This is a genomic window from Nostoc sp. (genome assembly GCF_036917195.1).
Taxonomy (GTDB): Bacteria; Cyanobacteriota; Cyanobacteriia; order Cyanobacteriales; family Nostocaceae; genus Nostoc.
On record NZ_JBALDG010000033.1, the window covers coordinates 1 to 57,671 of the forward strand.

37 protein-coding genes and 2 pseudogenes (1 of these 39 running past the window's edge) are annotated in these 57,671 nt (G+C 43.4%); 27 read left to right on the forward strand and 12 right to left on the reverse strand.

Going from position 1 to position 57,671, the window contains the following annotated elements; translation table 11 throughout:
- The 5 genes and pseudogenes from V7K40_RS11225 to V7K40_RS11245 all read left to right on the forward strand — a co-directional run.
- A pseudogene (locus tag V7K40_RS11225) lies at positions 1-147 on the forward strand (photosystem II D2 protein (photosystem q(a) protein)); the annotation flags it as partial.
- The gene (gene psbC / locus V7K40_RS11230) at positions 131-1,522 is read left to right on the forward strand and encodes a photosystem II reaction center protein CP43 (protein ID WP_334959464.1); all 1,392 of its coding nucleotides are present in this window, start codon (positions 131-133) and stop codon (positions 1,520-1,522) included. The pseudogene V7K40_RS11225 and the gene psbC, both read left to right, overlap by 17 nt.
- A 130-nt stretch (positions 1,523-1,652) precedes the next feature.
- Complete coding sequence (locus tag V7K40_RS11235; RefSeq protein WP_334959466.1) at positions 1,653-1,838, forward strand: PCP reductase family protein; 186 nt, start codon at positions 1,653-1,655, stop codon at positions 1,836-1,838.
- 21 nt (positions 1,839-1,859) lie between these two features.
- On the forward strand, positions 1,860-2,045 hold the full coding sequence (locus V7K40_RS11240; RefSeq protein WP_334959468.1) for a hypothetical protein: 186 nt from the start codon (positions 1,860-1,862) through the stop codon (positions 2,043-2,045).
- A gap of 105 nt (positions 2,046-2,150) precedes the next feature.
- Positions 2,151-4,037: a hypothetical protein gene (locus V7K40_RS11245; RefSeq protein ID WP_334959470.1), complete on the forward strand. Its 1,887-nt coding sequence runs from the start codon at positions 2,151-2,153 to the stop codon at positions 4,035-4,037.
- Positions 4,038-4,089: 52 nt separating this feature from the next.
- Here V7K40_RS11245 and V7K40_RS11250 read toward each other — a convergent pair whose 3' ends face one another.
- Positions 4,090-4,926, reverse strand: a complete 837-nt coding sequence (locus V7K40_RS11250) for an SWIM zinc finger family protein (protein ID WP_334959472.1) — start codon at positions 4,924-4,926, stop codon at positions 4,090-4,092.
- A gap of 96 nt (positions 4,927-5,022) precedes the next feature.
- The gene (locus V7K40_RS11255) at positions 5,023-8,295 is read right to left on the reverse strand and encodes a DEAD/DEAH box helicase (RefSeq protein ID WP_334959475.1); all 3,273 of its coding nucleotides are present in this window, start codon (positions 8,293-8,295) and stop codon (positions 5,023-5,025) included.
- Between the two features lie 141 nt (positions 8,296-8,436).
- Here V7K40_RS11255 and V7K40_RS11260 point away from each other — a divergent pair, with 141 nt between their 5' ends.
- From V7K40_RS11260 to cas6, 3 genes and pseudogenes are all read left to right on the forward strand, one after another.
- A complete protein-coding gene (locus V7K40_RS11260) occupies positions 8,437-8,982 on the forward strand; it encodes an N-acetyltransferase (protein ID WP_334959477.1) in 546 nt (181 codons plus the stop codon).
- 102 nt (positions 8,983-9,084) lie between these two features.
- Complete coding sequence (locus tag V7K40_RS11265; RefSeq protein ID WP_334959479.1) at positions 9,085-11,241, forward strand: polyribonucleotide nucleotidyltransferase; 2,157 nt, start codon at positions 9,085-9,087, stop codon at positions 11,239-11,241.
- A 470-nt stretch (positions 11,242-11,711) separates the two neighbouring features.
- A pseudogene (cas6, locus tag V7K40_RS11270) lies at positions 11,712-12,851 on the forward strand (CRISPR-associated endoribonuclease Cas6).
- On the opposite strand, the gene V7K40_RS11275 reads toward cas6, so the two are convergent.
- Together V7K40_RS11275 and V7K40_RS11280 are read right to left on the reverse strand one after the other, a co-directional pair.
- Entirely contained in the window at positions 12,832-12,981 is a 150-nt protein-coding gene (locus tag V7K40_RS11275) for a hypothetical protein (protein WP_334959481.1), read from the reverse strand. The pseudogene cas6 and the gene V7K40_RS11275 sit on opposite strands and share 20 nt — an antisense overlap.
- A 663-nt stretch (positions 12,982-13,644) precedes the next feature.
- The gene (locus tag V7K40_RS11280; RefSeq protein WP_334959483.1) at positions 13,645-14,586 is read right to left on the reverse strand and encodes an N-acetylmuramoyl-L-alanine amidase; all 942 of its coding nucleotides are present in this window, start codon (positions 14,584-14,586) and stop codon (positions 13,645-13,647) included.
- A gap of 557 nt (positions 14,587-15,143) precedes the next feature.
- Between V7K40_RS11280 and bchH the strand changes: the two genes are divergently transcribed.
- The 8 genes from bchH to V7K40_RS11320 all read left to right on the forward strand — a co-directional run bounded on the left by bchH (position 15,144) and on the right by V7K40_RS11320 (position 28,826).
- Complete coding sequence (bchH, locus tag V7K40_RS11285) at positions 15,144-18,845, forward strand: magnesium chelatase subunit H (RefSeq protein WP_334959485.1); 3,702 nt, start codon at positions 15,144-15,146, stop codon at positions 18,843-18,845.
- A gap of 47 nt (positions 18,846-18,892) precedes the next feature.
- Positions 18,893-19,114: a type II toxin-antitoxin system HicB family antitoxin gene (locus V7K40_RS11290; RefSeq protein WP_334959487.1), complete on the forward strand. Its 222-nt coding sequence runs from the start codon at positions 18,893-18,895 to the stop codon at positions 19,112-19,114.
- The gene (locus V7K40_RS11295; RefSeq protein WP_100901366.1) at positions 19,114-19,299 is read left to right on the forward strand and encodes a type II toxin-antitoxin system HicA family toxin; all 186 of its coding nucleotides are present in this window, start codon (positions 19,114-19,116) and stop codon (positions 19,297-19,299) included. The genes V7K40_RS11290 and V7K40_RS11295 overlap by 1 nt, the downstream gene beginning before the upstream one ends.
- A gap of 334 nt (positions 19,300-19,633) precedes the next feature.
- Complete coding sequence (locus V7K40_RS11300) at positions 19,634-19,819, forward strand: hypothetical protein (protein ID WP_334959489.1); 186 nt, start codon at positions 19,634-19,636, stop codon at positions 19,817-19,819.
- A 102-nt stretch (positions 19,820-19,921) separates the two neighbouring features.
- Entirely contained in the window at positions 19,922-20,293 is a 372-nt protein-coding gene (locus V7K40_RS11305; RefSeq protein ID WP_334959491.1) for a hypothetical protein, read from the forward strand.
- 295 nt (positions 20,294-20,588) lie between these two features.
- Positions 20,589-27,230 carry a HAMP domain-containing protein gene (locus tag V7K40_RS11310; protein WP_334959493.1) on the forward strand — a complete coding sequence of 2,214 codons (6,642 nt, stop codon included), beginning with the start codon at positions 20,589-20,591 and terminating at the stop codon, positions 27,228-27,230.
- An 18-nt stretch (positions 27,231-27,248) separates the two neighbouring features.
- The gene (locus V7K40_RS11315; protein WP_334959495.1) at positions 27,249-28,226 is read left to right on the forward strand and encodes an SDR family NAD(P)-dependent oxidoreductase; all 978 of its coding nucleotides are present in this window, start codon (positions 27,249-27,251) and stop codon (positions 28,224-28,226) included.
- 255 nt (positions 28,227-28,481) lie between these two features.
- Positions 28,482-28,826: a hypothetical protein gene (locus V7K40_RS11320; protein WP_334959497.1), complete on the forward strand. Its 345-nt coding sequence runs from the start codon at positions 28,482-28,484 to the stop codon at positions 28,824-28,826.
- Between the two features lie 399 nt (positions 28,827-29,225).
- Here V7K40_RS11320 and V7K40_RS11325 read toward each other — a convergent pair whose 3' ends face one another.
- Positions 29,226-30,656 carry a cytochrome P450 gene (locus V7K40_RS11325; RefSeq protein ID WP_334959499.1) on the reverse strand — a complete coding sequence of 477 codons (1,431 nt, stop codon included), beginning with the start codon at positions 30,654-30,656 and terminating at the stop codon, positions 29,226-29,228.
- Between the two features lie 407 nt (positions 30,657-31,063).
- On the opposite strand from V7K40_RS11325, the gene V7K40_RS11330 reads away from it, so the two are divergent.
- The gene (locus V7K40_RS11330; RefSeq protein WP_334959501.1) at positions 31,064-33,337 is read left to right on the forward strand and encodes a cation:proton antiporter; all 2,274 of its coding nucleotides are present in this window, start codon (positions 31,064-31,066) and stop codon (positions 33,335-33,337) included.
- Positions 33,338-33,531: 194 nt separating this feature from the next.
- Positions 33,532-34,287, forward strand: coding sequence for a class I SAM-dependent methyltransferase (locus tag V7K40_RS11335; RefSeq protein WP_334959503.1), 756 nt, complete (start codon positions 33,532-33,534; stop codon positions 34,285-34,287).
- Positions 34,288-34,399: 112 nt separating this feature from the next.
- Here the strand turns inward: V7K40_RS11335 and V7K40_RS11340 are convergent, their stop codons facing one another.
- Positions 34,400-34,615, reverse strand: coding sequence for an RNA chaperone Hfq (locus tag V7K40_RS11340; RefSeq protein WP_273768746.1), 216 nt, complete (start codon positions 34,613-34,615; stop codon positions 34,400-34,402).
- A 69-nt stretch (positions 34,616-34,684) separates the two neighbouring features.
- On the opposite strand from V7K40_RS11340, the gene dapF reads away from it, so the two are divergent.
- Positions 34,685-35,524 (forward strand): diaminopimelate epimerase, encoded by an 840-nt coding sequence (dapF, locus tag V7K40_RS11345; protein ID WP_334959508.1) that lies wholly within the window; start codon positions 34,685-34,687, stop codon positions 35,522-35,524.
- On the opposite strand, the gene V7K40_RS11350 is transcribed toward dapF, so the two are convergent.
- Positions 35,508-36,488 carry a DNA-3-methyladenine glycosylase 2 family protein gene (locus V7K40_RS11350; RefSeq protein WP_334959510.1) on the reverse strand — a complete coding sequence of 327 codons (981 nt, stop codon included), beginning with the start codon at positions 36,486-36,488 and terminating at the stop codon, positions 35,508-35,510. The two genes, dapF and V7K40_RS11350, sit on opposite strands and share 17 nt — an antisense overlap.
- Before the next feature lie 39 nt (positions 36,489-36,527).
- On the reverse strand, positions 36,528-37,601 hold the full coding sequence (ada, locus tag V7K40_RS11355) for a bifunctional DNA-binding transcriptional regulator/O6-methylguanine-DNA methyltransferase Ada (protein WP_334959512.1): 1,074 nt from the start codon (positions 37,599-37,601) through the stop codon (positions 36,528-36,530).
- 992 nt (positions 37,602-38,593) lie between these two features.
- Here ada and V7K40_RS11360 point away from each other — a divergent pair.
- The 6 genes from V7K40_RS11360 to ureG all read left to right on the forward strand — a co-directional run bounded on the left by V7K40_RS11360 (position 38,594) and on the right by ureG (position 47,739).
- A complete protein-coding gene (locus V7K40_RS11360) occupies positions 38,594-41,143 on the forward strand; it encodes a PAS domain S-box protein (RefSeq protein WP_334959514.1) in 2,550 nt (849 codons plus the stop codon).
- 63 nt (positions 41,144-41,206) lie between these two features.
- Positions 41,207-42,964 (forward strand): ATP-binding protein, encoded by a 1,758-nt coding sequence (locus V7K40_RS11365; protein ID WP_334959516.1) that lies wholly within the window; start codon positions 41,207-41,209, stop codon positions 42,962-42,964.
- A gap of 277 nt (positions 42,965-43,241) precedes the next feature.
- Entirely contained in the window at positions 43,242-45,413 is a 2,172-nt protein-coding gene (locus V7K40_RS11370) for a patatin-like phospholipase family protein (RefSeq protein ID WP_334959518.1), read from the forward strand.
- 370 nt (positions 45,414-45,783) lie between these two features.
- On the forward strand, positions 45,784-46,230 hold the full coding sequence (gene ureE, locus V7K40_RS11375) for an urease accessory protein UreE (RefSeq protein WP_334959520.1): 447 nt from the start codon (positions 45,784-45,786) through the stop codon (positions 46,228-46,230).
- Complete coding sequence (locus V7K40_RS11380) at positions 46,205-46,897, forward strand: urease accessory protein UreF (protein WP_334959522.1); 693 nt, start codon at positions 46,205-46,207, stop codon at positions 46,895-46,897. Before ureE ends, V7K40_RS11380 begins: the two co-directional genes overlap by 26 nt.
- Before the next feature lie 245 nt (positions 46,898-47,142).
- Positions 47,143-47,739 carry an urease accessory protein UreG gene (gene ureG, locus V7K40_RS11385; RefSeq protein ID WP_334959524.1) on the forward strand — a complete coding sequence of 199 codons (597 nt, stop codon included), beginning with the start codon at positions 47,143-47,145 and terminating at the stop codon, positions 47,737-47,739.
- 145 nt (positions 47,740-47,884) lie between these two features.
- Here ureG and V7K40_RS11390 read toward each other — a convergent pair whose 3' ends face one another.
- Positions 47,885-49,771 (reverse strand): ABC transporter ATP-binding protein, encoded by a 1,887-nt coding sequence (locus tag V7K40_RS11390; protein WP_334959526.1) that lies wholly within the window; start codon positions 49,769-49,771, stop codon positions 47,885-47,887.
- 907 nt (positions 49,772-50,678) lie between these two features.
- On the opposite strand from V7K40_RS11390, the gene V7K40_RS11395 reads away from it, so the two are divergent.
- Positions 50,679-52,208 (forward strand): SulP family inorganic anion transporter, encoded by a 1,530-nt coding sequence (locus V7K40_RS11395; RefSeq protein WP_334959528.1) that lies wholly within the window; start codon positions 50,679-50,681, stop codon positions 52,206-52,208.
- 267 nt (positions 52,209-52,475) lie between these two features.
- Here the strand turns inward: V7K40_RS11395 and V7K40_RS11400 are convergent, their stop codons facing one another.
- Together V7K40_RS11400 and V7K40_RS11405 are read right to left on the reverse strand one after the other, a co-directional pair.
- Positions 52,476-53,051, reverse strand: a complete 576-nt coding sequence (locus V7K40_RS11400) for a single-stranded DNA-binding protein (protein WP_334959530.1) — start codon at positions 53,049-53,051, stop codon at positions 52,476-52,478.
- Between the two features lie 295 nt (positions 53,052-53,346).
- Positions 53,347-54,603 carry an FAD-dependent oxidoreductase gene (locus V7K40_RS11405; protein ID WP_334959532.1) on the reverse strand — a complete coding sequence of 419 codons (1,257 nt, stop codon included), beginning with the start codon at positions 54,601-54,603 and terminating at the stop codon, positions 53,347-53,349.
- 210 nt (positions 54,604-54,813) lie between these two features.
- Between V7K40_RS11405 and V7K40_RS11410 the strand changes: the two genes are divergently transcribed.
- Positions 54,814-56,145 carry an ABC transporter ATP-binding protein gene (locus tag V7K40_RS11410; RefSeq protein ID WP_334959534.1) on the forward strand — a complete coding sequence of 444 codons (1,332 nt, stop codon included), beginning with the start codon at positions 54,814-54,816 and terminating at the stop codon, positions 56,143-56,145.
- A gap of 73 nt (positions 56,146-56,218) precedes the next feature.
- Here the strand turns inward: V7K40_RS11410 and V7K40_RS11415 are convergent, their stop codons facing one another.
- Positions 56,219-57,671 carry the 3' portion of a helicase-related protein gene (locus V7K40_RS11415; protein ID WP_334959536.1) on the reverse strand. It continues 2,261 nt past the right edge of the window, so 1,453 of the gene's 3,714 nt are visible here — the last part of the coding sequence; its start codon lies beyond the right edge, outside the window; its stop codon occupies positions 56,219-56,221.

Genomic DNA, 57,671 nt, shown 5'->3' on the forward strand with positions numbered 1-57,671 from the left:
GCGGCGGAAGACCCAGAGTTTGAAACCTTCTATACCAAAAATATTTTGCTGAATGAGGGTATCCGCGCTTGGATGGCTCCTCAAGATCAACCCCACGAACAATTTGTATTCCCTGAGGAGGTATTACCACGTGGTAACGCTCTCTAATAGACCAAATATCTTAGGCGGCGCTGGACGCGACCTAGAATCCACTGGGTTTGCCTGGTGGTCTGGTAACGCACGTTTAATCAACCTATCTGGCAAACTACTGGGTGCTCACGTTGCCCACGCTGGTTTGATTGTATTCTGGGCTGGAGCGATGACCTTGTTTGAAGTCGCTCACTTCGTTCCTGAAAAGCCCATGTATGAGCAGGGCTTGATCCTGTTACCTCACCTCGCCGCTCAGGGTTGGGGTGTTGGTCCTGGTGGTGAAGTCATTGACACCTTCCCCTACTTTGTTGTCGGTGTACTCCACCTAATTTCCTCAGCCGTCCTTGGCTTTGGCGGTATCTATCATGCCGTCCGTGGTCCAGAAACCTTAGAAGAATACTCTTCTTTCTTTGGCTACGACTGGAAAGACAAGAATAAGATGACCAACATCATCGGGTTCCACCTGATTATTTTGGGATTCGGTGCGCTGCTGTTGGTAGCAAAAGCAATGTTCTTTGGTGGGTTGTATGACACCTGGGCACCAGGCGGTGGTGATGTTCGGATTATTACCAATCCGACATTGAACCCAGCGGTTATCTTCGGTTATGTAATCAAGTCTCCCTTTGGTGGCGAAGGCTGGATTGTCAGCGTTGATAACTTGGAAGATGTGGTCGGCGGTCACATCTGGATTGCCTTTATCTGTATTGCTGGCGGTATTTTCCACATTCTTACCAAGCCTTTTGCTTGGTCACGTCGTGCATCCATCTGGTCTGGTGAGGCTTATCTCTCCTACAGCTTGGGCGCTCTTTCCTTGATGGGCTTTATTGCCTCAATCTTTGTTTGGTTTAACAACACCGTTTACCCCAGCGAATTCTTTGGTCCTACCGGTCCAGAAGCTTCTCAAGCTCAAGCTCTGACCTTCTTGATTCGTGACCAACGCTTGGGTGCTAACGTCGGTTCTGCCCAAGGCCCCACTGGTCTAGGTAAATACCTGATGCGCTCTCCCACTGGCGAAATCATCTTCGGTGGTGAAACCATGCGCTTCTGGGATTTCCGCGGCCCCTGGCTGGAGCCTCTACGTGGCCCCAACGGTCTTGACCTGGAAAAAATCAAGAACGATATTCAGCCTTGGCAAGCTCGTCGCGCTGCTGAATACATGACCCACGCTCCTCTGGGTTCTTTGAATTCCGTGGGTGGTGTGGCTACCGAGATTAACTCCTTCAACTACGTATCTCCTCGCGCTTGGTTGGCGACTTCTCACTTCGTACTAGGATTCTTCTTCCTAGTTGGTCACTTGTGGCACGCTGGTCGCGCACGGGCTGCTGCTGGTGGTTTTGAGAAAGGAATTAACCGTGATACTGAGCCGGTGATGTTTATGGACGACCTTGACTAGGTTGTAAGGTTTATCTAATCACTGACAGCTAAATAATTTAGAGGCTCTTGCATAAAAGCAAGGGCTTTTTTTATAGGAAAATTAGTAATCTATTGATTAAACTGAGCGGCCTACCAAGATAATTAATACTATGAGCGATTCCAATTTTATTGAGGCTTTACGATGGACATCTGAAGCTAAAGAAAAATTACAAAATATTCCCTTTTTTGTCCGCTCTCAAGCTAAAGCCAGAATTGAACAGTTGGCTCGTGAAGCAGACCAAGAAATTGTGACAGCCGATTTGTTAGAACAGGCTAGGCTTGAGTTTGGACAATAAAACATTCTGGAGGTCGTAACAATGACACTCGCCAAAAATCGAGTAGACCGAGTAATGCTTTATGACATTAGCTGGCAACAGTTTGAAAATCTTCTAAAAGACTTGGGACATTGGGCAGCAAAGTTAGCTTGCGATCGCACTACTTTGGAAATTATCAGACCTTTACCTGAACACAAAGATTACCATTACAAAGAGATAATAGGTTAATAGGTGAGTTGAATAAAAGTAGTCGTCGCCGTCAAAAGCCAGAGCCAAGCGACAATTCAAATGAGCAAGCTGACCATACTAATCTAAATTTAGAGGATTTTGATTATGCCTAGACTTACGGTTCCACCCAATTTTACAGGCACTGCTGGTGACGACACTTTAATTGGGGAAGATTTAAATAAATTTCCCGCAATTGGGATTGATATTTTAACTGGAGGTTTCATTTACACAGGCTTAGGAAAGGACACCATTAAAGGCAACGGCACTGGCGCTAAAGGGGCTGATGGTGTTATCGGTAAAAACGTCGATGGCAGCAAAGGCAGTGCTGGAATCGGCATTAGCAATAATGGCAATCTGAATGCTGGGTCGGGTGACGACGCTATCATCAGCAAGGGTATTGGGGGTCGTGGAGGCAACGGCGTGTATGATTTTGATTTTGATCCTAGTCGCCCCAATTCTGGCAGTGCTGCGGGTGGTGGCGGTACAGGGACAGGCATCAGTAACAGTGGCAATCTCAATACCGGGTTGGGCAACGATACTATCATCGCCAATGGCACTGGCGGCTACGGCGGCGACAGCGACGGTGGATACGCCGGTGCTGGCGACGGTGGATTTGGGACTGGCATCAGCAACAGTGGCAAACTGAATACTGGGTTGGGCAATGACATTATCACTGGCACTGGCCAGGGCGGTACTGGTGGTGACGGTCGCTTTGGCGTCGATGGTGGTACTGGAACAGGCATCAGTAACAGCGGCAAACTGAATACTGGGTTGGGCAATGACACGATCGCTGGCACTGGTCAGGGCGGCACTGGTGGTTTCGGTCGCGGCGGCGGCGACGGCGGATTTGGGATAGGTATCAGCAACACTGGGCAACTGGATACCGGAGACGGAAATGACATGATCGCTGGCATCGGTATCGGCGGCAACGGCGGATTTGGGCCTCTGTTTGGCTATGGCAATAAGGGTGCAGGGACTGGCATCAGCAATAATGGCAATCTGAATACAGGGGCCGGAAATGACACAATCACTGGCACTGGCACTGGTGAGGGCGGCACTGGTGGTGAGGGTCGCGTCGGCGGCGACAGCGAATTTGGGATAGGTATCAGCAACACTGGGCAACTGGATACCGGAGACGGAAATGACATGATCGCTGGCATCGGGAGGGGCGACATTCCCGGCACCAGGATTTTGTTTGGCTATGGCGGTGCAGGGACTGGCATCAGCAATAATGGCAATCTGAATACAGGGGCCGGAAATGACACAATCACTGGCATTGGCACCGGTTACAAAGCCGACAATTACATCGGCGACGGTACTGGAACTGGCATTACTAACAGTAAGAAACTGGATACCGGAGACGGAGAAGACATGATCGTAGGCACTGGCACTTCTACTGGCAACTTTGACGACAAGATTGATGATGCAACTGGCATCCAAAACCTGAAAGGTGCCACCATCACTACAGGGCAGGGCAACGACACAATTACTGGTTCTGGCAACGGTTCAGGAAGTAACAAGCTCATCGTCATAGGCATCTCCAATGACGGAGTAATTGATACTGGGAATGGTCGTGACATCCTGACTGGCCAAGCTAAGACAAAAATTGATGGTACTGCCTATGGCATTTATGGAAAAGGAACTATCAAGACTGGCGATGGCGATGATAAAATTACATCCACCAGTACCATCGATGGAGTTCAACAAAAAGTTACTATTGGTGGCGGTATCAACATTGATCTAGGCACTGGAAATGACTACTTCAAAGGGTTTGGTACTGGGACTGTGGATGGTGGAAAAGGTTTTGACACCTTAGACCTTAGTGCTTTCAATCGCTCTGAACTCACTTTTTCTGGTGTAATTTCGGGTAATGCCCTAAACCCAGCTAACATTAGCTTCAATAACAATAAAAATGTGATTACACTCTCCACAACAGGCTTTGAGAATTTTATCTTTGCAGATGGCTCTTTGTGCTACAGCACTTTGATCTGAAACTAAAATTACAACAATCTCACGAAAAATAATTACAAATTACGAATTAGTATCAACTTCCTCCTACATTCATTGCTGCTAAAAAAGCCTTCTGACTGACATCTCTGTAAACTGTATTCAAAGACTTCATTACCACATCACTCGAAGTTGAATTTACTGCATTTTCCTCTTCCTTCGCAAGGGGGATTGCTCCTAATACATCTAATACCATCTCACTAGTGGACGGCGCAATCACTACTAATGATGACTCTAGTGGCTCATTGTATTGCCAGAAAGAGTCAATTTTCACTGAGTATTTGTGATTAGGAATTGACTGTTGAATATCGGGCGTTTCTGTGGTATTAGGTTTAATCTTGGCACTACGCAATTGACGTAAATCGCTAATAATTTGCTCTTTGGTGCGTCCGCGTAATTGAAATAGTACAAAGGGGTCTTCACTGAAGCGATCGCCTAACTGATAGTACAGCGCACCAATATGTTTACAGGGATTTGCTTTATCAGGACAAGAGCATTTACTCTGGACATCACCAAGGGTAAAAGGAAATATCGAAAGACCATTAGCCGTAAACACTTCTTCTATATTTTGTGGCATTTCTCCTGCTAGTAGCTTGGCAGCGAAAATTGCCCTTTGGGACATGGTTTCAATTACATAACCCCACTGTTCATCGGTAAAAGGTTCAAGGGAAAGGGAAACTTTATAAGGTTCTACTTCACTACCTTGCACCCTAGCCAATACTTTTGCACCTTTAAATTCGATGCTGAGAACATTTCCTTGACGTGCATAATTTCTCGCACGTTCTAAACGCTTTTTAAAGCGATAAGAGTCTAACAAATCTAGCCATTGTTGTGACCACCATTCTCTACTTGCTTGTAATGTGTAATTAGTCATAATCAATTCAAAAACTTAGTAATTTTTCACACCAATTGCGAGTTCGTAATCAGGGATAAAGCGCTTAAATTAAGGACTAAAGTCCTTACTACAAACTTATTCTGCATCATCGTCAATTACTGCGCTGCGGTCAAGGATTAGTAAGTTGCGAAGTTGGTCTGTATCTAGTTCAGTCAACCATTCTTCACCAGCACCCACAACTTGTTCAGCCAATTGTTTTTTACTTTCAATCATGTCATGAATTTTTTCTTCTAAAGTCCCAGTGCAGACAAATTTATGTACTTGCACATTACGGGTTTGACCAATCCGAAATACTCTATCTGTGGCTTGATTTTCCACGGCTGGATTCCACCATCTATCAAAATGGAATACATGATTTGCTCGTGTTAAATTCAGTCCTACTCCACCTGCTTTCAGAGAGAGAATCATAATTGGTGGCCCTTGCGGGTCGTGTTGGAAACGGTCGATCATTTCCTCTCGTTGTTTTTTACTGGTACTACCATATAAAAAGAATATTTCTCGCCCAAGCTGTTTTTCTAAATAGGGTTTAAGTAATTTACCCCACTCAGCAAATTGTGTAAAAACTAAAGCTCTATCGCTTTCTGATAAAACCTCTTCTAACATTTCTTCTAACCGCAGAAGTTTGGCTGAATTATGTTGCTCTAATGTCGCCTGTTTCAAGTATTGGGCTGGGTGATTGCAAATTTGTTTTAATTTGATTAGTAATGCCAAAATCATTCCTCGACGTTGCAATCCTTCAGCAGAATCTATCTCTGCTAAAGATTGTTCTACAACTTGTTGATAAAGTGTAGCCTGTTCGCCAGTTAAACCGCAAAATACAGTCATTTCTTGCTTATCTGGTAAGTCTTGAATAATGTCGCGATCGCTTTTCAATCGCCGCAATATAAATGGTTGAACTAATGAACGTAATTGATTCAAAGAAGCCGTATCACCATACTTTTCAATTGGCATCGCAAACCGCCGCTGGAAAAATTGCCGATTGCCTAAATAACCTGGATTGAGAAAATCTAAAATAGACCAGAGTTCTTGCAGCCTATTTTCTACTGGTGTCCCCGTCAATGCAATCCGAAACGTTGCTGATAATTGCCGCACTGCTTTTGACTGCTTCGCCTCTGGATTTTTCACATTCTGGGCTTCATCTAAAACAATTATCTGCCAAGATACAGTTTGCAATGACTTGATATCTCGATGAAGAAGTGAGTAGCTGGTAACGATTAAATCATGATTTTTTACTGCTTCTAAAAATGCTTTCCCTTTCGGGCGTTTGTCACCATGATATTGCAAAATTTTCAGGCTGGGGGCAAATTTATTAACTTCCCTTTCCCAGTTGCCTAAAACCGAAGTTGGACAAACTAGCAGTGTTGGATTTTCTAGTGCATCTTGTTCTTTGAGATGTAACAAAAAAGCGATGAACTGAATAGTTTTACCAAGTCCCATGTCGTCCGCCAGACACGCGCCTAAGCCCCAACGTTCTAAGAATGACAGCCAAGCAGCGCCTCGTTCTTGATAAGGTCGCAACTGTCCTTGAAAGCCTGTTGGTGTAGGCAAAGGTGCGATCGCCTGGTTATTTGTTAGCGCCCCAATTAACTCTTGTAATGCCCCAGATGCCTCAAAGCTGACCACTGGTAATTTTTCAATTACCTGGGTATCTCCTGTACTGAAACGTAAGGCATCTTCCAAAGAAAGCGCCATTTGGTCTTTGCGAGTGGTAAAAAAAGTTTGGGCTGTTTTGATGTCTTGGGGCCGTAATTCCACCCACTCGCCGTTAATTTCCACTAGCGGACTATTTAAAGCCACAAGTCTATCAAACTCAGCTTTGGAAATAGTTTGTCCACCAATTGCCAATTGCCATTGGAAATTCAGCAGACTTTGCAACCCTAAACGTCCCTGCTTTTTCTTTGGGGTTTCAGCAGTAATTTTCAAACCCAAACGGTTCGCCCATCCTTCACGGTTAGCTAAACTGGGAGGTAAAATTACTCCCAAACCACTGTCTTCCAACCTCCAAGCTACAGCTTTGATAAACTCATAAGCTTGGATAGGGTTGAGACGAGAAGATTGGGGATATTCGGTTTCTAAACTGGGTGCGCTCGCTGGATATAATCGGGAAGCTACCCCCAAACCCCGTAAAAATGTTTCTTGTGGTTGCTCAATTGTCCGATTTTGATAAACCAATCGTTCAACTGGATTATTCCAAATAGTTGCTGCATCCACCAAAAACTCAGGATCATCAGCCGCTTGCAGGAAATAGGCTAATGTCCAATCTGTTTCGCCAGACTCCGGAGAACGCAGTTGAAAACAGGTACGAAATAGAGTTTTAAGAGTTAATTGGTATTGTAGCGGCATAGTCCAAGCTTTCAGTGCCGCTTCCAGTCGTTCCATTTCAATTGCATCTGCATTAACTGGATGAGATGCACTAGTTAAGGCTTGTAACCACTGTCGCACCGCAGATGGTAAAGATGCAATCGCTTTGGCTTCCATTGGAGGTTGGGAACCCACCATTTCTCGCACTTGGGCATCTATCGTACTGTTAAGAAATGCTAAAAGTAATTCTTGAGGTTCGGTAGGGAAGTCTACAGCTGAGTAATGAGCGTTGAGTGTTGAGTCTTTTTCTTTCAACTCAGCACTTTCTTGAAAGGTGCGGCATACCAACGGCATGTTCGCAGAAAATTTTTCTAGGCGGGTTCCATCTACAGCGCTGTCTAGGAGTACTTGCCATTTAGCAGCAAATGCACCATCTGATTGTCGGTCAATTGTTGGTAAAAACTTACACCGCGAGATTAAATCTAAACTCCATCGGGCAACCTGCGACCAAAAACGTAAATCTCCTCCTAAAAAGGCATCTTCCCCTTTAGCAGCATTTAGGGGAACAGCAGCGAGAAATTTTACCGCCTCGCTGGGGTTGAGACAAAAACCCTCAACTCGCCACGGTTGCAAATATTGCGGGGAGTCTGTATCCAGCCCCAAGCTGGCAGAATGTACAGGGAAAATCGCTGCTGTTCCTTCTTTACTCCCTTCTGGAATATAAGTTGGCAGGGCAATTATTTGGGAGTGCGTTGGCATTATCTCAGTGGCACTTGCTGCTTTGCGCGTTAGCCTAGCTCCTCCTTTGGAGGTTCGCCCAGTAGTAGCCATAGCAACTTGAGGTTGCTGGATGAAGTTAGTAATTGCCATGTTCTGCGAAGGCAACCACTCACTCAACTCAACTGATGTCATTGCCAATGGATGTAGTGGGATATCTCCAGATCCATTAGACTCGAAATTCACTCGTGGCGATCGCCAAGTTTCTCCCCAAATAAATAAACAATTCTTTTTACTTGTTAGTAACCAATTTCCGTGTAAAATCGCCATTTGCTAACTACTTATATTTTCCCAAAACTCATGAACTAAAATCGCAATTATTCTACTTTTTCCATCTTCTCAATCAGATTTTTTAGTCAGATTTTGCTTACAATAAATATTTCAGCATATTGCAAATAAACATTATTAATAATGAGATTTCCCCTAATTAAAGTTTTAAAAACCGGGATAATGGTTGAACTAGATTATATGCATCCTCAAGAACAGGAGGTTGTAAGAGCATTACTCAATGTTGTAATTGTTGAAGGTAAAACTTATCCCCAAAAGCAACCTCTATCTCAGGTAGAATTTTCAACTTACTGGTTAAGCAAGGATGCCTTTGTTGTCAGGACATCTATTCAGGATGCTACACACAAACCAAAAGAAATATTAGGGGCGTTTTATTTAAAGCCAAACTTTCCTGGTCGGTGTTGCCATATTTGCAACGCTGGTTTTATTGTACAACCTGGGTTACGCGGTCAGGGGATCGGGCGGTTCATGGGAGAGGCGATGCTCTTGATAGCAGCAAGCCTGGGCTATGAGGCAGTAATATTCAATTTAGTCTTTGAAACTAATATACCTTCAATTACACTTTGGCAGTCGTTAGGATTTGAGATTATTGGGCGCATTCCGTGTGTGGCGAAGCTAGGGGATGAACAAGTGGTAGACGCGCTGATCATGTATCGTGCTTTGGGTTGAACGACAAGTCTGATCTTTGTATGTACTAGAAGTCAGTCATAGGGCATAAATGTTAGGATTGCCACAGAAAGAGAATAGCGAAAGAGAAGGAAAAAAAACTGAATGGCAGAAGTTGACAAGTCAATATCCTTCGATGGAAGGGATATTCGACTGAAAGTAGGCTTACTAGCTCCCCAGGCTGGTGGGTCAGTTTTGATAGAATCAGGGGACACATCCGTTTTAGTTACGGCTACGCGATCGCAAGCCAGAGAAGGCGTTGATTTTCTTCCCCTTACAGTAGATTATGAAGAAAGGCTATATGCCGCTGGTAGGATTCCCGGAGGGATCATGCGGCGAGAAGGTCGTCCACCAGAAAAAACAATTCTCACCAGCCGTCTTATAGACCGTCCCATGCGTCCTCTGTTCCCCTCATGGCTACGGGATGACCTGCAAATTATTGCCTTAACGCTGTCGATGGACGAGTTAGTGCCACCCGATGTGTTAGCAGTTACAGGTGCTTCCATTGCTACCCTGATTGCCCAGATTCCTTTTAATGGGCCAATGGCAGCAGTGCGGGTTGGTTTAGTGGGAGATGATTTCATTATTAACCCCACATACGCAGAAATTGAAGCTGGAGATTTGGATCTAGTAGTAGCAGGTTCACCACATGGGGTGATCATGGTGGAGGCGGGAGCCAATCAGTTGCCAGAGCGAGATATTATCGAGGCAATTGACTTTGGTTATGAAGCAGTGCGGGACTTAATCAAAGCGCAGCAAGATTTAGTAGCAGAACTGGGTCTAGTAATAGTGCAAGAAGCACCACCACAAGCAGACCAGACGTTAGAAAATTATATCCGCGATCGCGCTAGCAGCCAGATTAAGAAAATCCTGTCGCAATTTACTTTCACCAAACCCGAACGCGATGCAGCTTTAGATGTCGTCAAGGATGAAATTGCTACGACGATTAAGGAACTGCCAGAAGAAGATCCAATTCGAGTTGCCGCAACTGCGAATAGCAAGGCACTTGGTAACACTTTTAAAGATATTACCAAATACTTCATGCGGCGGCAAATCATTGAAGATAACGTTCGCGTTGATGGTCGTAAACTCGATGAAGTCCGTCGTGTTTCTTGTTTAGTTGGTGTCTTACCAAAGCGAGTCCACGGCAGCGGTTTATTTAACCGGGAACTAACTCAGGTATTATCCACTTGTACTCTGGGTACACCTGGGGATGCCCAAAACCTCAACGATGACATGCAGCTAGACCAACATAAGCGTTATCTGCATCATTACAACTTCCCGCCGTTCTCAGTTGGGGAAACTAAGCCAATGCGTTCTCCAGGAAGGCGCGAAATTGGTCACGGGGCATTAGCAGAGCGATCGCTCCTACCTGTGCTACCCTCAAAAGAACAATTTCCCTACGTGATTCGCATCGTATCGGAAGTACTTTCCTCCAACGGTTCCACCTCAATGGGTTCAGTCTGCGGTTCTACCCTCGCCCTAATGGATGCTGGTGTGCCAATTCTCAAACCTGTCAGTGGCGCAGCAATGGGTCTGATTAAGGATGGGGACGAAGTGCGAATCCTGACCGACATTCAGGGCATTGAAGACTTTTTAGGCGACATGGACTTCAAAGTTGCTGGGACGGATACCGGGATTACCGCCTTGCAAATGGATATGAAAATCTCCGGTTTGTCGTTGGAGGTTATTTCCCAAGCCGTCCACCAAGCCAAAGCAGCCCGGTTGCACATTCTGGAGAAAATGCTTGCCTGCATCGATCAACCCCGGATAGAAACCTCACCTTATGCCCCACGTCTGTTAACAATCAAGATTGATTCAGACATGATTGGTCTGGTTATCGGGCCTGGAGGCAAGACTATTAAGGGGATTACAGAGGAAACTGGTGCTAAAATTGACATTGAAGATGATGGCACCGTGACAATTTCCGCTGTGGATGAGAACAAGGCCAAGAGAGCGAAAAATATCATCCAAGGCATGACCCGCAAGCTGCACGAAGGGGATGTCTACGCAGGACGCATCACTCGGATTATACCAATAGGTGCATTTGTAGAATTTCTGCCTGGAAAAGAAGGGATGATCCACATCTCACAACTAGCTGACTACCGCGTTGGCAAAGTTGAGGATGAAGTAGCGGTGGGCGATGAAGTGATTATCAAAGTGCGCGAAATTGATAACAAAGGTCGGATTAATCTCACGCGCTTGGGTATCCACCCAGATCAAGCAGCAGCAGCACGGGAAGCGGCGGCGGTGAATCGGTAACTCAATTTGGGATTTTAGATTAAATCTAAAATCCGCGATGCCTAGTGTGAAGGCATCGCCGTATGCTTCTCTAATTAGTTGCCGAACTGCTCTAGATAAACTTATCCCCCTCACAATTATTAATTTATTTATTAAATACTTGACAGGTTAAAGGTAGTATATATAACTTTACTGAAAATTTTCCAGCAGGCTTTCCATAACCACTTCCCCTAAAGGGGATGGAAACTCAGCTCTTACAATATTTCTAGATATGGTTTTACCTTTCCATAACTACTTTCCCTAACGGGGATGAAAACAAGTGATTCTTACTATAATTGCGAAATAGCCTTGCCAGATAACTTCCAAGTTGTAATCTTTCCCTAATAAAATCCCCGCAAGGGGACGAAAATAATTAGATTAACGTGCCTTCCTCCCCCCAAGGGGATGGAAAATGAGTATAATATTTTACATTATTTGCATAGCAATCAGCGATGCCAAGAGCAGCTACATCCACTAGGCGCAAAATCGAGCCACAGTCAGAGTCTCTTCCCAGATGGGCAGATAACACTGAACTGGTAGGATTGGTGTTTGACCTTGAACCAACCACTTCCACTTCCCTCTACTCTCAGTACATGATTGGACTCCATGCCTGATTTCTTGACCAAGTACGGCAATTCAACCCAGAACTTTCTGCATATCTGCACGATGGAGAGTCGGAAAAGCCCTTCAATATTTCGGCGTTGTCAGGTCAACTCCTCACCAGTGGTAGACAACTGCAATTGCAAGCCAAGCAAATTTACCGCTGGCACGTCAATGCTTTGTCTCCAAAAGTGGTGCAGTTTCTCAAACAATGGTTAACCCAACTGCCCCAAATCCTGGACTTAAGAGATGCTCCCCTTCAAATAAAACAGGTGAGTATCGCCCAATTACCCACTACCTACGCGCAACTATTGCAGTCATCACCAGAGAAACCCTCTAACGTCAACTTCAGCTTTGTCTCGCCTACCAGCTTTCACCGCAAGGGTCATCATTTCCCTCTACCAGTGCCAGTTAATCTCTTTCACAGCTACCTGCGTCGCTGGAATGACTTTTCCCGAATCCCAATCGAACAAAAACCTTTTCTCGATTGGATAGATGAAGGGGTAATTATCCATCAGCATCGCTTGGAGTCGGTGAAGGTAGCAGCTGGCAAGCGGGGTTCGGTGACTGGGTTCACAGGGGTAATATCCTGTGGTTTGAGTAAAGCAGCTTTGGCTAACTGTGAGTTTACTCGGTTGTTTTATGCTTTGGCACGACTGGCTCCCTACTGTGGTACGGGACACAAAACTACTTTTGGACTGGGACAAACTCACTTAGATTGGGTGGAACCAGAGGTAAACTTACCCACTCAAGTGCTAACAAATCTGCTGGGAGAACGCATTGATGAATTGACAGCGCTATTCACTGCACAACGAAAACGCACAGGAGGCGATCGCACTGATAAAATTGCTTCTACCTGGGCAACTATCTTAGCACGCCGGGAGATGGGAGAATCATTGCAGGTTATATCTGAAGACTTAGAGATGCCTTACGCTACTGTGAAAACTTACGTAAAATTAGCTCGACGGGCGCTCAGAGCATTGGCACTTTGATTTTAGCGGCGATCGCACTGAAATTCTGGAAATATCGGCTGAAGGTAGCAAGCACTCGCGCCAATAACTTATACCAATTCACGAAAACCCAGATACAGATAGATTTCTCGTAAGGGCATGGCAATGTCATGCCTCTACCAACGTATTTGTATTATTAAAGTCAGATACTCCAAATTCTGTTTGAATACTACTTAGTAGGTGACTATATCGAGCTTGGGAAAGCTGAAGAAAAACTTGTTGGAGGTATTGTCAAGGCAATGGAATAAGGAGAAAAACAGCTTTTTAGATCGTCCAGTGATTAGCATTGTACCAGGCTTAATATGACATTGGAAATAAATTTGAAACCCCAAAAAATTGTGTCCACCTATACAACAAAGTAGTAACAATTGTTATAGGCTTGAAAAGCCCTTTACTTTTATACTTTTGGCGAAACTTCACCGCCAAAAAAGCACCAGAGCGATAGGAAATTACCTATGACCAAGTGTGATTGATACTTATCAAACACAAATTTGGTTAAGTTGAACATATTCCTGTCAGCAGCATAGATGATTTCCTACGCCTGGTTATTTATTTTCATTATTTTAGGTCAACAGCTTCAGGCGATGCCCTCCTTTTTAAACTTTGTCATTGCTTGATGCTGAATGAACAGCGATGCCTGCGGCGGGCTGCGCCAACGCTCTGAAACTGGGGCGGTTCGGTTGGAAGTTTACTGCACCTTTTCAGAAATATTCTCAATGACATTCAATACCAACTTCAACAATTCATCTACCTTGAATAATACCTACCCCTGAATCTAACCAATTAATTTCTGCCAGCTAGCAGGCCCGACAATTCCATCGACATCTAAACCATTTTGCTTTTGAAAGTTCTTAATTGCAGCCTCTGTTTGCGGCCCGTAGACGCCATCATTCTCAACACCTAGACGATATTGCAAGTATCTGATAACTGCATTACCAGCATGGTTTGGTCTGAGAATTCGTTTTGCCAAAATTAAATTTATGGCATTCCATGTAGCTTCGTCAGCAATTCCAGTCGGCTGAACTCCAACAATAGTCTGAAATTTTTCTACAGCAGATTTGGTGTTAGCTCCGGTGAAGCCATCTTCTACTAATGCTTTACCATTTTTATCGGTTATCTTTAGTCGATTTAAGGCTTTTTGCAGTCTGAGAATAGTGGTATCTACATTCTGCTCTTCATCTGGTACGGGGTTAACAGGAACACTTGACACTTTACCAGTTAAGCCTTTGACGATCGCATTAGCCATTGCTTCTGGATTATAAAGATTCATATCTTTTTGCGAATCGACAAAGCAACCTTCTACTAAGATAGCAGGCATATCCGTATTTTTCAGCACAAACAAGTGGGAACCACTCTTAACGCCGCGATTAAAAAATCCTAACTTGACGATTTCATCTAATACAGGTTTAGCGATTTTTCTGCCAGTATCGCTAGTTGCAAATACTTCTGTGCCATTAGCTTGCCCGTTAAAGGAGTTAAAATGAATCGAGACGTAAATATCTACTTTACTCCCATTAGCTGTAGAACATCTTTTTGAAAGCGATTCCCGGACTGTACTAGCACTACTTGGTCTACATACTACAACTTCATTCCCCAAAGCTCTTAACTTGGCTATAACTCTATTACCAACATCGAGAGTTAAATTATCCTCAACTTTGATTCCTCTGGCTCCTGTGTCTGGTGGACAATTGTGCCCACTATCAATTCCGAATTTCATGATTTTATCCTCAACTTACTTATTTTTACGCTAGTTCAAAACTCTTCCAATTATAGAGACAAAGTTTTGTTAATAAATTTGTTGAAGTACTTGTTAGCAATGTCCGCCTTATTTTAAGCATTACTACGCTGGTAAGTAAAATAAGTTTTTCTACCAACATTGCAAGCAGATTTTATGTGGTAAAACCCGCTGATTGCAAGATTTTTTGGCAGAAAAAACACAACCATCATAATTTATCAAAATCGGAAATAATCCGGTGATTGTTGCAATAAATTGAAATGCAGCAGTTACCCCTATTGTTAAGATAATAACGCTTCGTAAAAGTAGAAAGCTATGACAAATCTACCTAGTGCAAGAAGGCAGAGGGGCACAGAAGCAGAGGGGTAGAAGGAAGAAAAGCGATAAGACAGGCTTTTCAGCCTGATCGAATGGTATGTTTATTTCCGCCATTCTGTACTAGTACGCTTGAATGACCGGAATCTGTGGGTAGATATTTAACAATCAACCTATGAGCCAGTTTAAAATTTAAGTAAAGAAATATTTCGTAGCTTACAGGCATGAAACGCATCGTCTTGGTTGCTGGGTTTGAATCGTTCAACGCTGACTTGTACAGGAAAGCAGCTTTTTTGGCTAACTCTCGCTGTGCTGAGTTGGATATTCGGGTATTTAGCGATCGCGATCTTACCAATAAACGCACCGAGGTAGAAGCAGCACTTCATGACGCTGATGTGTTTTTCGGTAGCCTACTATTTGATTATGACCAGGTTGTGTGGTTGCGCGATCGCATTGCCCAAATTCCCATCCGTCTGGTGTTTGAGTCAGCTTTGGAATTGATGAGTTTAACCAAGCTGGGTGACTTTGCCATTGGCGACAAACCCAAAGGAATGCCCAAACCAGTTAAATTCATCCTCGACAAATTTAGCAACGGACGAGAAGAAGACAAACTCGCTGGTTACATCAGCTTCTTAAAAATTGGCCCCAAACTACTGAAATACGTGCCAGGGCAAAAAGTCCAAGACTTACGCAACTGGTTAATTATCTATGGTTACTGGAATGCTGGCGGCCCAGAAAACGTCGCTTCATTATTCTGGACACTAGCAGAAAAATATTTGGGTTTAAAAGTCGGCGACATTCCCCCGCTAGTCGAAACCCCCAACATCGGCTTACTCCATCCCGATTATCAAGGGTTTTTTGAATCGCCCCGCGAATATTTAGAATGGTATAAAACCCATTGTAGAGACGCGATTAATCGCGTCTCCCCTAATCGCGTCTCCCCAGTTGTCGGAATTTTACTCTACCGAAAACACGTCATCACCAAACAACCCTACATTCCCCAACTGATTCGCAGTTTTGAATCAGCCGGGTTAATTCCTTTACCCATCTTCATCAACGGCGTGGAAGGACATGTGGCGGTACGGGATTTGATGACAAGCGACTATGAAATTCAGCAACGACAACTAGGTAATATCGAGACTCCCTCACTATCTAAGGAAGCAGTAAAAGTGGATGCGATCGTTTCGACAATTGGCTTTCCTCTGGTGGGTGGCCCGGCTGGTTCAATGGAAGCAGGGCGTCAGGTGGAAGTAGCAAAGCGCATCCTCACTGCCAAGAATGTACCTTATATTGTTGCTGCACCACTATTAATTCAAGATATTTCTTCGTGGACGCGCCAAGGTGTCGGCGGATTGCAAAGTGTAGTATTGTACGCATTACCAGAATTGGATGGCGCTATTGATACTGTTCCCCTCGGTGGTTTGGTAGGCGAAAATATTTATCTGGTTCCCGAACGGGTACAGCGATTAATTGGTAGGGTAAAAAGTTGGGTGGCTTTGCGGCAAAAACCTGCTTCGGAACGCAAGATTGCGATCATTTTATATGGGTTTCCTCCAGGTTATGGTGCTGTGGGCACAGCTGCATTATTAAATGTCCCGCGTAGTTTGCTGAAGTTTCTCCACGCACTTAAAGACCAAGGTTACACCGTTGGGGATTTGCCTGATGATGGGGAAGAATTGATTCGCTCTTTAAAAGAGGCGGATGAATCTTTAAATGATGTGGAGAATATCCCTGCATCTGTCAATGTTCGCACATTAGAAAAATGGTTGGGATATCTGCAAACCTCCCGTATCGAAAAACAATGGAAATCTCTGACGGGGACTGGAATTAAAACTTATGGTGACGAATTCCAGATTGGTGGTGTGCAATTAGGCAATGTGTGGATAGGTGTACAACCACCTTTGGGGATACAAGGTGACCCGATGCGCTTAATGTTTGAACGAGATTTAACGCCTCATCCGCAATATGCTGCTTATTATAAATGGCTGCAAAATGAGTTTCAAGCTGATGCTGTAGTTCACTTTGGAATGCATGGGACGGTGGAATGGTTGCCTGGTTCTCCGTTGGGTAATACGGGTTATTCTTGGTCGGATATTTTGTTAGGAGATTTGCCTAATTTATATATATATGCGGCGAATAATCCGTCTGAATCGATGTTGGCAAAACGTCGCGGTTATGGGGTGTTGATTTCTCATAATGTACCGCCTTATGGACGAGCAGGTTTGTATAAGGAATTGGTGGCGTTGCGAGATTTGATTTCGGAGTATCGCGAAGATCCACAAAAGAATTATGTTCTTAAGGAAGCGATTTGTAAAAAAATTGTGGACTCTGGGTTGGATGCTGATTGTCCGTTTGAGGATGCTAAACGGTTGGGGATTGCGTTTACTCCAGAGAATATGCGGATGTTTAGCGGTCATGCTTTTGATGATTATTTGGTGGAGTTGTATGAATATTTGCAAGTTTTAGAAAATCGGTTGTTTTCTTCTGGGTTGCATACTTTGGGGGAAAGTCCGAATGAGGAGGAGTTGGGGGCGTATTTGGAAGCATATTTTGGGGAGGACGAGGAAGAAAACGAACCGCAGAGGCGCAAAGAACACAGAGAAAAGAGAGAAGAGGAGGAAAGGTTAATAAGGGATTTGTTAATGCAATCTACAGATGAGTTAACGAATTTGTTAAGGGGGTTGAATGGGGAATATATTCCGCCTGCGCCTGGGGGGGATTTGTTGCGGGATGGGGCTGGTGTTTTGCCGACTGGGAGAAATATTCATGCTTTAGATCCTTATCGGATGCCTTCACCTGCTGCTTATGAACGAGGACGAGAAATTGCTCAAAAAATTATTGCCCAGCATTTGGATGAACATGGGAAATATCCTGAAACGATCGCGGTAATGTTATGGGGATTAGATGCGATTAAAACTAAAGGTGAATCTTTGGGGATTCTGTTGGAGTTGGTGGGGGCTGAACCTGTTAAGGAAGGAACTGGTAGAATTGTTCGTTATGAATTAAAGCCGTTGGTGGAGGTTGGACATCCCCGCATTGATATGTTGGGTAATTTGTCTGGGATTTTCCGGGATAGTTTTGTAAATATCATCGAATTGTTGGATGATTTATTTCAACGGGCGGCTGATGCTGATGAACCGGAAGATCAGAATTTTATTAGGAAACACGCTTTAGCTTTAAAAGCTCAAGGGGTGGAAAATGCATCGGCGAGATTGTTTTCTAATCCGGCGGGTGATTTTGGTTCTTTGGTGAACGATCGCGTCGTGGATGGTAACTGGGAATCTGGTGAGGAGTTGGGGAATACTTGGCAAAGTCGCAATGTGTTTAGTTACGGGAGAGAAGATAAAGGTCAAGCTAGACCGGAAGTGTTGAACACGTTGTTGAAAACTAGCGATCGCATTGTTCAAGAAATCGATTCGGTAGAATATGGTTTAACTGATATTCAAGAATATTACGCCAATACCGGCGGTTTGAAAAAGGCAGCAGAAAAACAACGCGGTAAGAAGGTTACAACTACTTTTGTGGAAAGTTTCTCAAAAGATACTACACCGCGTAAGTTAGATGATTTGCTCAGAATGGAGTACCGCACTAAGTTGGTAAATCCCAAATGGGCGCAAGCGATGGCGAATCAAGGTTCTGGTGGTGCTTTTGAAATTTCCCAACGGATGACGGCGTTGATTGGTTGGGGTGGTACTGCCGATTTTAGCGATGATTGGGTTTATGACCAAGCCGCAGATACTTATGCGTTAGATGCAGAGATGGCGGATAAATTACGCAAGGCAAATCCTGAAGCTTTTCGCAATATTTTAGGGAGAATGTTGGAGGCGCATGGGCGAGGTTTCTGGGAAGCTGATGATCAGAAGTTAGATAAGTTGCGCCAGTTGTATGAGTTGACAGATGAGGAATTGGAGGGAGTGACAGTTTAGATTGAGTACGTTAATTTGATATCTCGTAACATTCAATAGCAAATTATATGGAAAACTCTTTTACTGCTGTATATGAAAAGGTAGATGATTGGTATATTGGCTACGTCCAGGAGTTAGCCGGTGCTAATGTCCAAGAGAGAACTCTGGAAGAAGCTAGAAAAAGCCTACGGGAAGCGATAGAGTTAATTCTAATCTCAAATCGGGAACTCGCAGAGCAACAACTCTCCGGTAAAGATGTCGTCCGTGAACAGATTACTGTCAAATTATAGTGAAAAGACGTGAATTGATTCGCCATTTGGAAAAGAACGGCTGTTTGTTTCTTCGGGAGGGTGGAAGGCATACGATTTATTACAATCCATCAAACAACAGAACCTCGGCAGTTCCAAGACATACTGAGATTGTTGATATTCTAGCTATCAAGATTTGCAAAGATTTGGAGATTTCCCCACCCTAGTGTTGCAGGGTGCGTTACACGTTTCACACTAAAGAATTTCCAACAAATAAATTATCCAATCTTATAGGGTGGGTCGAAAAGCCTGTTTTTAGCTACAGGCGGGCTTTTCAACCCCCCATAATCAGTAGTAATGACATACTTATAAATTTTCCCACCCACCTACTTCATTCCTTGTTCCTATGCTCTGCATAGGAACGAGAGAAAATATCTCTCAAACTCTGATTTCTCCGTGCCCTCTGTGCCTCTGCGGTTCGTTATTCCGTAACTTGTGCGTAAGTCCTAATAAATTTTCCCACCTACCTACTTAATTGTATCGACTGACAATGCCATTCTTTTGACTAACAATGCCATTGTATCGGCTGACAATGGCATTGTTTTGGCTAACAATGCCATTGTTTTGATTAACAATGCGATCGCATCGACTTACAATCCCATTGCATCGACTGACAATGCCATTGTTTCAACTGACAATGCGATCGCATCGATTGACAATGCCATTGCATCGAATTGCAAAAATTAACCCACGTTTCCTTAACTTTGTTCTATCTAAAAATCTCATTTACTGTTAGTTTTTTTGTTGTAATGGGCACATTAAACTTATCCATTACAACAGTATGCATATATGCCTACTCAAGATAAAACCCGCCGTTTGCCCTCTCAATCAATTAGTCAAGATATTGACTCATTACACGGTTTGCAAACTGTCAGTACCTATGATACAACCCGTACTGATGCCTCTGTAGCAAAGTTACTGCAAGCTTATCAAGATATGTTGACGCAGCAACAAGCCGAAACCGAAAAACTAACTTTATACCGTGCTGCTACCGATGCTGCACGATTAGCAGAATGGGAATTTCACAATGCTATATTAGCCATGAAAGAAGTAATCCGCGGACAATATGGGTCAGATAGCGACGAAGCCCAAGCGGTTGGACTAAAGAAAAAATCAGAACGCAAACGTCCTTCCCGCAAAAAGTCAGTTGCGATGGCGTAACCGCCCGCTGGAACGCAAGTTAATCAACAATAATAAAAGAGACGCAGTAAACCCGCTTAAAGCGCTAGTTCACTGCGTCTTTTTTGGTAACAACAAGCTCTACTAGGGAAGATACTACACAAACCCCATAGCAAACTTGCCCCTGCCTCCTACCCCCTGCCTCCTTGCCTTTCTTCCCGTTATCATTAGAAGTTAATACGCATTACGGGTGCAAACCGGAATATAGAGTAACGAATTGCTTTAAGAAAACCTCTTTTAAACACGAAAACCTAGTAAATTCTTTAGAAATAAGGCTATGGCAACCGAACAGTTAACTAGAGACAGCGACAATCTAGATTTAAATCAGCTACTAAGAACGCTGAATGCTGTTAAACAGGGTGACTTCTCGGCTCGGATGCCCATAGACCATACTGGTGTGGCGGGGAAAATAGCTGATACGCTCAATGATATTATTGACCAGAATCAGCGGATGGCGGCAGAGTTACAGCGGATTGGCAATGTTGTCGGCAAAGAAGGCAAAATTGCTGAACGCGCCTCTCTGGGAGATGTTCGTGGTTCATGGTCAGATTGTGTTACTTCTGTCAATAGTCTGATTACAGATTTAGTCCAACCAACAGCAGAAACTACTCGTGTAATTCGATCAGTCGCCAATGGTGACTTATCGCAAACGATCGCTACAGAAATTGACGGCAGACCTTTGCAAGGTGAGTTTCTCCAAACTGCTAATATCGTCAACACGATGGTGGATCGACTCGGTTCTTTTGCATCGGAAGTAACGCGGGTTGCGCGTGAGGTGGGAACTGAAGGTAAGTTGGGTGTCCAAGCCGAAGTGCAAGGTGTTGCTGGCACTTGGAAAGATTTGACTGATAGCGTTAACTTGATGGCGGGAAATCTCACCGGACAGGTGCGAAATATTGCCGAAGTTGCCACTGCGATCGCTAACGGTGACTTATCCAAAAAAATCACTGTAAATGTTAAAGGCGAAATTCTGGAACTCAAAAACACCGTCAATACGATGGTGGATCAGCTTAATTCTTTTGCATCGGAAGTGACAAGAGTTGCGCGTGAGGTGGGAACTGAAGGGAAGTTGGGCGTGCAAGCCGAAGTTAAAGGAGTCGCAGGGACTTGGAAGGATCTCACAGACAACGTTAACTTAATGGCAGGAAATTTAACCGCCCAAGTCCGTAACATTGCAGAAGTGACAACGGCGGTAGCAAACGGTGATTTGTCTAAGAAAATCACTGTCGATGTCAAAGGCGAAATACTGGAGTTGAAAAACACCGTCAACATCATGGTGGATCAACTTAATTCCTTTGCATCAGAAGTAACAAGGGTTGCGCGTGAGGTCGGTGCAGAAGGCAAATTGGGCGGTCAAGCAGAAGTTCGCGGGGTAGCGGGTACTTGGAAAGACCTTACCGATAGTGTGAATTTCATGGCGGGAAGCTTGACGGCACAGGTGCGAAATATTGCAGAAGTTACCACGGCTGTGGCAAATGGCGACTTATCTAAGAAAATTACTGTCGATGTTAAAGGCGAAATACTGGAGTTGAAAAACACGATCAACACGATGGTGGTTCAGCTTAATTCCTTTGCATCGGAAGTAACAAGAGTTGCGCGTGAGGTGGGAACTGAAGGGAAATTGGGTGTGCAAGCCGAAGTGCAAGGAGTAGCGGGTACTTGGAAAGATTTAACTGACAACGTTAATTTAATGGCGGGTAATCTCACCGGACAGGTGCGAAATATTGCCGAAGTTGCCACTGCGATCGCAAATGGTGATCTATCTAAAAAAATTACCGTCGATGTCAGAGGTGAAATTCTGGAACTGAAGAATACCATCAATATAATGGTGGATCAACTCAGTTCCTTTGCATCAGAAGTAACAAGAGTTGCGCGTGAAGTGGGTAGTGAAGGTAAACTGGGTGTGCAAGCCGATGTCAAGGGTGTTGCTGGCACTTGGAAAGATTTAACTGACAGCGTAAACTTCATGGCGGGAAGTTTAACGGCACAGGTGCGGAACATTGCGGAAGTGACTACTGCTGTAGCAACAGGTGATTTATCTAAGAAAATCACCGTCGATGTCAAAGGTGAAATTCTAGAACTCAAAAACACCATTAACACAATGGTGGATCAACTCAATTCTTTTGCATCAGAAGTAACAAGGGTTGCGCGGGAGGTGGGGAGTGAAGGTAAACTGGGCGTGCAAGCAGAAGTGCGCGGCGTGGCTGGCACTTGGAAAGATTTAACTGACAGCGTAAACTTCATGGCGGGAAGTTTAACGGCGCAGGTGCGGAATATTGCCGAAGTAACTACCGCCGTTGCAACAGGCGACCTTTCTAAGAAAATCACTGTCGATGTTAAAGGTGAAATTCTGGAGTTGAAAAATACCATCAACACGATGGTAGATCAACTCAGTTCCTTTGCATCGGAAGTAACAAGAGTCGCCCGTGAAGTGGGAACTGAAGGTAAATTGGGTGTGCAAGCGGAAGTTAGAGGAGTGGCAGGTACTTGGAAAGACTTGACGGACAACGTAAATTTAATGGCGGGGAACCTCACCGACCAAGTGCGAAACATTGCCGAAGTTGCAACTGCGATCGCCAATGGTGACTTATCTAAGAAAATTACTGTTGCTGTCAAAGGCGAAATTCTCGAACTGAAGAATACCATCAATATAATGGTGGATCAACTCAACTCCTTTGCAAGTGAAGTGACGCGGGTGGCGCGTGAGGTGGGAAGCGAGGGTAAGCTGGGTGTACAAGCAGATGTGCGCGGCGTGGCTGGCACTTGGAAAGATTTAACTGATAGCGTGAACTTTATGGCGGGAAGCTTAACGGCACAGGTGCGAAACATTGCCGCCGTCACCACCGCAGTAGCTAATGGCGACTTATCTAAAAAAATCTCCGTTGATGTCAAAGGTGAAATTTTAGAGTTGAAGAACACCGTCAACACGATGGTGGATCAACTTAATTCCTTTGCAAGTGAAGTTACAAGAGTTGCCCGTGAGGTGGGAACTGAAGGTAAGCTGGGTGTGCAAGCGGAAGTTAAAGGTGTCGCCGGCACTTGGAAAGATTTGACCGACAGTGTAAACTTCATGGCGGGAAGTTTGACGGCGCAAGTGCGAAACATTGCTGAAGTTACCACAGCTGTAGCGAAGGGCGACCTTTCCAAGAAAATCACTGTCGATGTTAAAGGCGAAATTCTGGAACTTAAAAACACCATCAACACAATGGTGGATCAGCTAAATTCTTTTGCATCAGAAGTTACAAGGGTTGCTCGTGAGGTGGGAACCGAAGGTAAATTGGGCGTACAAGCTTACGTTAGAGGAGTTGCAGGTACTTGGAAAGATTTGACAGACAACGTTAACTCGATGGCGGGGAATCTCACTGGACAAGTTCGCAACATCGCGGAAGTTACAAAAGCGGTAGCTAATGGCGACTTATCCAAGAAAATTACTGTCGATGCCAGAGGCGAAATTTTAGACTTGAAGAATACCACCAATACAATGGTGGATCAACTAAGTTCCTTTGCAAGTGAAGTAACGCGGGTGGCGCGGGAAGTGGGAACTGAAGGGAAGTTGGGCGGACAAGCACAAGTCAAAGGTGTTGCAGGGACTTGGAAAGATTTAACAGACAACGTTAACTCAATGGCGGGGAACTTAACAGCCCAAGTGCGCGGTATTGCCAGAGTTGTAACGGCGGTTGCTAACGGTGACTTGAAACGCAAACTGATGTTGGATGCCAAGGGAGAAATTGAAACTTTGGCAGAGACAATCAACGAAATGATTGATACCCTAGCGACGTTTGCCAATCAAGTAACCACAGTAGCAAGAGAAGTGGGAATTGAAGGGAAGTTAGGGGGACAAGCGAGAGTACCCGGAGCGGCTGGAACTTGGAAAGATTTGACAGATAACGTCAACGAACTCGCTGCGACACTTACCACCCAGTTGCGATCGCTCGCAGAAGTTGCTACAGCTGTCACTAAGGGCGATTTAACCCGTTCAATTGCCGTCGAAGCACTAGGCGAAGTTGCCATCCTCAAAGACAACATCAACCAGATGATTGCCAACCTGCGGGAAACAACGCAGAAAAACACCGAACAAGACTGGTTGAAAACTAACTTAGCCAAGTTTACCCGGATGCTCCAAGGGCAGCGAGACTTGGAAACTGTATCTAAACTAATTCTCTCAGAACTTGCACCTTTGGTAGGAGCGCAACACGGCGTATTCTTCCTCATGGAGTATGGGGAAAATACACCGTATTTAAAACTAATTAGTAGCTACGCTTACCGCGAACGCAGACATTTGGCTAACCGCTTTTACTTGGGTGAAGGTTTGGTGGGACAATGCGCTTTAGAAAAAGAGCGAATATTGCTGACGGAAGTACCAAGTGATTATGTCAGAATTTCCTCTGGTTTAGGAGAAGCCACGCCACTTAATGCCGTGGTGTTACCTGTACTCTTTGAAGGACAGGTGACAGCAGTCATAGAATTAGCTTCCTTCCGCCGCTTTAGCGAAATTCATTTGACATTCTTTGACCAACTTACCGAAAGTATAGCGATCGTCCTGAACACGATCGCAGCATCGATGCGAACTGAAGAATTACTCAAGCAGTCGCAATCTTTAGCTGAAGAACTCCAAACCCAGCAAAGCGAACTCCGCCAAACCAACCAGCGCTTAGAACAACAAGCCCAATCACTCAAAGCCTCAGAGGATTTACTCAAAGGACAGCAAGAGGAATTGCAACAAACCAATGCTGAGTTAGAAGAAAAGGCAGAGTTGTTAGCTACGCAGAAGAAAGAAGTCGAGCGCAAAAATCAGGAAATTGAACAAGCAAGACTCTCTTTAGAAGACAAGGCTGAACAACTCGCCCTCTCCTCAAAATACAAATCAGAATTTCTTGCCAACATGTCCCATGAACTGCGGACACCGCTGAACAGCTTGTTGATTTTGGCGAAGTTGTTGGCAGATAACATTGATCACAACCTCACCAACAAGCAAGTTGAATACAGCCAGACAATTTACTCAGCAGGTACTGATTTGTTGACGTTAATCAATGACATTCTGGATCTCGCTAAAATTGAATCTGGAACTATGTCAATTGACATAACCCAAATGCCGTTAGCTGAGTTGGGTGAACAGATTGAGCGCACCTTCCGACAAATAGCTCAAAGCAAAAGACTTGGCTTTGCAATTGAATTTACTCCCGAATTGCCAATCAGCATCGATACAGATGTCAAACGCTTACAACAGGTGTTGAAAAATCTCCTCTCCAACGCTTTTAAATTTACAGAGCAAGGGGAGGTACGCTTAAAGATTGCGGTGGCGAAGCAGGGATGGAGCAACGAGCAGAAAACTTTAAATAGCGCCCAGCTTGTGATTGCCTTCTCAGTCAGCGATACAGGCATTGGCATTGCCCCCGACAAGCAGAAAGTGATTTTTGAGGCATTTCAGCAAGCCGATGGCTCTACTAGTCGGAAATACGGCGGCACTGGATTGGGCTTATCAATTAGCCGCGAAATCGCCTATCTTTTTGGTGGCGAAATTAAATTAGTCAGTCAACCCGGTCAAGGTAGCACGTTTACGTTCTACTTACCACAATTGAGTCAACACTCAAGAGTCCATAGTCAAGAGTCTACATTAATATTTCCCACTCGCTACTTAGCCCAGGCTAAACCAGAGCTATCCGCTAACAGCACTCAGCCCCAGCTAAATCAGAGCTATGCGCTAACAGCAGGTTTAAATGACGATCGCACTACTATTGGCATAGGCGATCGCGTGTTGTTAATTATCGAAGATGACATTAACTTTGCGCGTATCCTCATAGAAATGGCGCAACAGCATGGATTCAAAGTAATAACTGCCCAAAACGGCACTACAGGTTTGACACTAGCGCAGCAATTCCTGCCTTCAGCCATTTTGCTAGATATTAGGTTACCAGAAATGGATGGTTGGACGGTATTGGATCGCCTGAAACATGACCAAAATACACGTCACATTCCTGTACATATTATGAGTGTTGAGGAAGGGAGACAACGCGGTTTGCAACTAGGAGCGATCGCATATCTGCAAAAGCCTTTAACCAGCCAGACAATATCTGAGGCGTTGACCAAAATTAAAGGTTTTGTTGAGCGCCAGGTGAAAAATTTGTTAGTAGTTGAAGACGATAATACTCAACGGCTTAGTATTGTCGAGTTGATTGGCAACAGCGATGTTTCTACTACTGCTGTTGGTACAGGTGCAGAGGCGTTAGAAGCTATTCGTGCCCAGCATTTTGATTGCCTAGTTCTCGATTTAGGACTACCTGACATGACTGGGTTTGAACTGATCGAGCAGATAAAGCTTCTACCTAACGGCAAAACATTACCAATTATTGTTTACACAGGTAGAGAAATTAGCAAAGCTCAAGAAACAGAACTCAGGCGGATTGCTGAAACAATCATCATTAAAGATGTGCGATCGCCCGAACGTCTCTTCGATGAAACAGCATTGTTTTTACACCGAGTCCAAGCAAATTTACCTGCACCCAAACGAGAAATACTCGAACAACTGCATTCACAAGACTACTTACTCACTGGCAAAAAAGCCCTAATTATAGACGACGATATGCGTAATATCTTCGCGCTTACCAGTATGTTGGAGCGTTATCAAATACAGGTTTTATATGCTGAAAACGGTAGGGAGGGTATCGCCCTGTTAGAAACTACACCAGATATTGATGTCGTTTTGATGGACGTAATGATGCCAGAAATGGATGGTTACGAAACAACACGCGTAATCCGCCAAAACGATCAATTTAAATCTTTGCCGATTATTGCACTCACCGCTAAAGCCATGCAAGGCGATCGCGATAAGTGTATTCAAGCCGGCGCATCCGATTACATCACCAAACCTGTAGATACTGAACAACTGCTTTCACTATTGCGAGTTTGGCTATACCGTTAACCGCAGAGAAAAGCGATCATGAAACACCTTGAAGGTAGAGTGGCATTGGTAACAGGTGCTACGCGGGGAATTGGTAAAGGAATTGCTATTGGCTTGGCTGAGGCTGGCGCAACTGTATACGTCACAGGCCGCAGCCTCAACAACTCTTCCAGTGATGCGGTTTTTGGGAGTCTTAGTGAAACCCAATCAGCCATAGAAGAAGTTGGTGGTGTATGCATTCCCGTGCAAGTAGACCACAGCGACGATGAACAGGTGCGTTTACTGTTTGAGCGCATCCAAGATGAGCAGGATGGACAACTCGACCTACTGGTTAACAATGCTTACTCAGGAGTTCAAGCAGTAAAAAACGTCTATGGGCAACCCTTTTGGGATTGTGAACCAAGTATTTGGGATGCTAGCAACAACGTTGGTCTTCGTAGCCACTATGTTGCGAGTGTTTTTGCTAGCCGAATGATGACTAAGCGGAACTCTGGACTAATTTGCACCATTTCATCGTGGGCTGGGATGTCTTATCTCTTTAATACAGCATACGGTGTTGGTAAAGCAGCTTGCGATCGCCTAGCCGCTAATATGGCTGTTGAACTCAAACCCTATAATGTCGCTTCTGTTTCAATTTGGCCAGGTATTGTTGGTACTGAACTTTTTTCCCGTTTTGCTTCTGAAATGAATCAAACCAATGCTACTGACCAAAAAAGCTCATTCATCAGTGAGCGCTACAACTGGGAAACTCCCTTATTAACTGGACGGGTGATTGCTGCACTTGCTTGTCAGCCAAATGTCATGCGCCATACAGGACGTGTACAGATTGTTGCCGAATTAGCCAAGCAATATGGAATTGTAGATGAAAATGGCGATCGGCCCGCATCGCTACGCTCTCTGCGTTTTGTATTGCCAGCTGCATTGCCTGTACTGAGAAAGTACTCATGGCTCATACCCGATATTAAAATGCCGTGGTCACTACTACTATTGAATGCCCTTAACTCGCCTAAGATTTAATCGGCATTAGGCACTTGTACTGAGCTTGTCCTGAGCGGAGCCGAAGGGAGCCGTTAGCGCAGCCTCTCGTAGAGAAGGGCGACTTGTACTGAGCGGCGTCGAAGTAAGCCGAAGTAGTAGACATCCACCTTTGATACTCATTAAGGGACTTCCAAGTAAAAAATATCCCAAATACTAACACACAAATCTTCTCTATTTCTCTTCTCTCTGTATTCTCTGCGCCTTTGCGGTTCGTTTATTTGGATAATTTATTTCTTGGAAATCCCTAATGAGTCTTTTAGCTGCGTTGATCCACCTTTGATACTCGTGAATGAGTCTTTTAGCTGCGTTGATCCACCTTTGATACTCATTAACGAGTCTTTTAGCTGCGTTGATCCACCTTTGATACTCGTGAACGAGTCTTTTAGCTGCGTTGATCCACCTTTGATACTCATTAACGAGTCTTTTAGCTCCATTGATCCACCTTTGATACTCGTGAACGAGTCTTTTAGCTCCGTTGATCCACCTTTGATACTCATTAATGAATGTGAGTTCAACGGCTATAAAAGCGCAAAAAGCTTATCAGATAAAAAAGTAGACCAGAAAATAGATAATAAGTAACCGTACAGAATTAATTATAGTCATTGCGAGCGTTGGCGAAGTTTCTCGTTGGCGCAGCCTCTCGTAGAGAAGAGAAGCGTTCGCAAAGCGTCTCGAAGATTGGGGGGAAATAGGAATTTAGTTCCCTCCCCTTTCTAACGGGAGGGTTAGGGTGGGGTAAATAAATAATCAAGCGGACATGATATAACTAAGATTTATTGAAAATCGAAGAAAAAGCGACAAAAAAACGCCGAAACTCAAAATATCTCCCAAAAAATCAGGGTTTCGGCTATGTCTACTATTGTGTCTCGCTTCAACATCACACAAATTTACTGGGACGTAGATAATTTCTGCAACCAATGGGAAAGCTTGTGGTGGCAAGTACCACAGCTACCATCCACACTCATGTGAACGTCGCAGTCAATCAAAGATGTATTTGTTTAGAGATGAAATATCTATTTGGTAATCATCCCTAATCTTCTTCAAGGGAAATTGGACAAACTTTGGCTCACCGATCAGATTCCAGTCAAAGGTATGTAGCACATGAGATGCAAACACTTTTGTGACTGCGATCGCCATCTGTGCCCCCAAGCAAGCGTGGACACCACCACCGAAAGGAATAAATTCGTACATCTTGCCCTCTGTACGTTCCGGTAAGAAGCGCTCTGGAGCAAATACCTCCGGTTCAGGAAAATGTTCTGACAAAATGTGGGCAATTCGTGGCTCTGCAATAATGGTGCAGCCCTTTTTATACAACACACCATCCAGCACTACAGACTTGGTGAGCTGACGGTTAGCTGTAGAACTGGGAGGTAGTGTGCGTAGTGTCTCTTTGATTGTCGCCTCTAGGAAAATCATCTGCTTCAAATGCTCCGGTGAGAAGATGCTGACATTGCTCTTTTCACCCACTACCTGTTTTTGCTCCTCACGCAGCCGTTGCAACACCTGCGGATGTCGGGCGATTTGATACATAAGCGAACATACTAACCCAGAGATATTGTAGTGTGAAGCCCACAGTTGTAATAGACATTGATTCGCAATTAGGGAATCACTAAATACCCCATCTGGATTTTCCTGCTGGCTGGATAGCATCATTGAGAGAAAGTCTGCTGTGGGGTTAATGGCTCCCTCTGCTTGCCGCCGACGCAGCACGACGGCACGCATAAAGTCGAGCAATGCCGCGCGTGCCGAAAGTCCCCGTCCGTATTTTGTGAAACGTGACTTCCACTTAAACAGACCATAGAAGCCGTCAAAGTATGTTTTGTACAAAGCTTTTAGCTCTGCCTTGGATGATACAGGTAGCCCTGCAAAAGTAGCGGGATCAGAATCATCCAAGCTGATTCCCAGCAGCAAGGGGACGAGTACATCAAAGCATATCTTCTCTACAGCCGGGTAGAGCGCTATTCTGCTGGAGGTAGGCCAGTCCTGGATACCATGCACAATCACCTTATTGATATCAGGAGTGTATGCATCAAGGACACGACCAGTCAATCCAGGAGCGAGTGCATTTTTGCGCTGGCGATGCAAATCAGGTCGCTGGAATAGGCTGTACTCACTGAACATATCCATCGTGGTTGATGGCAGTGCAATCTCCGTATATCTTAAGTCCCCATTAAATGCCATTTGAATAGCTTTAGCAGAACCGACAAAGATAGTAGTGCCTCCAAAGACAGCTGTATTGAAGATGGGGCCGTACTCTTCCAGATTTTGGCGGCAGAACTGATCGGGATTCGCCATGTACTTGAATGTGTCATCCCACTTTGGCTTTCGTGGTGGAGTGGTAATATGTGGAGGTGGTGCTTGTCCATCTTCCAGTACTAGTGTTTCTTCGGTGTTAACAGTGTTGTACATAGCCTTAGCAAGCTTAATGTTGTGAAGATATCCTCATTTTAACTTTGGCGATTAACTAGAGTGGCACTAGCTTGATCTACAGGCATGAATTATAACTTCGTTAATGTTCACATGAGGGGCGATCGCGTCATAGTCAATTTAGCCCTCGAACTCACGTTGATAAGTCTTTGACACTCGTTCATCCACCTTTAATATAGAGGCAGGCAGGGGAAAAAGTACAAACCAAGCCGAATTGTGGGCAAAAGGGCAGGGGAGCAGTTCTTGCTGGGGGCAGAGGGAGGAACAGTCGTGTTGAGTCTAGAAATTGGGATAATTTATTTTTTAGAGTTCCCTAAACAAGCAGTTTGAGATCATAAAACTTTGTATCCTGAATTAATAGGTCTTAATTAATAGTTCTTTTAAAACTGGTGCAAGAAGATTTTAGGCTAATTGTTGATTTAGTTTTAGTTCTAGGAGTTGCAGCCTGTGGCGGATTGTTGGCGGCACTTTTGCGACAACCCGTGCTGCTAGGTTATCTCATTGGCGGGATGATCGTTGGCCCAGCCGGACTGGGACTGATTAAAGAACTTATTCAAGTAGAGACTCTGGCACAGTTCGGTGTCGCCTTTTTGTTATTCGCCTTGGGTGTGGAATTTTCCTTTGCGGAACTCAAGAAGGTAAAAGCGATCGCTCTTGGCGGAGGTGGACTCCAGATTGCTTTGACGATTTTGATTACAGTTGGGGTATGCGGGTTAAGCGGAGCCTGGGGAACCTTACCTGCTAAGGGCATGTTTTTGGGGTGTATTCTGTCCTTGTCTTCCACGGCGGTTGTCCTTAAGTGTTTGATGGAAGATAACGAAACAGAAACGCCCCACGGGCAAGTTATGCTAGGGATTCTGGTAGTACAGGACTTGGCACTAGGACTGATGTTAGCAGTCTTACCAGCCCTTAACCAACCACCAGAAACTATTGGCATCACCGTGCTAACAGCACTACTGTGGATTGGTTTATTTGCCGCCGGAGCAGTAGCTGCGGGGATTTGGCTGATACCGCCTTTGTTGCAACTGTTAGCCCGTACCGAAAGCAAAGAACTATTTTTATTAGGGGTTGTAGCCCTGTGTTTGGGCATTGCTCTGTTGACAGAGCATTTGGGGCTATCGATTGAAATGGGGGCATTTGTTGCAGGTTTGATGATTTCTGAGGTGGAGTACGCCGATCAAACCCTGACTTATGTCGAACCCTTGCGAGATATCTTTGCCAGTTTATTTTTTGCCGCCATTGGGATGTTAATTGACCCAGTGTTTTTGTGGAACAACCTAGAATTGATTTTGGGGTTAGTGGCAATAGTTTTCGTCGGTAAATTTTTGATTATCACTCCCCTAGTAAAGCTGTTTGGCTACCCTTTGAAAACAGCCATAATCGCTGGTTTGGGACTGGCGCAAATTGGAGAATTTTCCTTTGTCCTCGCTAGTGAAGGGCAGGCATTGGGGCTGGTGTCCCGACAAATATACTTATTAATTTTGGGAACCACCGCAGTCACTCTCATGCTTACTCCCTTTGTCCTGCGGCTAGTGCCATTTTTATTTAACTTTGCTGAATCAATGCCCTGGTTGAAACCGTATTTAGAAGAACAAGAAGCGCGGGATGTGTCGGAAGATTTGCCCTTCAAAAACCATGTGGTAGTCTGTGGCTATGGGCAAGTTGGCAAAAATTTAGTAAAGTTGTTGCTGCAACATGACCTGCCTGTGGTAGTAATCGACCAATCAGAAAGTAGAATTCAGCAGTTGCGTGAGATGGGTGTGTCTTATGTCTATGGAAATTGCGTGAGTTTACATGTTCTGGAAACTGCTGGTGTGAATCATGCCAAAGGAATGGCGATCGCACTGCCAGACCTCATGAGTAGCCGTCTTTGCTTGAAACGCGCTTTGGAATTGGGCCCAGAATTAGATTTGGTTGTCCGTGCTACCCAGGATAAAAATATTGAGGTGCTGTATCAATTGGGAGCTAGGGAAGTTGTGCAACCAGAGTTTGAAGCCAGCTTAGAAATGGCAACTCATTTATTAACTGGCTTAGGCTTGTTGTCGCCAGCTGTCGTCCAACGCCAAATGCAGCAAATCCGCAACGATCATTATTTAGAATTGCGCCCAGAGCGTTCTGCTACTGAAGTTGCTCGTGATTTACGCCAAGCAACTCGCGATTTAAATCAGCGCTGGTATCCTTTACCATCTGCTTCGCCTTTAATTGGCATGAGCATAGAAGAAGTAGATATGCGCTACTTAACAGGAGCGAGTTTGATGGCAATTCGCCGTGCTAACGGCGATGAAATCGATTATCCCAATAATCAAACCAAATTGGAAGAAGGCGATCGCTTGCTGGTAGTGGGAGCAGATGAAGAACTAACAGCTTTGGCAGAGTTAGCTAAAGGACAAGCTGTTGTTCCTGGAGAAAATAGTGCTTGCCAGTGGATTACAGTTAATGCAGATGCGCCAACGCTAGGTAAAACCCTTAGAGATTTAGATATCGGCAAGCAATATGGAGTACAGGTACAGGCAATCCGGCGCGATGGCAAGTTTATTCGCTATCCTGATGGCGGCATGGATTTACGAGTCAGAGACCAAGTATTGTTATGTGGTGGCTTGACAGGTCTGAGTCAACTAGAACAGTTATTTGCGATCGCAAGTTCAGCACCCCTTTCTATGTAACTATTCACTCCCCCTCCATCCGTGAGAGGTTAAGGTAATTGCATATTTGTCTGCGAGGGTGCAGGAAAAGGATACTCTCTCCAGCTTGGAGACTGGCAATCGCTTGGCTTTGAACACTCCTAAATCTTGATTTTCCTGAGCAGCAAAATACTTAACAGAGGTCTTGGGCTTTGCCTTTTTCTTGCACGACGTTGTTGTCCGCACAGAATTCAATCGTACAAAATAAAGATAGTGTAATTACTTGCTCTCTCATGCAAAATCAAGAACAAGCTGTCGTCTTCGACGAAGAACGCGCCTCTACCTACGACGAACGAGCGGCTAAACTCGCTCCATTGCGCGACGCACTTCATTTACTGACTAGCTTGATACTTTCTGAGCTTCCTGCGGATGCGCGGATTCTTTGTGTCGGTGTCGGAACTGGCTTGGAACTGATTTATCTCGCTCGTGAATTTCCGCAGTGGCAATTTACGGCGGTTGAGCCTGCGCCTGCGATGCTTGACACTTGTCGTCAGAAAGCCGAAGCTTGTGGAGTTGCGTCGCGTTGCACATGGCACGAAGGTTATCTCGATTCGTTGCCCGTCTCGGAGCCGTTCCATGCGGTGACTTGCCTACTGGTTTCTCACTTCTTCATGCAGCAAGCAAAGAGGCGTAAATTTTTCAGTCAAATCGCTTCACGCCTTCGCCCTCAGGGATATTTGGTTAGTGCGGATTTGGCTTCCGATATGTCCAGTTCATCCTATCAAAGCCTTCGTGAGGTTTGGACTCGGATGTTGAAGTACGCCGAATATCCGGATCAGGACATCGAAAACTTTCTTGCCTCTCATGGTCGGGATGCTGCGGTGCTACCACCGAATGAAGTCGCATCAATCATCGCATCGAGCGGCTTTGATACTCCTGTACTCTTCTTGCAAACTCTTTTTATTCATGCTTGGTATGCAAGGCGACCATGACAGGATTTTTTGTAGTGATAATAAAAAGGATTTTTACCACTACAAAGTTTTCCCAATCTGGTAAATTTTAGCCAACACTGTGGGAAGAGGTGTTCCAAACACCGATTTATGACTAACTCTTGGGTTTAATATAAGCGATCGCTTGTTTCCAAACAGTGGTTTGCTGACTGTTTTCATCAGCAATACAGATACAGTGTGGATCTTGCCATAAAACCCTCCCTGTTACCACATCGCCAGTTAGCAACTTAAACTCTACTGGTATTGTTTGTTTAATCAGATTTTGGACTTGTCTAATACTAGGCAAAGTGGTGTCAAGTTCGGTAAGCATTTTTAGTAAAGATGAACCTACGAGGCAAAATAAAGAGTAACTAATCTTTGATAATTCATCCTTGAGGAAATGGCAATCGAATTTACTAAGTATCATGGTCTGGGCAACGACTTTATTCTGATTGACAATCGCTCATCATCTGTGCCTGTAGTCACCCCAGAGCAAGCCATCAAGTTGTGCGATCGCCACTTTGGTATCGGTGCTGATGGTGTAATTTTTGCCCTCCCTGGAGAAAACGGCACTGACTACACCATGCGGATTTTTAATTCCGATGGTTCAGAACCAGAAATGTGTGGCAATGGCATACGCTGTTTAGCTGGCTTTTTAGCAGATTTAGAAGGCGAATCCCGGAATAAAGACTCATATCGCATTCATACTTTGGGTGGTGTAATGACTCCCCAACTTTTATCTGATGGTCTAGTGAAGGTGGATATGGGTTTACCCAGGTTACTCGCAAGCGAAATTCCCACCACCCTTACACCCGCCGAAGAAAAAGTAATTTCTCAGCCGTTGGAAGTGGCGGGGAGAACTTGGGATGTCACTTGTGTAAATATGGGAAATCCCCACTGCATTACTTTTGTGGAAGATGTAGCAGCAATTGAGCTAGAAACCATTGGCCCTAAATTTGAGCATCACCCAGCTTTTCCCCAACGCATAAATACGGAATTTATGCAAGTGGTACGCCGTGACTATTTGAAAATGCGGGTGTGGGAACGGGGTGCTGGGATTACATTAGCTTGTGGTACTGGTGCTTGTGCTTCCTTAGTAGCTGGAGTGTTAACAGGGAAATGCGATCGCATTGCCACTATAGAATTACCAGGTGGCCCCTTGCAAATTGAATGGTCAGAAATCGACCAACGGGTTTACATGACAGGCCCGGCTGAGAGAGTATTCATGGGTAAACTGTAACCGACTTAGTAGTGGCATTACTCAAGTAGTAGTGCCATAGAAGTCTTGCAGCAACTGCTCGCCACGGTCGCCAGTGCTGTGTCATTGCTTCTAGTTGAACTGGTGTTGGCCGCGTCGCCAATCCTTTGAGTTTTTGTAAAGCGATCGCGATCGCTAAATCGCCTTTGGGAAAGACATCAGGTCTTTGCAGCGCCATTAGCAAGTAAATATCAACTGTCCAGTCTCCTATCCCTTTGAGACACTTTAGCTCAGTTCTGATCGCAGTTTCATCCATTTTTTCCAACTTGCTGAGGTCAAGCTGACCACTTGCGATCGCATTTGCCAACCCACGACAGTATAGAATCTTTTGCCGACTAAATCCAATTCCTCTCAATTGAACATCATCCAATCTCAGAAAATTTTCTGGCGTCAACGTTACAACAACCCCACATAGTCGGGTAAATACAGCCTTTGCAGCTGCTACGGAAACTTGCTGTTCCAGAATTATGCACAACAACGTTGCAAAACCCGGTTCTCTTGACCATATAGGTGGAGGCCCCAGTGTCTCTAAAATCCGAGCCAAATCGCTATCGAGATTGGCAAGCACCATTAAACCACGGGTGAGATTTTCTTCAGTCAACGATTCTAGTTCAGGTGTTTGAGCGGCTGTTTCTTCCAATGTCATGTTTGATAAATTGCGATCAAAAAAGGGACTGGGCACTCGTTCATCTCTCTCAAATACTCGTTCATCCACCTCGGAACTCCGTTCATCCACCTCAGAACTCCGTTCATCCACCTCAGAACTCCGTTCATCCACCTCAGAACTCCGTTCATCCACCTCAGAACTCCGTTCATCCACCTCAGAACTCCGTTCATCCATCTCAGAACTCCGTTCATCCACCTCAGAACTCCGTTGATCCATCTCGGAACTCCGTTGATCCATCTCAGAACTCCGTTGATCCACCTCAGAACTCCGTTGATCCACCTCAGAACCTCAAACTTCTCAATCCCCAGTCCCTAATATTCAGTCTTGCGTGCAGCGTGACTCTTGTATGAGCAGTTTTTGTTTGCGCTCAATCCCCCAGTGATAACCACCAACACTGCCATCACTCCGCAGGACACGGTGACATGGTACAACCAGCGCTATCGGATTAGCTCCACAAGCATTACCCACCGCGCGGACTGTCTGGGGTTTGGCAATATCACGCGCAATATCAGTATAGGTACGGGTTTGTCCATAGGGAATTTTCTGTAATGCTTGCCAAACCTGTTTCTGAAATGCTGTCCCACGGACATCAAGTGGTAAATCAAGATGTGCTTTACCTCCTCCAATAAAGTCGAGGATTGCCTGTATCCATTCCTTGTGTGTTTGGTCATCACGCATAATTTGCGCTTGGTGAAATTCCTTGATTAAAGTGTGTTCAAGTTTGTCTGCTTCATCACCTAGTTTAACGGCACAGATACCCTTCTCTGTTGTTGCCACAAGCAAATATCCTAGTGGACATGGAGCGATCGCATAGACAATGCTGATTGTCTTTCCAGCTTGTTGGTAAGTCTTTGGTGTCATTCCCAGTTGCTTAGGTGCTTTCTCATACAGTTGACTACTTGAACCATACCCCGTGTCGTAAACTGCATGAGCAATTTCCTCGCCTGACTGAAGAAGCTGCTTCAATCGTTGGTTACGCAGCGCATCTGCATATTGAAAGGGGGATACGCCAATTATTTGCTTGAATATCTTTTGCAGATAACTGGGACTCATTCCCACCTGAGAGCATAGTTCTGAGAGGGTTGGAATGTGATCAACTTGTGCTTCAATAAATCGACATGCTGCTAAAACTTTGGACTTCGCCGGATTTGGAATTTTTTCAAATTGTGGCTGACATCGCTTACAAGGTCGAAAACCTGCAATTTCAGCCTCTTGTGCCGACTGGAAAAAACAAACTTGATTGCGATTCGGTCTGCGACTAGGGCAAATTGGTCGGCAATAAACGCCTGTAGAGCGAACACCGTAGAAAAGCTTGCCGTCAATTGTCGAGTCTCGATTGAGAACTGCTTCCCAAAGAGTTTCTTTCAAAACTGGTGTCTGTTGTAATTGCATTTATGTCTCCTTGGATGTATTGCAAAGTATCCACTCGAAAATACCCATTTTTCGTTTTTGCTATTGGTAACTCTGTTTATTTTTTTAGATAAAACTAGATTAAATTTATTGATAAACTATTTTCTATCTGATTATTGCGATCAAAGTTGGCTATATCAGTTTTTTACAGCTTTTTTCATCTATTTTAGGACTTACGCAAAATCATGAAAAAACGAACCGCAAAGAACGCAAAGGACACAAAGGAATAAGGCTTTCAGAGGGTTATTGCGTAAGTCCTATATTTAAACGACAATCCCTTGTAAAGTTACACAGATGTGCATCTGTGTCAACTTAAGCTAAAACTTCTTTAAAACTTCGTTAAAACCTCGTTTCTAGCCTCTGGCTATAAATGCTCTTTCATTGCGGTGCTGCTAGTTTTGAGGGAGAGGCTCTCATTAGGCCTTATTGCTGGTATATTCCATTTTCTCCTCTCAAGGATGAGATAGTTTTGGGGCGGTTTTTGGAAGCGCTAGCCTGGGCTATTCATGAAATTCAATCATCATGATATAGTCGGATCATTATTGTCTTCAAAATAGCGTTAGTGTAAAGTTATAAGAGCTAATTTAAAACTAACAGCGTCTTTAAAAGTGTCGTTGGTCACTATTTATAACTAACTTTTTCATCACTTTTTCCTCCCGTGGTCAAATGGTTCACCCGATTGGGTGAATGCGATCGCCTCATCAAGAACTACTCTGAAAGAAGGCGCTGTTTTTATTTTGTTATATCATGTCCGGTAAATTACTTGTGATTTCTGCGTGACCTCTCAAGACCAGCCCCTCCCATACTAGAGCAGGGGAATCTCTAGCTTTAGCTAAAAGCGAGGTGAGGTTCTTTTATTATGGGCAATTCAGCGGACACGATATTAGCGATTATGCCTACAGAATCAAAACTGTTAAGTTGATTATTCTGGCTTTTAATTGTACATCAATAGCTTGGTATCAAAGGGTCAAAGAGTGGATGAAACCATTGTAACATCGATGTATACACCAAATTGCCAGCAAGAGGCTATTAACTTGCTCTCCAAACTTGCTGTCAATTTACCAGGAATAATTTTCCAAGTTCTGCAACAGCAGGATGGTTCTGTGTTTGTCCCTTATGTTAGTTCTGGTTGTCAATCTTTGTGTGAAATAGAACCAGAAGCCGTACAGGCAGACTTTCGGGTGCTATATAAACTGATTCATCCACAGGATATAAAAGCCTTTACAGAATCTATTGCTGTTTGTAGTACAAATCTTACACCTTGGCATTGGGAAGGTCGAATTATTACGCCTAGTGGCATTAAGTGGATTCAAGGGATTTCGCAACCCGAATTACAAAGTAACGGCGATTTTCTTTGGAATGGCTTGGTTATGGATATTACAGACCGAAAACTAGCCGAAGAAAAATTGCTTGAGAGTGAGGCGCGGTATAAAGCAATTTTGGATGCTATCCCCGATTTGATGTTTCGCATTAGCCGCGATGGCGAGTATCTAGATTTGAAAAGTGAGGGAGTAAATCTCACTCTTACTAGAGAAGAAATAGTTGGGAAACATGTGCAAGAGTTATTGCCTAGTGATGTTGCAACGATTAGCCTGGAAGCGATCGCTAAAACTTTAGATTCTGGAACTTTGCAAACTTGTGAATATCAGCTACCAACGCCTTTGGGAGTCAGAGATTATGAAGCGCGGTTGGTAGTGAGTGGTCAAGATGAGGTACTAGCAATTGTCCGAGATATCACAGAACGCAAACAAGCAGAAATCAGCTTACAAAATCTTGCCCAAAAATTTGCTAAAGCTTTTAGTTGCAGTCCCGATTCAATTACGATTAGCACAATCCAAGAAGGACGCTTCATCGAAGTTAACGACAGTTTTGTGGAACTCTCAGGTTATGAGCGAGATGAAGCGATTGGTAAAACTTCTTTTGAGTTAGATATTTGGGTAGACGATCGCGATCGCCTGAAGTTGGTGCAGGAGTTGCAAGACACAGGAGTCGCTCGTAACTTGGAAGTTGAATTTCGGCAAAAGTCTGGCGAGATAATTACAGCACTGCTTTCAGCCGAAGTCATTGATTTGGATGGTATCCCGTGCATCCTAGCAGTGCATCACGACATTACAGAACGCAAACAGGTAGAAGCGCAATTACGCCTATCAGCACAACGCGATCGCTTGTTGGCAGAAACCCTAGTGCGAATTCGGTCTTCGCTTAACTTAGAGCAAATTCTCCAAACCACCGTGACGGAAGTCAGGCAATTTCTGCAAGCAGATCGAGTTTTCATTAATTTAAATAATGCTAATTTAGGAGTCAGAACTCTTGCCGAATCAGTAGATCCTAAGTATCCATCAGTCTCAGGTTGGTCTACTAATGATGAAGCTTATCTACAAGAAGTAAGAAACTTACTAAAAGATAATCTTGTGCGTGTCTTTGAAGACATAACGCAAATGGCAGTATCTCCCAAAGTAAGAGCGCACTGTCGAAAATTCCAAACGAAGGCTAGCTTGGCTGTACCAATCATGCTAGGTAACGAATTATTTGGGGCGTTAATTGCCAATCAATGCTCAGGTTCGCGTCATTGGCAGCCAATAGAAATTGATTTGTTACAGCAGATGTCAGAACAGGTAGCGATCGCCATTCAGCAAAGCCAGATATGTCAAAAACTAGCAGAACTTAACACTAATTTAGAACACCAAGTAGAAGAACGGACAGCACAGTTGCAGCAGAAAATGCAAGAAGTTGAAAAATTGCATCGCCTCAAAGATGTTGTTTTGCATACGGTTGCCCACGATTTACGAACTTCGGTAATGGGTAACTTGATGGTGTTAAAGAATTTGTTAAATCAGGGAGTGGGGGGAGTGCAGGGAGCAGAGGGGCAGAGGAGCAGGGGAGAAATTACAGCAATTTCCCCTCTGCCTCTTTCCCATATCCAATCCCCAATTCCAGTATCTCGCTCAATAATCGAGCGGATGATTCAAGGCAATGATCGCCAACTGACGATGATTAACTCATTGCTAGAAATTAATTCTTGTGAAAAACAGGGTATTGACATCAAACTCGAACCTGTGCAATTTAGCTCCCTACTGGGAGAAATGTTCGCCCAGTTTGAACCCATGCTGACACAAAATCAAGCGACTCTGAAGAATTTGGTTCCCGCTGATTTACCGTTAGTAATGGCAGATACGACTCGGTTGCAGAAAGTTTTGGCAAGTTTTATAACACATAGTTTGCAAAATAATCCACCAGGATTAAATTTTCTGCTGAGTGCCACAGTTGAGGCAGGAATGATTCGCACTCAGATTCAAGATAACGGTGTGGGAATGAGTAAACTAGAGTGCGATCGCCTCTTCGATTTGCATGTCCGTGATCCCCAAAACTGTTGTTCTACAAGCATTGGCTTAAAAATGTATCTTTGTCGGAAAGTTATTAAGGCACATGGCGGCGAAATCGGTGTTATTAGTAACCGCAAGCGCGGGTTAACTTTCTGGTTTACATTACCTCTGTTCACTTCATCCGCAACAAATCGCCCATAAATCACCAAAAAATGAGAGGGTGTTATTTATGGCAATGTTGAGTAAGGGAAACACCCTCAAGGTATGGGCAAAGTTGCTCGGATGCTAATGGCTACTCCATTTACAACAGTGCAAAGCTGGTGGAGAAAAACCTTTTCTGCACCAACAACAGATGAAACCACTACTTTTTACAGAACTTGGCGTAACCGTTTTTTGTGGCAGAGATTACGTTTATGGTTATGGCTGGCGCTGATCTGTCTGTTATCTTTTACTTTGCGAGACATTTACGGCTTGTTTTTCCCTTTTCAAGAGTTGGAGAAACTGCCAGAAGTACTTAGAACTCAACGCCTTGTAATCAATATTGCAATGCTCCTGAGTATACTGATCTGCTTTGCTTTACATAAAACTAAATTAGGTCGTGAGCGTCCAGATTTATTATTTTTGGGGTCTTCTTGGTCAATTAGTTTAGCATCCCAGTTGTTTGCAACTCTTAGAGGTTTCGCACTACCCGATACCTTCGGCTGGTCACTGCTGTTCTTGAGCCAAGCTGTGTTGATGCCTGTCTGCTGGATTATTCACTTGCTGACTCAAGTGAGTGTGTTGGTTTACTATTTTGGTGTGAATACGGCACTTGGGCTAAAAACACTAACCCCTGAACACCCAGAAATATATAATGTAACGTTCATTTTATACATTTTTTGGTTTTGTATTATATGTGACATTGGTGTTTATCTGTACGATCGCCTGCAACGTTCTGAGTTTTACGCCCGTCAAGAACTGGAATCTGCCTACCAAAAACTCAAGGTTGCAGAAGCTAAATATCGCAGCATTTTTGAAAACGCTGTTGAAGGGATTTTTCAAAGCAGTCCCGATGGACGTTACATTACGGCAAATCCGGCTTTAGCACGGATTTATGGCTACTCTTTCGCGGAAGAGGTGACAGCAAATTTTACTGATATTGAACATCAACTGTATATTGATCCGAACCGCCGGGCAGAATTTGTGCGCCTGATGGAAAAGGATGGCAGTGTTTCTGAGTTTGAGTCCCAAATTTATCGCCGAGACGGGAGTATTGTCTGGATTTCAGAAAAAGCCTACGCAGTGCTTGACGAACAAGGAAAACTGCTTTATTACGAAGGTTTGATTGAAGACATTACCCAACGCAAACAAACTGAAGAAGAACTACGAGTATTTTTCCATGCAGTTTCCCACGACTTACGCAACCCAGTGCTGGGTACTTTAATGGTGCTGAAAAATTTGCTTGCACGTCCAGAGGATAATATTTCGATTTCCCGCTCCATTTTAGAGCGGATGATTCAAAGTAGCGATCGCCAACTGAACTTAATTAATTCGTTGATGGAAGCTCATGTCAGCGAAGTGCAAGGTGTTGTTTTACAACGTCAAGCCGTACAATTACTGACAGTTGTCGAAGCTGCGATCGCTGATTTAGAGCCATTGCTAGAGCAAAATCAAGCCTTGACAAATCTAGTGTCCGCAGATTTGCCCTTAGTGAATGCTGATCCCACGCAACTATGGCGAGTTTTTTCTAACTTAATTGTTAATGCTCTCAAACATAATCCCCCTGGATTGGTCTTGACAATCAACGCTATCCGTAAGGATGACAAAATTTATTGTACTGTTAGTGATAACGGCGTGGGAATTAGTCAACAGGATCGGCTTTTTGACCTTTACTTTCGGGGTGCAAGTATCCGCAATTCTGTAAGTTTGGGATTGGGCTTGTATTTATGTAAGCAAATCATCAATGCTCACGGCGGCGAAATTGGGGTGAATAGTGCATTGGATGCAGGGGCAACATTTTGGTTTACCTTACCTATTAGTTGACAGCGATGGCTACGCCGACGCCTGTGGCGAGCGCTGGTATTTTTGGCAGTATATAGCCTACAATGTCCAACAGCATTTTTAATTCAATCAGTACCTGCAATATTGGCTTTAGTACTTTTAGGATTGGGAAAGTTTGAATAGAATTTAATAATAATTATTTAGTCATTCCAAAAAAAAGAAACAGATAGAACAACCAAATCTGAGTAAAAGTGGTGATATTATTTCATCATCAAGTTTGGAATCTAGTTACAAAATAATAAAAAGTTGAGGTTTAAATATGAAAAAATTTATCTGGTTTTTGCCAGTGTTGGCAGTTCTAACAACATGGCTACCAAGTTCAGATGCTGTCTGGAAATATCTTTTCTTCTTGCGCCTGCCTATTTTGATGGGTTTATTCCTTCTGTTTCTTCCTAAACTTGCCAAGGATTGGCTGCCAGCCATGTTGAAAAATCTATTTGTCCTTCGCAGCAAATGGCAACTGGCAGTCGTAATTGTGAGCGCAATTGGAGCCGGAACATCAGTAATTTCAGTTGCAGCCATCATTCTGCATAACGCACCAGCTCGCTTTGCTGTACCACCAACAATAGAAATTTCTGAATTTTGGCAATATGGAATAGCTATTGCCTTAAGTTTATACATTTGCATTATCGCCTTTGATCTCTCCCAAGAGAAGCTGAACAACAAGGAAAGACGGTGGGGAGCATTTGTAGGTGCGTTATTGGGAATTGGGCTACTATTTGTTATTAGTTTTATCAGAGACTGGTTAAGCTCAAACGCTTTCTTAAAAAAGATACTTGCTGATATCGTTTATTTCGTAGGCAAACATAATACATTTGGTTATATTAATCCTCAAACAGGTGAATTGAGTGGGGGACATCTGACAGCAATTGCTTATCTTCTAATTGGAGTAGTTATCTACATTACGGTTGGTTTACGTTTTAATCCCAAATCAGAAACAAATCGACCTGAAGCGCCGGCACTCCTATATGTGCTACTTATCATATCGATGGTGACACTTTTCTATGGAGGTGCAACATTCTATTTTGATTACTTTCGGATTCCTGTACTAATTTTATTTATTGCTTTCTCAGCTATTAGCTATATTGCCTTTAATGTTAATCACTTTTTTCAAGTCAATAAATTCAAGGATAGTGAAGATAAAAAGAGAGACAATAGGGATTCAACTAATTTCCAAGAATTGCTAAAAAAGCGTCTCCAACATCAAGAGGGAGAACGAACTTTAGTGATTATTTGTGCTAGTGGTGGTGGAATTCAAGCAGCAGGATGGACAGTGCAAGTGTTAAGTGGTCTCCAGGAATTATTAGGAGAGTCATTTACCAAAGCAATTGGCTTGATTAGTGCTGTCTCAGGCGGTTCAGTAGGAACAATGTACTATCTAGATCGCTTTAATAAAGATGGCTTTTTAGAAGAGAGCGAACAGGAAAAATCTAACAAAACCAATAGTTTTTATGCTGCTACTAAAGATAGTTTAGATGCCGTTGGTTGGGGTTTTGCTTATTTGGACTTATGGCGATTCATCGGATTTCCATTCATTGTTCGCCCAGAGTTTGATCGTGGTACAGCAGTTGAGATAGACTGGCAGGGTGAAATGAAGGAACCGAAAAAGATAAAAACCTTTGGAACCTGGCGAAAACAGATTTTTGATGGCGAAATTCCTATTCCTGTATTCAATGCCATTTTAGTCGAAAATGGTTGGCGATTTTTGATTACTCCAGTAACCTTTAGCAACACTCCTGAGAAACAGAAACAGTATATAGACTTCAATACTCTTTATGAAGCCTGTGATATCAATGTTGTAACGGCTGCAAGACTATCAGCGACTTTTCCCAATGTCTCTCCCATCTGTCGCGGCAGTGTAAACATCCAAAATAAGAATTATCACGTTGCGGATGGAGGTTATTTCGATAACTCTGGCTTTGTAACGGCAGCTGAATGGCTGGATGAACAGCTTAATGAATGGTCAAAAACTGAAAATAGTTTAAATGTAAAACGAGTCCTTATATTGCAAATCAATCCTTTTCCTAAATCTGCTTCAACAGAAAACGTGCAGGGGAATGGAGGCTGGTTTATGGCGACTATAGGGCCATTACTGGCAATGTTCAAGGTACGCGATCCGATTTTAGCATCTCGAAATGCAAAGGAAGCAGATTTGCTGACCAAAAAATGGGAGAACAAGGTAGATATCCAATACTTTCCCATTTTCTTCCCCTCGGAATCTGAAATATCTTCAAAATTTGCAGTATCTGAATTTTACAAAGATGGTCGGTATCGTCCGCCTTTATCCTGGAAGTTAACTGATAAAGAGAAGCAAGCTATTCAAGATGGTTGGGAGGCGATAAAAATAGGAAAGAACATTCAAAAAATTAAACAACTGTGGCACAAAACTTGGAATATGCCAAATTCCACAGACCTTACACCAGAAGATTAACTACTTGCTTTTGGTGTGCGTAGCAAACTTTAAGAGCAGGGGTACGAGTGTCAGTCAAAGGGTTAAAGGTGACCTTTTTTGAATTAAAAATTAAGAATTTTGAAGAATAATTTTTAATTAATTTTGGGTACAGGCCTCTACCCTGCGGAAATTAAAATGTAAAATTAAAAATGCAATAATTTTGATTTGCTTCTTCAATTTTTCATTAATAATTTTTAATTATTAATTGATTGTGGTGGTTTCAAGCCCCAAATAATTGTAATTTTTCATTAATAATTTTTAATTGTTAATTTCGAGAAGCGACTTTACAGGAAATAGGAAGGTGCTAATTAGAATCATAATAAAAAACAGAAGTTCAGACGAAACTTTTATGCTGACATTTACCCAACTTAAACCACCTAATCCTGATGCCGCAGTCACTTTTACTCTGGCGCTGACAGCAGAAGAACGTACCCGCAGTCGTCATCGCTTTGAAACGGCAGATGATAAGGTTGTGTTTTTACATTTACCCAGAGGAACTGTCTTACACGATGGCGATATTCTGCAAGAAGAAACCCATAGCAGTTTAATCAGAATTACTGCCAAACCAGAACTAGTGCTGACTGCCTTTGCCCAAACACCACTTTTATTACTAAGGGCAGCATACCATCTGGGAAATCGCCATGTACCTATAGAAATTACTCCAACTTATTTACGCTTGTCCTCAGATTCTGTTTTACGCACAATGTTGGAACAATTGGGGTTAGAAGTTAAAGAAGAAATTTTACCGTTTCAGCCAGAATTGGGAGCTTATGGACAACACTATCATGCTCACTGATAGCCATCTTTTGAGTATTTTGCAGCTGGCTAGCCCCGCTTTGCCTGTGGGAGCATATAGCTATTCTGAAAGCTTGGAAATGCTGGTGGAAAATGGTACGATCGCTAACCAGACACATCTCAAAGATTGGTTAAAAGCAGAGTTGCTCTACGGGGCAATTCGACTAGAGGCAGTGGTGATGGTACGATCGCAGCAATCTGCAAAAATGGGTGATGTAGAGTCGCTATGCCATTGGAATCTGTGGTTATCCGCTGCTAGAGAAACAGAAGAGTTACGCGCTTCTAGTTGGCAGATGGGGCGATCGCTGATCCAATTACTTGGTAAACTAGAACCGCAGATTGTGCCTATTGCTAATGCTGTAGGTAATCCTTGCAATTATGCGATCGCTTTTGGCATTGCTGTTGCCCATTGGCAAATCAGTATCAAAGCTGCATTACTCGGATATCTGCATAGTTGGGCAAGTAATTTGATTACTGCTGGCGTCAAACTTATCCCCCTTGGACAAACAGCAGGACAGCAGTTATTGCTAGATTTGCAACCATTATTTAGTGCTGGGACATCGGAAATTCTCGCGTTGGAGGATGATGAACTCGCCTGTTGTAGTTGGGGTTTGTCGCTGGCGAGTATGCAGCATGAAACGCAGTATACTAGGTTGTTTAGGAGTTAGGGGACAGAATAATTTTAGATTTTGGATTTTGGATTAAATAGGACTTAAGCAAAAAACCTATCAAACTCTTATTCCTCTGCGTCCTCTGCGTCCTCTGTGGTTCGATTTTCCGTTACCTGTGCGTAAGTCCAGTTAAACAATCTAAAATCTAAAATCGTTCGACTGAGCATACCCCTTCGGGGAAGCAAGCTACGCGTAGCGTCTCGTAGAGAAGCCGAAGTCTAAAATCCAAAATGGTGTGACTTATGAATGCATTTCGAGTGGGGGTTGCTGGCCCCGTGGGTTCAGGGAAGACGGCTTTGGTAGATGCTTTGTGTAAGGGATTGCGTGAGCAATATCAGATTGCGGTGGTGACGAATGATATTTATACTCAAGAGGATGCTCAATTTTTAGTGCGTTCTCAGGCGTTGGTAAGCGATCGCATTTTGGGTGTAGAGACTGGTGGTTGTCCTCATACTGCTATCCGTGAAGATGCTTCGATGAATTTGGCGGCAATTGAACAGTTAGAAGAACGTTTTATCGATTTGGATTTAGTTTTTTTGGAAAGTGGCGGTGATAATTTAGCTGCTACTTTTAGTCCAGAATTGGTGGATTTAACGATTTACGTCATCGATGTTGCAGCTGGTGATAAAATTCCCCGCAAAGGTGGCCCCGGCATTACTAAGTCTGATTTATTAGTGATTAACAAAACTGACCTTGCCCCCTACGTTGGTGCAGATTTAAGTGTGATGGAACGAGATGCTAAAAAAATGCGCGGCGATAAACCTTTTATTTTTACTAATTTGAAAACTCAGTCTGGACTTGCAGATGTAATTAACTTTGTTTGCACAAATATTTGTTAAAAAAGAAAATTAGAATGAGGCAGTCAGGGCGAATAGAATTCGCGGAGTTTACGGGCACACAAACAGAGCTTTCCTGCGTGGGGTAAAGCTTTTATAACCCACGGAGATGGATAAAGCCTCGTGTAGATACGGTTCTAACCACTTTCTACAAAACCCGTAGATGACTACTTCGCACGCGTTCAGCACTACCAGTAGGAATTGCAGCAATTAATTTTTGCGTGTATTCCTCTTTGGGTTCCAGATAAATACTTTCGGCTGTCCCTTCTTCAACAATTTGACCGCGATTCATGACTAAAATGCGATCGCTCATAAATTTAACCACACTTAAATCGTGAGAAATAAAAATATAAGTAAGCTGAAAGTCCGACTGTAATTCTTTGAGAAGATTTAATACCTGCGCCTGTACTGAAACATCCAGCGCTGAAACTGATTCATCGCAGATAATAAATTTAGGATTTAACGCCAAAGAACGGGCTATGCAAATCCGCTGACGTTGACCGCCAGAAAACTGATGGGGATAGCGGTTAATTGCATCTGCACTCAACCCTACCCGTTCTAAAAGTTCGACTACCCGTTGGCGTCGTTGTTGCTTGGTCTTACCAACAGAGTGAATTAACAATGGTTCCATCACCGCGTCCCCCACCTTCATCCGTGGATCAAGGGAACTGAAAGGATTTTGGAAAACTATTTGCATTTCCCGCCGCAGTTTTTGCAACGGTTCTCCTTTGAGGCTAGTAATATCTTGTTTCTCAAAGATAATCTCACCACTCATCGGTTCAATTAATCGCAGTAAGGTTCTACCAAGGGTGGTTTTACCGCAACCAGATTCTCCCACCAAACCTAGTGTTTCTCCTGGTTTGACATCAAAGGAAACGCCATTAACTGCCATATTGTAGCGTTTTGTACTACCAAACACCCCGCGCACCGGAAAACCAACTTTCAGGTTGCGGATTTGCAGCAGGGGTTCCTTATCATTAAAGCTTGTCAATCTTGCAACAATCTCTTCAGTGGTGACTTCTGTGGGTTGTGCGGGTTCTTTCGCTTGAATTACTACTTGTCCTGTTGGTGTCTCTTCTGCACTCATGTAATCAGAAACAGTGAGTAATTTTTGGGGACGGCGGTCAAGTGAGGGGCGACAGGCTATCAAACCTTTAGTATATGGATGCTTGGGACTGCTAAAAATTTGCTCAGAAGTACCAGATTCGACAACTTTGCCTTTATACATCACCGCTACTTGGTCAGCAATTTCCGAAATTAGCCCTAAGTCGTGGGTGATGAAAATCATTGCCATGTCACGGCTTTGTTGCAATTCTTGGATTAACTCCAAAATTGTTGCTTGCACTGTCACATCCAAGGCTGTGGTTGGTTCATCGGCAATTAAGATTAATGGGTTGCAAGAAATTGCCATTGCAATCATCACCCGTTGCAACTGACCCCCAGAAAGTTCATGAGGGTATCGTTCCAGCATGGCTTCTTTATGTTCTTTAACCAACTGTGACAACTTTGATGGTTCTGGTTTCGATGAATTGTTGTTGGTTTGAGGCCAAGTTTCGATATACTGCTGCTGTATCTCCTCATCACTAGGTAGAAGTTTAACCTCTTGCAGACCTGCGATCGCAATTTGTCCTGCTTGGGCTGCTGACACATTTTGATGCCGCATAATCGCTTCTGTTAGCTGAAACCCAATGTTATAAACCGGATTGAGCGAACTCATTGGTTCTTGAAAAATCATGGCGATGTCGCCACCCCGGTGCAACTGCATTTGCTCAGGAGGCAATTTTACTAAATCGATTGCGTTGGCATTCTCCTGAGGACGAAACCAGATTTCACCGCCAGTAACCATACCGGGAGTTTGCAACAAACCCATTACAGCAAGGGCTGTCACTGATTTACCACTCCCCGATTCTCCTACTATTCCTAGAGTCTCACCTCGATGTAGCGCAAAGGAAATACCATCCAAAGCTCTGTTAATGTTGCCATCGCTGGGAAATTCAACTTGGAGATTGCGAACCTCTAGGACAGTTTCTCTCATAGGAGTTGGGTAGAAATCTTAACTTAAAATTATCTGGATTTTAACAAGAGTTTTGATGTATATGTGGGTAAATTTGGTTTTTACACTCCTTGGCAGTTTTTCACTGCTTAGACCTCAACCACAATATACACGCATTTGCGATGTTGAACTGCCTGTGATTTCTGCAAATCGTCATCGGCTGATGGTATCCTCTGGTTTCAGAGTTTCTGTGTTTCCATCACATGATTAACCACAGAAAGTTGCCACCACGAACAAAACAGCCAAAAGAGCAAATCCGTAAATTGGTTAAAGAGCGTCGCTGCTTCTAATAAAGGCAAAAGTAAAACCGATGACCCCATTAAATACTTTGCCGCTCCAGATAATCAAGACTTAGATGGGTTAAATACCTCTGAAAGCCAGTCTCAAAGCTGGATTTGTCGCCTTTTCTTGCACCCTATGGATAAATGTACAATTTTCTTAACCTGTCACGGATGCTACTTGACAGACATTTTAAATAAAGATTGCAATATATATTTAAGTAACATATAATTAATTTTGTTTAAGATATTTTATATACACAAGGTAAAATTTAGACTTGAATGCCTTAGATATAATATTTACCTACCCGATTTAGTTAATCAAATTTAAATCAGCAATTAATAAAACTATTTAAATTTGGAGGTTTTTGAGAGTAAATCCAAGCAGACTCTAACAACTTAAATTGCTATTTAATGATTATAAAAGTATAAAAAAATACGTTTTCTCAATTTAAATACTGCTAAATACCAAGAACATAAATTTTGTACTTATAATAAAAAGGCACTGTCTGATAACTAGTAACTTGAGTTAATACATAGATAGTTACGGTTGATTGAATATGTCGAGAATGAAGAGTTTTCATCTAAGGATTGATTAACTAATGATAAAGATGAGTAGAGATAAACCCTCATTTACCAAGGACATATCAGCATCGTTTGTCGTGTTTCTTGTCGCTCTTCCTCTGTGTATGGGTATAGCGATCGCCTCTGGTGTTCCTCCAGCACGCGGCTTAATCACCGGAATAGTAGGGGGAGTTGTTGCCGGTTCTATTTCTGGTTCTCCTTTGCTGGTGAGTGGGCCAGCAGCCGGATTAGTAGTGGTTGTTGTAGAAATCGTTCAAAAATACGGCATTGAAATGGTCGGGCCAATTCTGGTATTAGCAGGTCTGATCCAATTTTTGGCAGGTATATTTAGACTAGGCCAGTTATTTCGCGCTATGTCTCCCGCCGTTATCTACGGAATGCTAGCAGGTATTGGGATATTAATTATCGCTTCCCAGTTTCATGTCATGCTAGATGACTCACCTCATACACATGGGCTAGATAATTTACTGGCAATTCCTAGTGCTATCCAGAAAGCTGTCACCCCCCAGGATGGATACCTGTACAAGATTGCAGGGCTACTTGGTATAATGACAATCGCAATTATGATCCTCTGGGATAAATTTAAGCCGCGCCGTTTGAAACTGTTGCCTGGTGCTCTCATAAGTGTAGTTTTAGCTACTACCGTTGCTACAGTATTTGACTTACCAGTTAACTACGTTGACGTACCAAGAAACTTGCTGCAAGCAGTTCAACTACCAAGTTTTGCTAGCTTACCACGCCTCTTAGATGCACCAGTTCTGCTACAAGCATTCACGATCGCACTCATTGCCAGTGCGGAAAGTTTACTCTCCGCAGTAGCAGTTGATCGACTGCAAACTGGGCCAAGAAGTGATTTTGACCGGGAACTAGCAGCACAAGGGATTGGCAACATGGTTTGCGGCTTTCTAGGCGCTTTGCCAATGACAGGAGTAATTGCTCGTAGTTCTGTCAACGTAGAAGCAGGCGGAAAAACGAGATTATCTGCAATACTTCATGGCCTATGGCTGTTGGTTTTAGTGGTTGTTGCACCTAGCTTACTGAGGATGATTCCGACATCTTGCTTGGCGGCGATTCTAGTTTACACAGGCTACAAGCTAATTGAAATAAAACACATTAGCCACTTAAGAAAGTATGGTCGTTTACCTGTGGCGATATTCTTCGCCACCCTCATAGGAATTATCACCACCGACCTTCTTTCAGGTGTGCTAATTGGTATTGTTCTCACCTCATGCACCCTAATTTATAAAATGTCCCAACTGAGTATCGAAGTTGTAGAAAATGAGGAAAATCATCAGCAAGTAGATATTTATCTACAGGGAGCAGCAACCTTTGTTAGGCTACCACAATTGGCGAAAACTCTAGAACAAGTGCCACCAGAAAAGAACTTATATGTCCATTTAGAAAACCTGGCTTACATAGACCACTCTTGCCTTGATTTATTATCGCTATGGGCAAAACAACAGCAAGAAAGGGGCAGCATAGTGATTATGCGATGGGAAGGGCTAATGGCACGCAATCGTAAGCCTTTTGAAGTTAATCCGCAATTAGATCCGTAGAACTAATTCAATTGTCATTTTGAGGGGAGCAAAACATCTTTAAATTCTTCTATCCCTTATGTTCCGCTCAAAATGACACTTCTAATTTTTGACTTTTGCAAGAAGTCTAGTATATCGTTCTCTATCCATGACTCGCCGGATAGCAAAACTCAGCGATCTCTCAAACGCAGACAAAAAAAATAGCACATCCTCAAGGATGGCTATTTGCAGAAATTGTCTAATCGTAATGTTTAGTTAGCAAATTGAATACACGCTCAACTACCAACTTTAGAACGGAATATCATCTGGATCTGGTTCTTCCTCTTTCACTGCTGGATAAGTGGTTCGCTCATAATTTGTGGGTTGGGGTACGGGTTCGTAAGTTTTCACTTGGGGAGTAACGCCAACAGGATTTGCAGCTGGGGTAGGCGCTGGACGTGGTGACTCGTAAGTGGTAACCTCTTTCTGTGGAGGACGAGATGCTGAAGATGGTTGTCGGGGAGCAGTTTCAGTGAATGATGGAGTTACAGTTGCTGAGGGTAATGGATCGGTATTAAAACTACCTCCAACAGATTGAATTTGTTGTACTGTCAATTCAGCGCGTTTTTCTTTAAAACCTTCTTGACGATCAACAGTATTCATACTTAAACGTCCTACCAAGATAACGCGATCGCCTTGGTGGTAGTTTTGCTGAATTTCTGTTGCTAAATTCCCCCAGCCAACAACTTTTAGTGTGGCTGGCGGATCTTCTGGTTTCTGGGAATTGGGAAACTGCACCAGCATTTCCGTGACTCCCAGATTATCGGCTGTATAGCGGAGTTGCGGTTCGTTGATAATTTCTGCCATCAAAACGCAGCTGTTCATTAAAATTACTCCTGACTGCAAAAAGTACTGATTCAAAAAGAGAAGGTTTTTCTATGTAGTGCCAATTAATATCTAGATAGGTTTAATCTTTTGTATTTTTTAATAATGGTTGAACGAATTTCCTACATCCACTCTGAGTTTTTAGTCCTTTCTAGCATAAAAGCCAAGCGATCGCTTTGAACTGCATTGAGTATGCCGTTCGCCACCCTCGCCTGACTAAATGAGCATTGAATTCTATATGGAGTAGTATAATTGTACCATCAATTCCTTAAAGAGAAAAAATTTTTGCCAAAAATTAAGTCTTAACGTGAACTGGAAAAACACCCAAGGCAATCAACCTGGCTGGAAGGTCGCGCAAGATGGGTAAGCGCAAAAACGCAGGTGGTACAAAGGTGCGATTTGAGGTGAGAACCGGGGTCAATACCCGCTTTTGGATAAAAGTTTGAAACGCCTGAATGATGCGTGTGGGCAACTCGCGTTGACGTTGTACTTTTGCTAAGTCGCTAAGTTGTACTTCTCGGTTTTTGAGCGGTTTGCCGAGTACATTTGCCGCAACTACAGCATCTTGAATTGCGTAATTAATGCCAACTCCACCAACGGGGGACATTATATGAGCTGCATCACCGATGAGTAACAAACCTTCACGATACCAGCGTTTGACAAGGCTGGACTCGACTGATAGAAAAGCTATTTGTGACCAATCATGTAAATTTTGGATGGGTTGCTGGAATTCTGGCACCACTTCGACAACAGATTTTTTTAATTCCTCCAAACCCGCAGCCCTTAGTTGTTGATAGCCTCCTTTAGGAATAATATAGGCAACTTGCCACTCATCACCACGGTCAAGCATAGCGATTAGCTTACCTTGACCAAAACGCCCCATTCCCCCTTCAGAGTCTTCTGGCTGACGTGGTAGGCGAAACCAGAGGACATCCATTGGCGGCGAAGTTTCGATGGATTCAAACTCACCCAAGTGGCGTAAACGTGAGTGGCGACCGTCTGCACCTACTGTCAGTATTGCCCGGATTTCATGCCAACCACCGCCTCCTCGATAGCGGACACCTTGAATCACGCCATTTTCGGTAATTAATTCCTGCACATTCGCACCCATTACCAGATGGAAATTAGGATATTTTTGTGCTTCTTGAGTGATGAACTCCAGGAATTTTACCTGCGGAAGCATTGTAATGTAGGGATAATGGGTTTTTAGATGACTAAAATCTGCGAATGTGACACTATCTTGAGGAGTTTGAATACTAATTTGGCGCATTTTGGTATGGGGAAGTCCTAGCAAGCGATCGCTAAGTCCCAATTCCTCCATAATTTCCATCACTGATGGATGAATCGTATCGCCACGAAAATCACGATCCAAGTCTTTGTGTGCTTCCAGCAACATCACCGAAATGCCTTGACGCGCTAACAACAGCGCCAATACTGCTCCTGCTGGCCCCCCACCCACAATGCAACAATCTGTGGTTTGTACGTCTACAATGTCATGGACAGGGTTAACACTTGGGTCTTGGGAAAGATTTTTAGGTACATCGGTAGTCATAACAACACCTCTTGACAGCCCTAAAATTTAGAATAGTTTGCTTTTTATGGTAAAAGCTGTTTTTTTAACTTTTCGTATTTACCCTGAACGTGTATTATTATGAGCGCTAAACTGTCATTGGTCATTGGTCATTGGTCATTAGTCATTAGTCATTAGTCCAAATCCAATGCCCAATGCCCCATGCCCCATGCCCAATCACAATAATTAGTTGTGTCCCAAGTTATTTTAGAAAACGTTTATAAAAGTTTTTCCTCGCGTCAAGGGGAAAGTGTTACCTTACAAATCCAATCTCCTCTCACGCTTGGGGAGAAAACTAATGCAGCCCAAGAACGTCCAGGAAGTGTTAACGTCTTGCGGCGGATTAACCTAACGATCGCAGATGGCGAATTTATGGTGCTGGTGGGCCCTTCTGGTTGTGGTAAAAGCACTCTGCTGCGGTTAATCGCCGGGTTGGAAGTGATGACTGGCGGTAATATCTGGGTAGGCGATCGCTTGATCAATGACCTACCACCCAAGGAACGTGACATCGCAATGGTATTTCAAAATTACGCCCTCTATCCTCACATGACGGTGTATGACAACATCGCCTTTGGGTTACGCCGTCGTTTTGGGAGAGCAGGGGGAGCAGGGGAAGCAGGGGAAGCAGGGGGAGAAATTACTCCCTCATCTCCTTATCTTCGGACGTGGGCTGAAAATCTTTTTGTGGGGGCGACAAGAAGGTTACCTAAAGGACTGCGCTACATTTCTGACAAAGAACGGGCGGTGAATGAGCAGGTGCGTAGTGTTGCTCAACTGTTACAAATCGAAACATTGCTGAATCGCTTACCCAAACAGCTATCTGGGGGACAAAGACAACGGGTTGCATTGGGACGAGCGATCGCGCGTGACCCCCAAGTGTTTTTAATGGATGAACCGCTTTCTAACTTAGATGCCAAACTGCGGGCGGAAACCCGCGCCCAAATTGTCAAATTGCAGCGCCAATTGGGGACAACGACAATTTACGTTACCCATGACCAAACAGAAGCGATGACAATGGGCGATCGTATTGCGATTATGTCTGAGGGTAAAATTCAGCAAGTTGCTTCTCCCCTAGAACTTTACAACCGCCCTGCCAACCTTTTTGTAGCAGAGTTCATTGGTTCACCACCGATGAATTTTATTTCTGTGGAATTTCATGCCCCGCAGTTGATTACTCATTCCCAGTTTCGTTTCACCCTGCCAGAAGTTTGGGGAAAAGCTTTACAAAAATATGATGGAAAAACTTTAATTTTAGGTATTCGCCCAGAACACTTAAATTTGAGTCTTCCTGCTACAAAAAATCTCCCAGTACAAGTAGATTTAGTAGAAAATCTCGGCAACGATTCCTTTCTCGCTGTTAAGATTGCCGAACCAGGATCTCAACCTGCCACTACAGCCAATTACCTACAAGTGCGAATACCACCAGACCGATTTGTACAAGTTGGTGAGCAACTATGGTTATCACTAACTCTAGAGAAAATTCACTTTTTTGACCCAGAAACTGAGTTAGCGATATTTCCCTAAAACTATCCGCGTTTAATTGATAGAATACGCACTTTCCCCAACTTTCACAAGTGCGTTCAAATTTCATTAGAAATCAATCTTCTTGAGAAAGAATTAAATTTAGAATATTCATTTCTTTAGACTGGAATATTTGATTTTCATTAAATAGATTTTTCCCTAGTTTATCCATTGCACTACTATTGAAAACTACGTAAGGAATATTTTGATAATTAGAGTCAATGGGCAAAACATTAGATGCTAAAGCAAGTGTAGAAACATAACGAGCTAAAATATCTCGTAAAGACACATTATCAATTTTCCTCTCATTTTCAAAATAGTCTTCAAAAGCCTGGAAAGATAAAAATGTCTGTATAGGTAAAGCGTAATAACGTTCTGATGAAAGAGAAGTTTGGGTTAATTTTTGTGAACGTTCTAATTCACTAAAAAGTGTTCTAGTCAAGTCTATTAAGGAATAAGCAGCACTAATAATTTGTTTTGGGTATTTTCCTGATGTTACTAAGAGCTTAAGTTTTTTTATGAAATCTTCATTTCGCTTTTTATCGAGAATTTTTTCTAAGTCAATATAATTAGTTTCTTTAACTAGTTTCTTTGACAACGGTACAATGAGTAAGCTACCTCTGACATAGGTTTTTTCAATTGGTGGGAGACTCAGCAAATTATTAAGGCTAGTCTCCATTTGTGACAAAAGATTAAATCCTATTGAAACATAGGATACTTCTTGAGTTTCAGCAAATGATTTATTTTGATAATAAGGGCTTATTTCAGTTTTTTGAACCGAAAGTAATTCATATAAATTTTTCTCTATATTTTCCAATGTATTATCTCCAGGTTGTTTTTTTCCCTCCTTCTGAATTTGGCGTAATAAAGTAGCCAATGTACCAATAAATGTCTCCCCTGCTTGGCTAATTGCTTTACCACCAATAGGAATAATGACGTATCGTTTTCTACCAATTTCTCCTGACCCCAGAATTCGAGTCATAATAGATGCTTTCAAGATAATCAGAATATTTAATACATTCAGACAAGCTTCTTGTAATGACAGATTTGCAAGTTTTTCTGATTCAGTAGCACTTAAACTTTTGCCATTATCATCTACTTTTTTTGGATAGTATATCGCTTTGTCAGACAAGTAAAAATTTAAATATTTACTACCTCGGTCTAGTTCACTACCTCGCCCACGGTAAATTACTTGTATTATTTCCATTAAATTTTGCTCAATCTGAAAGCTAGGTATCTGTACAAGAATATGCTTAGTTTGGGGAAAAGATAGACCGCGAGATGCTGAAGCAGTCATAAAAACTACTTTGACTGTATTTTGGTATTTCTGAATTTCAGCTTCTTCCTTATCTGATAAACTGGCATGTATTTCTAAATATTCTTGATGTAAAGTAAAGCTAGGTCTTAGCTTAGAAATTTTAGTAATTAATTGCTTGAGAGCATCTTTATTTTGGATATAGACTATAATCTGTCCATCATTTTCATCTAGCAATTCTAAAATATCTTCTTCAATTTTTTCAGCTACCTTA

Coding starts and splice junctions, on each gene's coding strand:
- V7K40_RS11235 (WP_334959466.1), top strand. CDS start 1,653: ATGAGCGATTCCAATTTTATTGAGGCTTTACGATGGACATCTGAAGCT.
- V7K40_RS11240 (WP_334959468.1), top strand. CDS start 1,860: ATGACACTCGCCAAAAATCGAGTAGACCGAGTAATGCTTTATGACATT.
- V7K40_RS11245 (WP_334959470.1), top strand. CDS start 2,151: ATGCCTAGACTTACGGTTCCACCCAATTTTACAGGCACTGCTGGTGAC.
- V7K40_RS11250 (WP_334959472.1), bottom strand. CDS start 4,926: ATGACTAATTACACATTACAAGCAAGTAGAGAATGGTGGTCACAACAA.
- V7K40_RS11255 (WP_334959475.1), bottom strand. CDS start 8,295: ATGGCGATTTTACACGGAAATTGGTTACTAACAAGTAAAAAGAATTGT.
- V7K40_RS11260 (WP_334959477.1), top strand. CDS start 8,437: ATGAGATTTCCCCTAATTAAAGTTTTAAAAACCGGGATAATGGTTGAA.
- V7K40_RS11265 (WP_334959479.1), top strand. CDS start 9,085: ATGGCAGAAGTTGACAAGTCAATATCCTTCGATGGAAGGGATATTCGA.
- V7K40_RS11275 (WP_334959481.1), bottom strand. CDS start 12,981: ATGACATTGCCATGCCCTTACGAGAAATCTATCTGTATCTGGGTTTTC.
- V7K40_RS11280 (WP_334959483.1), bottom strand. CDS start 14,586: ATGAAATTCGGAATTGATAGTGGGCACAATTGTCCACCAGACACAGGA.
- bchH (WP_334959485.1), top strand. CDS start 15,144: ATGAAACGCATCGTCTTGGTTGCTGGGTTTGAATCGTTCAACGCTGAC.
- V7K40_RS11290 (WP_334959487.1), top strand. CDS start 18,893: ATGGAAAACTCTTTTACTGCTGTATATGAAAAGGTAGATGATTGGTAT.
- V7K40_RS11305 (WP_334959491.1), top strand. CDS start 19,922: ATGCCTACTCAAGATAAAACCCGCCGTTTGCCCTCTCAATCAATTAGT.
- V7K40_RS11310 (WP_334959493.1), top strand. CDS start 20,589: ATGGCAACCGAACAGTTAACTAGAGACAGCGACAATCTAGATTTAAAT.
- V7K40_RS11315 (WP_334959495.1), top strand. CDS start 27,249: ATGAAACACCTTGAAGGTAGAGTGGCATTGGTAACAGGTGCTACGCGG.
- V7K40_RS11325 (WP_334959499.1), bottom strand. CDS start 30,656: ATGTACAACACTGTTAACACCGAAGAAACACTAGTACTGGAAGATGGA.
- V7K40_RS11340 (WP_273768746.1), bottom strand. CDS start 34,615: ATGCTTACCGAACTTGACACCACTTTGCCTAGTATTAGACAAGTCCAA.
- dapF (WP_334959508.1), top strand. CDS start 34,685: ATGGCAATCGAATTTACTAAGTATCATGGTCTGGGCAACGACTTTATT.
- ada (WP_334959512.1), bottom strand. CDS start 37,601: ATGCAATTACAACAGACACCAGTTTTGAAAGAAACTCTTTGGGAAGCA.
- V7K40_RS11365 (WP_334959516.1), top strand. CDS start 41,207: ATGGGCAAAGTTGCTCGGATGCTAATGGCTACTCCATTTACAACAGTG.
- V7K40_RS11370 (WP_334959518.1), top strand. CDS start 43,242: ATGAAAAAATTTATCTGGTTTTTGCCAGTGTTGGCAGTTCTAACAACA.
- ureE (WP_334959520.1), top strand. CDS start 45,784: ATGCTGACATTTACCCAACTTAAACCACCTAATCCTGATGCCGCAGTC.
- V7K40_RS11380 (WP_334959522.1), top strand. CDS start 46,205: ATGGACAACACTATCATGCTCACTGATAGCCATCTTTTGAGTATTTTG.
- ureG (WP_334959524.1), top strand. CDS start 47,143: ATGAATGCATTTCGAGTGGGGGTTGCTGGCCCCGTGGGTTCAGGGAAG.
- V7K40_RS11390 (WP_334959526.1), bottom strand. CDS start 49,771: ATGAGAGAAACTGTCCTAGAGGTTCGCAATCTCCAAGTTGAATTTCCC.
- V7K40_RS11395 (WP_334959528.1), top strand. CDS start 50,679: ATGAGTAGAGATAAACCCTCATTTACCAAGGACATATCAGCATCGTTT.
- V7K40_RS11400 (WP_334959530.1), bottom strand. CDS start 53,051: ATGAACAGCTGCGTTTTGATGGCAGAAATTATCAACGAACCGCAACTC.
- V7K40_RS11405 (WP_334959532.1), bottom strand. CDS start 54,603: ATGACTACCGATGTACCTAAAAATCTTTCCCAAGACCCAAGTGTTAAC.